Source organism: Streptomyces sp. NPDC001157, from assembly GCF_053598255.1.
This window is the reverse complement of sequence record NZ_JBSFJW010000026.1, coordinates 1-55,146: the sequence shown is the minus strand read 5'-3', so window position 1 is coordinate 55,146 and position 55,146 is coordinate 1. Positions and strand designations below refer to the sequence as shown.

The 55,146-nt window shown below is 70.6% G+C and carries 54 protein-coding genes and 5 pseudogenes (1 of these 59 only partly in view); 22 read left to right on the top strand and 37 right to left on the bottom strand.

What is annotated here, in order from left to right:
- The 5 genes from ACWDAG_RS33790 to ACWDAG_RS33770 all read left to right on the top strand — a co-directional run.
- Nucleotides 1-496: the 3' portion of a succinate dehydrogenase gene (locus tag ACWDAG_RS33790; protein WP_450699435.1), read on the top strand. It extends 176 nt beyond the left edge of the window; 496 of the gene's 672 nt are visible here — the last part of the coding sequence; the start codon falls outside the window, past its left edge; its stop codon occupies nt 494-496.
- 2 nt (nt 497-498) lie between these two features.
- Nucleotides 499-2,448: a fumarate reductase/succinate dehydrogenase flavoprotein subunit gene (locus tag ACWDAG_RS33785; RefSeq protein WP_450699359.1), complete on the top strand. Its 1,950-nt coding sequence runs from the start codon at nt 499-501 to the stop codon at nt 2,446-2,448.
- Nucleotides 2,445-3,191: a succinate dehydrogenase/fumarate reductase iron-sulfur subunit gene (locus ACWDAG_RS33780; protein WP_351464859.1), complete on the top strand. Its 747-nt coding sequence runs from the start codon at nt 2,445-2,447 to the stop codon at nt 3,189-3,191. The genes ACWDAG_RS33785 and ACWDAG_RS33780 overlap by 4 nt, the downstream gene beginning before the upstream one ends.
- 327 nt (nt 3,192-3,518) lie before the next feature.
- Nucleotides 3,519-4,307 (top strand): GNAT family N-acetyltransferase, encoded by a 789-nt coding sequence (locus tag ACWDAG_RS33775; RefSeq protein ID WP_450699358.1) that lies wholly within the window; start codon nt 3,519-3,521, stop codon nt 4,305-4,307.
- Complete coding sequence (locus tag ACWDAG_RS33770) at nt 4,307-5,119, top strand: lysophospholipid acyltransferase family protein (RefSeq protein ID WP_450699357.1); 813 nt, start codon at nt 4,307-4,309, stop codon at nt 5,117-5,119. Before ACWDAG_RS33775 ends, ACWDAG_RS33770 begins: the two co-directional genes overlap by 1 nt.
- A 29-nt stretch (nt 5,120-5,148) precedes the next feature.
- On the opposite strand, the gene ACWDAG_RS33765 is transcribed toward ACWDAG_RS33770, so the two are convergent.
- On the bottom strand, nt 5,149-5,904 hold the full coding sequence (locus ACWDAG_RS33765; RefSeq protein ID WP_450699356.1) for an MBL fold metallo-hydrolase: 756 nt from the start codon (nt 5,902-5,904) through the stop codon (nt 5,149-5,151).
- 300 nt (nt 5,905-6,204) lie between these two features.
- On the opposite strand from ACWDAG_RS33765, the gene ACWDAG_RS33760 reads away from it, so the two are divergent.
- Nucleotides 6,205-7,380 carry an alanine--tRNA ligase-related protein gene (locus ACWDAG_RS33760; RefSeq protein WP_450699434.1) on the top strand — a complete coding sequence of 392 codons (1,176 nt, stop codon included), beginning with the start codon at nt 6,205-6,207 and terminating at the stop codon, nt 7,378-7,380.
- A 73-nt stretch (nt 7,381-7,453) separates the two neighbouring features.
- Here ACWDAG_RS33760 and ACWDAG_RS33755 read toward each other — a convergent pair whose 3' ends face one another.
- From ACWDAG_RS33755 to ACWDAG_RS33740, 4 genes and pseudogenes are all read right to left on the bottom strand, one after another.
- Nucleotides 7,454-8,221, bottom strand: a complete 768-nt coding sequence (locus ACWDAG_RS33755; protein WP_450699355.1) for an SGNH hydrolase domain-containing protein — start codon at nt 8,219-8,221, stop codon at nt 7,454-7,456.
- A 298-nt stretch (nt 8,222-8,519) separates the two neighbouring features.
- Nucleotides 8,520-8,666, bottom strand: a pseudogene (locus ACWDAG_RS33750) (acyltransferase family protein); the annotation flags it as partial.
- A 74-nt stretch (nt 8,667-8,740) separates the two neighbouring features.
- Complete coding sequence (locus ACWDAG_RS33745; protein ID WP_450699354.1) at nt 8,741-9,232, bottom strand: hypothetical protein; 492 nt, start codon at nt 9,230-9,232, stop codon at nt 8,741-8,743.
- A gap of 180 nt (nt 9,233-9,412) precedes the next feature.
- Nucleotides 9,413-9,760, bottom strand: a complete 348-nt coding sequence (locus ACWDAG_RS33740; RefSeq protein ID WP_450699353.1) for a VOC family protein — start codon at nt 9,758-9,760, stop codon at nt 9,413-9,415.
- A 63-nt stretch (nt 9,761-9,823) separates the two neighbouring features.
- Here ACWDAG_RS33740 and ACWDAG_RS33735 point away from each other — a divergent pair, with 63 nt between their 5' ends.
- Nucleotides 9,824-10,342 carry an adenylate kinase gene (locus ACWDAG_RS33735; protein ID WP_450699352.1) on the top strand — a complete coding sequence of 173 codons (519 nt, stop codon included), beginning with the start codon at nt 9,824-9,826 and terminating at the stop codon, nt 10,340-10,342.
- A 27-nt stretch (nt 10,343-10,369) separates the two neighbouring features.
- On the opposite strand, the gene ACWDAG_RS33730 is transcribed toward ACWDAG_RS33735, so the two are convergent.
- Both ACWDAG_RS33730 and ACWDAG_RS33725 read right to left on the bottom strand, forming a co-directional pair.
- On the bottom strand, nt 10,370-12,712 hold the full coding sequence (locus ACWDAG_RS33730; protein WP_450699351.1) for an ATP-binding cassette domain-containing protein: 2,343 nt from the start codon (nt 12,710-12,712) through the stop codon (nt 10,370-10,372).
- 90 nt (nt 12,713-12,802) lie between these two features.
- The gene (locus tag ACWDAG_RS33725; RefSeq protein WP_450699350.1) at nt 12,803-13,408 is read right to left on the bottom strand and encodes an NADPH-dependent FMN reductase; all 606 of its coding nucleotides are present in this window, start codon (nt 13,406-13,408) and stop codon (nt 12,803-12,805) included.
- A 111-nt stretch (nt 13,409-13,519) separates the two neighbouring features.
- On the opposite strand from ACWDAG_RS33725, the gene ACWDAG_RS33720 reads away from it, so the two are divergent.
- Both ACWDAG_RS33720 and ACWDAG_RS33715 read left to right on the top strand, forming a co-directional pair.
- Nucleotides 13,520-14,356, top strand: coding sequence for a helix-turn-helix domain-containing protein (locus ACWDAG_RS33720; protein WP_450699349.1), 837 nt, complete (start codon nt 13,520-13,522; stop codon nt 14,354-14,356).
- Between the two features lie 111 nt (nt 14,357-14,467).
- A pseudogene (locus ACWDAG_RS33715) lies at nt 14,468-15,272 on the top strand (alcohol dehydrogenase catalytic domain-containing protein).
- Here ACWDAG_RS33715 and ACWDAG_RS33710 read toward each other — a convergent pair.
- The 8 genes from ACWDAG_RS33710 to fxsT all read right to left on the bottom strand — a co-directional run bounded on the left by ACWDAG_RS33710 (nt 15,256) and on the right by fxsT (nt 23,333).
- The gene (locus ACWDAG_RS33710; protein WP_450699348.1) at nt 15,256-16,257 is read right to left on the bottom strand and encodes an LLM class flavin-dependent oxidoreductase; all 1,002 of its coding nucleotides are present in this window, start codon (nt 16,255-16,257) and stop codon (nt 15,256-15,258) included. The pseudogene ACWDAG_RS33715 and the gene ACWDAG_RS33710 sit on opposite strands and share 17 nt — an antisense overlap.
- A 52-nt stretch (nt 16,258-16,309) precedes the next feature.
- Entirely contained in the window at nt 16,310-17,317 is a 1,008-nt protein-coding gene (locus ACWDAG_RS33705) for a hypothetical protein (protein ID WP_450699347.1), read from the bottom strand.
- A 144-nt stretch (nt 17,318-17,461) separates the two neighbouring features.
- A complete protein-coding gene (locus tag ACWDAG_RS33700; RefSeq protein WP_450699346.1) occupies nt 17,462-18,535 on the bottom strand; it encodes a patatin-like phospholipase family protein in 1,074 nt (357 codons plus the stop codon).
- Nucleotides 18,532-19,761 carry a GTP-binding protein gene (locus ACWDAG_RS33695; protein WP_450699345.1) on the bottom strand — a complete coding sequence of 410 codons (1,230 nt, stop codon included), beginning with the start codon at nt 19,759-19,761 and terminating at the stop codon, nt 18,532-18,534. Before ACWDAG_RS33695 ends, ACWDAG_RS33700 begins: the two co-directional genes overlap by 4 nt.
- Before the next feature lie 19 nt (nt 19,762-19,780).
- Nucleotides 19,781-19,951: a 50S ribosomal protein L32 gene (gene rpmF, locus ACWDAG_RS33690; protein ID WP_450699344.1), complete on the bottom strand. Its 171-nt coding sequence runs from the start codon at nt 19,949-19,951 to the stop codon at nt 19,781-19,783.
- A gap of 75 nt (nt 19,952-20,026) precedes the next feature.
- Nucleotides 20,027-20,449 (bottom strand): (2Fe-2S) ferredoxin domain-containing protein, encoded by a 423-nt coding sequence (locus ACWDAG_RS33685; protein WP_450699343.1) that lies wholly within the window; start codon nt 20,447-20,449, stop codon nt 20,027-20,029.
- A gap of 540 nt (nt 20,450-20,989) precedes the next feature.
- Nucleotides 20,990-21,232, bottom strand: coding sequence for a hypothetical protein (locus ACWDAG_RS33680; RefSeq protein WP_450699342.1), 243 nt, complete (start codon nt 21,230-21,232; stop codon nt 20,990-20,992).
- 79 nt (nt 21,233-21,311) lie between these two features.
- Entirely contained in the window at nt 21,312-23,333 is a 2,022-nt protein-coding gene (fxsT, locus tag ACWDAG_RS33675; RefSeq protein WP_450699341.1) for an FxSxx-COOH system tetratricopeptide repeat protein, read from the bottom strand.
- A gap of 193 nt (nt 23,334-23,526) precedes the next feature.
- Between fxsT and ACWDAG_RS33670 the strand changes: the two are divergent.
- Nucleotides 23,527-24,361 (top strand): annotated as a pseudogene (locus ACWDAG_RS33670) (alpha/beta fold hydrolase).
- On the opposite strand, the gene ACWDAG_RS33665 reads toward ACWDAG_RS33670, so the two are convergent.
- The gene (locus ACWDAG_RS33665) at nt 24,289-25,584 is read right to left on the bottom strand and encodes an FAD-dependent monooxygenase (protein WP_450699340.1); all 1,296 of its coding nucleotides are present in this window, start codon (nt 25,582-25,584) and stop codon (nt 24,289-24,291) included. The pseudogene ACWDAG_RS33670 and the gene ACWDAG_RS33665 overlap by 73 nt on opposite strands.
- A gap of 85 nt (nt 25,585-25,669) precedes the next feature.
- On the opposite strand from ACWDAG_RS33665, the gene ACWDAG_RS33660 reads away from it, so the two are divergent.
- Together ACWDAG_RS33660 and ACWDAG_RS33655 are read left to right on the top strand one after the other, a co-directional pair.
- Entirely contained in the window at nt 25,670-26,263 is a 594-nt protein-coding gene (locus ACWDAG_RS33660) for a TetR/AcrR family transcriptional regulator (protein ID WP_450699339.1), read from the top strand.
- A 104-nt stretch (nt 26,264-26,367) separates the two neighbouring features.
- Entirely contained in the window at nt 26,368-26,859 is a 492-nt protein-coding gene (locus ACWDAG_RS33655) for a phosphatase domain-containing protein (protein ID WP_450699338.1), read from the top strand.
- Between the two features lie 288 nt (nt 26,860-27,147).
- Here the strand turns inward: ACWDAG_RS33655 and ACWDAG_RS33650 are convergent, their stop codons facing one another.
- From ACWDAG_RS33650 to ACWDAG_RS33640, 3 genes are all read right to left on the bottom strand, one after another.
- Nucleotides 27,148-27,363 (bottom strand): dodecin, encoded by a 216-nt coding sequence (locus ACWDAG_RS33650; protein WP_389085964.1) that lies wholly within the window; start codon nt 27,361-27,363, stop codon nt 27,148-27,150.
- Between the two features lie 38 nt (nt 27,364-27,401).
- Complete coding sequence (locus ACWDAG_RS33645) at nt 27,402-29,660, bottom strand: nitrate- and nitrite sensing domain-containing protein (RefSeq protein WP_450699337.1); 2,259 nt, start codon at nt 29,658-29,660, stop codon at nt 27,402-27,404.
- A gap of 175 nt (nt 29,661-29,835) precedes the next feature.
- Complete coding sequence (locus ACWDAG_RS33640) at nt 29,836-30,609, bottom strand: AraC family transcriptional regulator (protein ID WP_450699336.1); 774 nt, start codon at nt 30,607-30,609, stop codon at nt 29,836-29,838.
- Between the two features lie 101 nt (nt 30,610-30,710).
- On the opposite strand from ACWDAG_RS33640, the gene ACWDAG_RS33635 reads away from it, so the two are divergent.
- On the top strand, nt 30,711-31,535 hold the full coding sequence (locus ACWDAG_RS33635) for a sulfite exporter TauE/SafE family protein (protein ID WP_450699335.1): 825 nt from the start codon (nt 30,711-30,713) through the stop codon (nt 31,533-31,535).
- Between the two features lie 36 nt (nt 31,536-31,571).
- On the opposite strand, the gene ACWDAG_RS33630 is transcribed toward ACWDAG_RS33635, so the two are convergent.
- The 7 genes from ACWDAG_RS33630 to egtA form a co-directional block, all read right to left on the bottom strand.
- Nucleotides 31,572-32,261: a polysaccharide deacetylase family protein gene (locus ACWDAG_RS33630; RefSeq protein WP_450699334.1), complete on the bottom strand. Its 690-nt coding sequence runs from the start codon at nt 32,259-32,261 to the stop codon at nt 31,572-31,574.
- Nucleotides 32,258-32,932, bottom strand: a complete 675-nt coding sequence (locus tag ACWDAG_RS33625) for a glycoside hydrolase family 11 protein (protein WP_450699333.1) — start codon at nt 32,930-32,932, stop codon at nt 32,258-32,260. The genes ACWDAG_RS33630 and ACWDAG_RS33625 overlap by 4 nt, the downstream gene beginning before the upstream one ends.
- Nucleotides 32,933-33,147: 215 nt before the next feature.
- Nucleotides 33,148-33,987, bottom strand: coding sequence for an endonuclease/exonuclease/phosphatase family protein (locus ACWDAG_RS33620; protein WP_450699332.1), 840 nt, complete (start codon nt 33,985-33,987; stop codon nt 33,148-33,150).
- 127 nt (nt 33,988-34,114) lie between these two features.
- On the bottom strand, nt 34,115-35,077 hold the full coding sequence (gene egtD, locus ACWDAG_RS33615) for an L-histidine N(alpha)-methyltransferase (protein ID WP_450699331.1): 963 nt from the start codon (nt 35,075-35,077) through the stop codon (nt 34,115-34,117).
- Nucleotides 35,074-35,865 (bottom strand): ergothioneine biosynthesis protein EgtC, encoded by a 792-nt coding sequence (gene egtC, locus ACWDAG_RS33610; RefSeq protein WP_450699330.1) that lies wholly within the window; start codon nt 35,863-35,865, stop codon nt 35,074-35,076. Before egtC ends, egtD begins: the two co-directional genes overlap by 4 nt.
- Entirely contained in the window at nt 35,865-37,199 is a 1,335-nt protein-coding gene (gene egtB / locus ACWDAG_RS33605; protein ID WP_450699329.1) for an ergothioneine biosynthesis protein EgtB, read from the bottom strand. The genes egtC and egtB overlap by 1 nt, the downstream gene beginning before the upstream one ends.
- Complete coding sequence (egtA, locus tag ACWDAG_RS33600) at nt 37,196-38,515, bottom strand: ergothioneine biosynthesis glutamate--cysteine ligase EgtA (protein ID WP_450699328.1); 1,320 nt, start codon at nt 38,513-38,515, stop codon at nt 37,196-37,198. Before egtA ends, egtB begins: the two co-directional genes overlap by 4 nt.
- 288 nt (nt 38,516-38,803) lie before the next feature.
- Here egtA and ACWDAG_RS33595 point away from each other — a divergent pair, with 288 nt between their 5' ends.
- A complete protein-coding gene (locus ACWDAG_RS33595; RefSeq protein WP_450699327.1) occupies nt 38,804-39,634 on the top strand; it encodes a TIGR02452 family protein in 831 nt (276 codons plus the stop codon).
- Nucleotides 39,635-39,782: 148 nt separating this feature from the next.
- Here the strand turns inward: ACWDAG_RS33595 and ACWDAG_RS33590 are convergent, their stop codons facing one another.
- Nucleotides 39,783-40,184 (bottom strand): hypothetical protein, encoded by a 402-nt coding sequence (locus ACWDAG_RS33590; protein ID WP_450699326.1) that lies wholly within the window; start codon nt 40,182-40,184, stop codon nt 39,783-39,785.
- A gap of 111 nt (nt 40,185-40,295) precedes the next feature.
- Between ACWDAG_RS33590 and ACWDAG_RS33585 the strand changes: the two genes are divergently transcribed.
- The 3 genes from ACWDAG_RS33585 (at nt 40,296) to ACWDAG_RS33575 (ending at nt 43,022) form a co-directional block, all read left to right on the top strand.
- Nucleotides 40,296-40,973, top strand: coding sequence for a helix-turn-helix transcriptional regulator (locus tag ACWDAG_RS33585; protein WP_450699325.1), 678 nt, complete (start codon nt 40,296-40,298; stop codon nt 40,971-40,973).
- Nucleotides 40,973-41,404, top strand: a complete 432-nt coding sequence (locus tag ACWDAG_RS33580) for a hypothetical protein (protein WP_450699324.1) — start codon at nt 40,973-40,975, stop codon at nt 41,402-41,404. Before ACWDAG_RS33585 ends, ACWDAG_RS33580 begins: the two co-directional genes overlap by 1 nt.
- Before the next feature lie 286 nt (nt 41,405-41,690).
- Entirely contained in the window at nt 41,691-43,022 is a 1,332-nt protein-coding gene (locus ACWDAG_RS33575) for a phosphatase PAP2 family protein (protein ID WP_450699433.1), read from the top strand.
- Between the two features lie 43 nt (nt 43,023-43,065).
- Here the strand turns inward: ACWDAG_RS33575 and ACWDAG_RS33570 are convergent, their stop codons facing one another.
- The 5 genes from ACWDAG_RS33570 to ACWDAG_RS33550 form a co-directional block, all read right to left on the bottom strand.
- Nucleotides 43,066-43,512, bottom strand: coding sequence for a type II toxin-antitoxin system PemK/MazF family toxin (locus ACWDAG_RS33570; protein ID WP_450699323.1), 447 nt, complete (start codon nt 43,510-43,512; stop codon nt 43,066-43,068).
- Between the two features lie 21 nt (nt 43,513-43,533).
- Nucleotides 43,534-43,743, bottom strand: coding sequence for an antitoxin (locus tag ACWDAG_RS33565; RefSeq protein WP_450699322.1), 210 nt, complete (start codon nt 43,741-43,743; stop codon nt 43,534-43,536).
- Nucleotides 43,744-43,904: 161 nt separating this feature from the next.
- Nucleotides 43,905-45,392 (bottom strand): flotillin family protein, encoded by a 1,488-nt coding sequence (locus ACWDAG_RS33560; RefSeq protein ID WP_450699321.1) that lies wholly within the window; start codon nt 45,390-45,392, stop codon nt 43,905-43,907.
- A 143-nt stretch (nt 45,393-45,535) separates the two neighbouring features.
- Entirely contained in the window at nt 45,536-45,754 is a 219-nt protein-coding gene (locus ACWDAG_RS33555) for a hypothetical protein (protein ID WP_384207927.1), read from the bottom strand.
- A 26-nt stretch (nt 45,755-45,780) separates the two neighbouring features.
- On the bottom strand, nt 45,781-47,205 hold the full coding sequence (locus ACWDAG_RS33550) for an amidase (RefSeq protein WP_450699320.1): 1,425 nt from the start codon (nt 47,203-47,205) through the stop codon (nt 45,781-45,783).
- Between the two features lie 403 nt (nt 47,206-47,608).
- Here ACWDAG_RS33550 and ACWDAG_RS33545 point away from each other — a divergent pair.
- Nucleotides 47,609-47,920 (top strand): annotated as a pseudogene (locus ACWDAG_RS33545) (glycoside hydrolase family 43 protein); the annotation flags it as partial.
- Here ACWDAG_RS33545 and ACWDAG_RS33540 read toward each other — a convergent pair.
- The 3 genes from ACWDAG_RS33540 to ACWDAG_RS33530 form a co-directional block, all read right to left on the bottom strand.
- The gene (locus ACWDAG_RS33540) at nt 47,841-48,443 is read right to left on the bottom strand and encodes a SigE family RNA polymerase sigma factor (protein WP_450699319.1); all 603 of its coding nucleotides are present in this window, start codon (nt 48,441-48,443) and stop codon (nt 47,841-47,843) included. The pseudogene ACWDAG_RS33545 and the gene ACWDAG_RS33540 sit on opposite strands and share 80 nt — an antisense overlap.
- Before the next feature lie 241 nt (nt 48,444-48,684).
- The gene (locus tag ACWDAG_RS33535; protein ID WP_450699318.1) at nt 48,685-49,326 is read right to left on the bottom strand and encodes an RICIN domain-containing protein; all 642 of its coding nucleotides are present in this window, start codon (nt 49,324-49,326) and stop codon (nt 48,685-48,687) included.
- Nucleotides 49,327-49,624: 298 nt separating this feature from the next.
- Nucleotides 49,625-50,092 carry a DUF2690 domain-containing protein gene (locus ACWDAG_RS33530; protein ID WP_450699317.1) on the bottom strand — a complete coding sequence of 156 codons (468 nt, stop codon included), beginning with the start codon at nt 50,090-50,092 and terminating at the stop codon, nt 49,625-49,627.
- Between the two features lie 587 nt (nt 50,093-50,679).
- Here ACWDAG_RS33530 and ACWDAG_RS33525 point away from each other — a divergent pair.
- Nucleotides 50,680-50,811 carry an nSTAND1 domain-containing NTPase gene (locus tag ACWDAG_RS33525; RefSeq protein ID WP_450699316.1) on the top strand — a complete coding sequence of 44 codons (132 nt, stop codon included), beginning with the start codon at nt 50,680-50,682 and terminating at the stop codon, nt 50,809-50,811.
- A 34-nt stretch (nt 50,812-50,845) separates the two neighbouring features.
- Here the strand turns inward: ACWDAG_RS33525 and ACWDAG_RS33520 are convergent, their stop codons facing one another.
- Nucleotides 50,846-51,322 (bottom strand): hypothetical protein, encoded by a 477-nt coding sequence (locus tag ACWDAG_RS33520; RefSeq protein WP_450699315.1) that lies wholly within the window; start codon nt 51,320-51,322, stop codon nt 50,846-50,848.
- A 310-nt stretch (nt 51,323-51,632) separates the two neighbouring features.
- Between ACWDAG_RS33520 and ACWDAG_RS33515 the strand changes: the two genes are divergently transcribed.
- Nucleotides 51,633-52,121, top strand: a complete 489-nt coding sequence (locus tag ACWDAG_RS33515) for a GNAT family N-acetyltransferase (RefSeq protein ID WP_450699314.1) — start codon at nt 51,633-51,635, stop codon at nt 52,119-52,121.
- A gap of 512 nt (nt 52,122-52,633) precedes the next feature.
- Nucleotides 52,634-53,011 (top strand): peptidase M23, encoded by a 378-nt coding sequence (locus tag ACWDAG_RS33510; protein WP_450699313.1) that lies wholly within the window; start codon nt 52,634-52,636, stop codon nt 53,009-53,011.
- 74 nt (nt 53,012-53,085) lie between these two features.
- On the opposite strand, the gene ACWDAG_RS33505 is transcribed toward ACWDAG_RS33510, so the two are convergent.
- Nucleotides 53,086-53,535, bottom strand: a complete 450-nt coding sequence (locus ACWDAG_RS33505; RefSeq protein ID WP_450699312.1) for a hypothetical protein — start codon at nt 53,533-53,535, stop codon at nt 53,086-53,088.
- Between the two features lie 252 nt (nt 53,536-53,787).
- On the opposite strand from ACWDAG_RS33505, the pseudogene ACWDAG_RS33500 reads away from it, so the two are divergent.
- A pseudogene (locus ACWDAG_RS33500) lies at nt 53,788-55,011 on the top strand (hypothetical protein).
- Nucleotides 55,012-55,146: the final 135 nt, after the last annotated feature.

Sequence of the window (55,146 nt, the reverse complement as noted above, 5' to 3'; positions counted from 1 at the left end):
GCACTACGAGTGGACGCTGTGGCTGGTCCGCGTCGTGCTGATCGTCGCCGTCGTCGCGCACGCCGTCTCCGCGTACCAGCTCAGCCGCCGCGACATCAAGGCACGGCCCAGCAAGTACGTCCACAAGAAGGCCAGGGCCAGTTATGCGACGCGGACCATGCGGTGGGGCGGGGTCATCCTCGGCCTGTTCATCGTGTGGCACATCCTGGACCTGACCACCGGCACCGTGCACTCGGGCGGCTTCCAGGAGGGCCACCCGTACCAGAACGTCGTGGACACCTTCTCCACCTGGTACGGCAATGTCATCTACATCGTCGCGATGCTCGCCCTGGGCCTGCACATCCGGCACGGCTTCTGGAGCGCGGTCCAGACCCTCGGCGTCGGCAGCCGCAGCCGCGACCGCGCGCTCAAGGCCGTCGCCAACGTCCTCGCACTGCTGCTCACGGCCGGCTTCATCGCCGTACCCGTGGGCGTCATGACCGGAGTGGTGAGCTGAACATGACCGACTTCGCGGACTACAACACCGGGGATCCCGTCGTCGACGGCAAGGCCCCTTCCGGCCCGATCAACGAGCGCTGGGACAAGCGGCGTTTCGAGGCCAAGCTGGTCAACCCGGCCAACCGGCGCAAGCACACGGTGATCGTGGTCGGCACGGGGCTGGCAGGCGGTTCGGCGGGCGCCACGCTCGCCGAACAGGGCTACCACGTCGTCCAGTTCTGCTACCAGGACTCCCCGCGCCGCGCCCACTCGATCGCCGCGCAGGGCGGCATCAACGCCGCCAAGAACTACCGCAACGACGGCGACTCCATCCACCGGCTGTTCTACGACACCGTCAAGGGCGGCGACTTCCGCGCCCGCGAGTCGAACGTGCACCGGCTCGCGCAGATCTCCGTGGAGATCATCGACCAGTGCGTGGCCCAGGGCGTGCCCTTCGCCCGGGAGTACGGCGGCCTGCTCGACACCCGCTCCTTCGGCGGCGTACAGGTCTCGCGGACCTTCTACGCCCGCGGACAGACGGGCCAGCAGCTGCTGCTCGGCGCGTACCAGGCGCTGAGCCGGCAGATCGCCGCGGGCAACATCGAGATGCACCCGCGTACCGAGATGCTCGACCTGATCGTCGTCGACGGGAAGGCGCGCGGCATCGTGGCGCGCGACCTGATCACGGGCCGCATCGACACCTACTTCGCGGACGCCGTCGTCCTCGCCAGCGGCGGCTACGGCAACGTCTTCTACCTGTCGACGAACGCCATGAACTCCAACGCCACCGCCATCTGGCGGGCCCACCGGCGCGGCGCCTACTTCGCCAACCCCTGCTTCACCCAGATCCATCCGACCTGCATCCCGCGCACCGGCGACCACCAGTCCAAGCTCACCCTGATGAGCGAGTCGCTGCGCAACGACGGCCGGATCTGGGTGCCCAGGGTCAAGGGCGACGACCGGCCGCCGAACAAGATCCCCGAAGACGAGCGCGACTACTACCTGGAGCGCATCTACCCGTCCTTCGGCAACCTGGTCCCGCGCGACATCGCCTCCCGCGCCGCGAAGAACGTCTGCGACGAGGGCAGGGGAGTGGGCCCCGGCGGGCAGGGCGTCTACCTGGACTTCGCCGACGCCATCCAGCGGATGGGCCGCAAGGCGGTCGAGGAGAAGTACGGCAACCTCTTCGACATGTACGCGCGGATCACCGCCGAGGACCCGTACACCGTCCCGATGCGGATCTACCCCGCCGTGCACTACACGATGGGCGGACTGTGGGTCGACTACGACCTCCAGACCACCGTCCCGGGCCTGTTCGCGATCGGCGAGGCCAACTTCTCCGACCACGGCGCGAACCGCCTCGGCGCCTCCGCACTGATGCAGGGCCTGGCCGACGGCTACTTCGTCTTGCCCGCGACCATCAACGACTACCTCGCCCGCAACCCGCACCACGAGCCGGTCACCGTCCAACACCCGGTCGTCCAGGAGGTGTTGGCGGAGACCCAGGACCGTCTCAACCTCCTGCTGTCCGTGGACGGCGACCGTACGCCCGACTCCTTCCACCGCGAAGTCGGCGAACTCATGTGGGAGTTCTGCGGTATGGCCCGTACGGACTCCGGTCTGCGCAAGGCGCTGGAGCGCATCCCGCAGATCCGCGAGGAGTTCTGGCGGCGCATCAAGGTGCCCGGCACCGGCGAGGAGTTCAACCAGTCGCTGGAGAAGGCCAACCGCGTCGTCGACTACCTCGAACTTGCCGAACTCATGTGCCTGGACGCACTGCACCGGGCGGAGTCCTGCGGCGGCCACTTCCGCGAGGAGTCCCAGACGCCGGACGGTGAAGCCGCCCGCCGGGACGACGAGTTCGCGTACGCGGCCGCGTGGGAGTTCACCGGCACCGGCGAGGCCCCGACCCTGCACAAGGAAGACCTGGTCTTCGAGTACGTCCACCCCACTCAGCGGAGCTACGCATGAAGCTCACCCTGCGCGTCTGGCGGCAGCAGAACGCCGACGCCGAAGGCGCCATGTCCACGTACGAGGTGGACGGCATCTCCTCCGACATGTCGTTCCTGGAGATGCTCGACACCCTCAACGAGGAACTCATCCTCAAGGGCGAGGACCCGGTCGCCTTCGACCACGACTGCCGCGAGGGCATCTGCGGTGCCTGTTCGCTCGTCATCAACGGCGACGCGCACGGGCCCGAGCGCACCACCACCTGCCAGCTGCACATGCGGTCCTTCCGGGACGGCGACACGATCGACATCGAGCCCTGGCGGGCCTCCGCCTTCCCGGTGATCAAGGACCTGGTCGTGGACCGGTCGGCGTTCGACCGGATCATCCAGTCCGGCGGCTACATCACCGCCCCGACCGGCTCCGCACCCGAGGCCCACGCCACGCCCGTACCCAAGCCGGACGCCGACTTCGCGTTCGAGCACGCCGAGTGCATCGGGTGCGGGGCGTGCGTGGCGGCCTGCCCGAACGGGGCGGCGATGCTCTTCACCTCCGCCAAGATCAACCATCTGAACGTGCTGCCGCAGGGCGCGCCCGAGCGCGAGACGCGCGTGCTGGACATGGTGGCGCAGATGGACGAAGAGGGCTTCGGGGGCTGCACGTTGACCGGGGAGTGCGCGACCGCCTGCCCGAAGGGCATTCCGCTGGTGTCCATCACGAGCATGAACAAGGAGTGGCTGCGGGCTACGCGAAAGGTTGCGCGGTAGCGCCGTAGGGGACCGATTGTCGGGCGGCTGCGGGTTGTTCGTGGTTGCTCGCGCCCGCGCGGCGGAGCCGCATATCGGCGCAGCCCCGCGCCCCTTAATGGGGCGCTGCAGTGAACGTTCGCCGAAATTGTGCGGACGGGCGGGGTCGGGAGGTGCTCCCTGGCCCCGTCTCGCTTATGTGCGGCGAGCCGTTCAACAACCCCACACCCGCTCTCTCTGCGTCTGTCACGCGAAGGTCAGCCGGCGTCGGAAGAACAGGGGCGGCAGATCACGCGCCAACGGTCTGCTCCCGATCCGCCGCCCCCGGCCGTCGACCTGGAGAGAGCCATGACCGGCGTCACCACCCTGGACCGTCCCCCGAAGCCAGCCGCACCCACCCGCTACACCGTCTCCATCGCCCGCGACGAGGCCGACGTGCGTGCCGCGCAGCGGCTGCGCTACGAGGTCTTCGCCGGCGAGATGGGGGCCCTGCTGTCCACCCCGCAGCCCGGCCACGACATCGACGCCTTCGACGCATACTGCGACCACCTGCTGGTCCGCGAGGAGATCACCGGGCAGGTCGTCGGCACCTACCGGCTGCTGCCGCCGGAGCGCGCCGCGGTCGCCGGACGGCTCTACTCCGAGGGCGAGTTCGACCTGACCGCCCTCGACGCGATCCGCCCCGGCCTGGTCGAGGTCGGCCGCTCCTGCGTCCACCCGGACCACCGCGACGGCGCCGTCATCAGCCTCATCTGGGCCGGGATCGCCCGCTACATGGTCGACCGCGGTCACGAGTGGCTGGCGGGCTGCTGCTCCATCCCGCTCGCCGACGGCGGCGCGCTCGCCGCCGCCACCTGGGAGAAGGTGCGGGGCAAGTACCTGGCCCCGGAGGAGTACCGGGTACGGCCGCTGCTGCCCTGGGTTCCGGCCGCCGAGACCCCCGCCGCCGAGACCCCCGCCGCCGCCTCCGCCGAGCTGCCCGCACTGCTGCGCGGCTACCTCCGCCTCGGTGCCTGGGTGTGCGCGCAGCCCGCCCACGACCCGGACTTCGGGGTCGCCGACCTGTATGTCCTGCTGTCGATGCGCCGGGTCAACCCGCGCTATCTGCGGCACTTCCTCTCCCTCGTGCCCGCCTGATGAGCGTCTGGCAGCCCAGCGCGCCCTGCACCCCGGGGGCGTGCATAGAGGCCACGGGGTCCGCCACGGCCGTACCGCGCGCCGTGCTGCGGATGGCGGCGGTCGTGGCCCTGGTGCTCGCCGGGGTCGTACTGTCGCCGCTCGGCGGGAGGATCCCCGCCGAGCTGGTGAAGCGGTGGTGCCGGTGGATCGTACGGGCCGCAGGGGTCCAGGTCCGTATCACCGGCACCGCCGCGCCCACCGGGGGACTGCTCCTGGTCGCCAACCACATCTCCTGGCTGGACATCCCGCTGCTCGCCGCCGTCCGCCCGGCCCGCATGCTCGCCAAGTCCGACATCCGGGGCTGGCCCGTGGCGGGCCCGCTGACGGCGCGGAGCGGCGCGCTGTTCATCGACCGCAACCGGCTGCGCGCCCTGCCGGAAACCGTCGCCCGCATCGCGGACGCGCTGCGCGACGGGCAGGCCGTCGGGGTCTTCCCCGAGGGCAGCACCTGGTGCGGACGCGCCCAGGGCACCTTCCGCCGCGCCGTCTTCCAGGCCGCCCTCGACGCGGGCGTTCCCGTACAGCCGGTACGCCTGCGCTACCGGATCGCCGGGGGTGCGGCCGCCAGCACGCAGCCCGCCTTCATCGGCGACGACTCGCTGCTGGCGTCGGTATGGCGGGTGGTGTCGGCCCGGGGGCTGGTGGCCGAGGTCGAGGTACGGGAGGCCATCGCGCCCGGCAGCCACCCGGACCGCCGCTCACTGGCCCGCGCCGCCCAGCCCGGGGCGACGGCTCAAGCAGACTGGATCCACGCCGCGTTGGTGGCGTAGGCGCCCCGGCCCGTCCCGCGGTGCCCGGATCAGTCGGCTGCCCCGGTGACCTCGATGACGAGGTCCGGGGTGGCGACGTCGGTCGCCTGCTCGAAGTACTCCGCGGCCGCGTCCCGTGCTTCCTTCGGATCCGTGCCGGGCCACAGGTGGGTGAGCAGGAGCCGGGCGGCGCCCGCCTGGCGGGCGTATTGTCCAGCCAGGCGTGCGGTCAGCAGGTGGGGCGCATCGGCGGCCGGCACCTCATGGACGTAGGTGGCCTCCGACAGGAACAGGTCGGCGCCTTCCGCGAGGCGCACGATGGCGTCGCTGGGGCCGGTGTCGCCGGTGTAGGCGAGCACACCGCCCGGCGTGCTGAGCCGGATGCCGGCATTGGGCACGAAGTGCGGCAGCAGCCAGGTGTCGGCCGTGAAGGGGCCGATGGCGAAACGGTCGCCCGGGGTGAACTCGTGCAGCCGGTACGCCGGCGCGAGCATGCGCGGCTTGTCGAGGGCCAGTACCGCGTCGAGGGCCCCGTGCGGGGCGTACACGGGCAGGGGCGGCGGAGGGTCCTCGCTCAGCCCGCGGGCCCTGAGCAGGGGGTTGAGGTCGGCGCAGTGGTCGGGGTGCCCGTGGCTGACCAGCACGGCGTCGACCGCATCGACGGTGTGGTGGTGCAACAGGCGGGGCAGGGTGGCGTAGCCGGGATCGACCAGCACACGGAACCCGTCGTACTCGACGAGATAGCCGCTGCACGCCTGGACCGCCGTGGGCCAGGCGCCGCAGCCGCCGAGAACTGTCAGTCGCATGACATATGACCCTAACGCCCTGCCCCGGAGGAAAACCCGGCGACGGACCCGGCGCCCCCTGTTAGCGTTGCGTGCATGAAGGTCAGGATCTGTTGCAGCCACACCGCGGCCGCGCGAGCGACGAACTCGCCGGCTGCCGACGCCTGACCCTCCACCTTTCCCCGGCGGCCGGAAACGGATCGCCGGGATGTGGCTCACCCGTCCTCGCAGGCCTGCGGTCTCGCAGGTGTTGCTCCCGCGGTTCGTTCCGGTCGCACGACCCGAAGGAACACCGCCATGAGCAGGCACATGAACACCCACATGAACACCGACGAGACCGTGCGGACGTTCACCGACTTCTACCGTGAGCGCGGGCACCGTCCCATCACCGGCAGCTCCCTCCTGCCGCCGCCCTCGGACCCGGTGCTGTTCACCACCTCCGGCATGCACCCCCTCACGCCCTACCTCCAGGGCCGCCCGCATCCCCAGGGACGGCGCCTGACCAACCTCCAGCGCTGCCTGCGCACCACCGATCTTGACGAGGTCGGCGACTCCACCCACCTGACGGTCTTCGAGATGCTCGGCTCGTGGTCGCTCGGCGACTACGGCCACTCACAGAGCCTGCGCTGGGGATACGAGCTGCTGCGCGACGGGCTCGGCATCCCGCCGGAGCGGCTGTACGTCACGGTCTTCGGCGGCGACGGCCAGGTCGGCCCCGACACCGAATCGCTGCGCACCTGGCAGGAGTTGGGGCTGCCCGTGGAACTGACCGAGGACGAGAACTGGTGGTCCAACGGGCCCGTGGGCCCCTGTGGCCCCGACTCGGAGATCTTCTTCTGGACCGGCGACCCCGGCACCCCGCCCCAGGGCACCCCCACCATCGACCCCCGCTGGGTGGAGATCTGGAACCACGTGAACATGCGCTACCGACGCCACCAGGACGGCGGCCTCGAACCCCTGCCGCGGTCCGGCATCGACACGGGCATGGGACTGGAACGGCTGGTGACCGTCCTGCAGGGGCAGCGTTCCGTCTACGACACCGACGTGTTCGAACCGTGGATGCGACTGCTTCCGCCGCTGTGGGACCTGGACGAACGGCCGATGCGCCTCGTCTGCGACCACCTGCGCTCGAGCATCGTCGTCATCGGCGACGGCGTACGCCCGTCCAACACCGGGCGCGGCTATGTCCTGCGCCGCCTGATCCGCCGCCTCCTCACCACACTCCGGCGCGACGACCCCTCACGCACCCTGACCGACCTCCCCCTGGAACTCATCGGCCACACGCTGGACCACTTCCGCCAGCCCTACGACACCGGCACCGTCCGCGAGCTGCTCCTCGACGAGGAACTGCGCTTCACCAAGCTCCTCGAACGAGGTCAACGGGTGCTCTCCCGCCCGGAGTTCAAAGGCCCGTTGAGCGAGGACGACTACCGCTACCTCCACGACACGCACGGCCTGCCCCGCGACCTGGTCGCCGGCCTGCTCACGACCGACTGACGTGCGTCACCGCCCCGGCCCGTCCGGTGAGCCGGGGCGGGTGACGGAGGTCAAGGCCGACCTCGGCTCCGCCTCACCGAAGTCGGGGCACGAGGCGATCCAACGACGGCGCCAGAACCGGGGCGAGCGCCTCGGCGTACGCCTCCGAGAGGTGGCTGTCGTCGCGGTAGACGGCGGTGTCGGCGACGACTACGGGGCAGATGCGGGTGCGGGGGTCGCAGACCCAGGGGGTGGGGTCGATGACGGTGGTGGCCGTTGCGGATGCGGCGGTGCGGATGGCGGTACCGCGGGTCGCGTCGCGGATCGCGTCCGGCAAGTCGTGTGCGCAGACGTGGAGTTGCAGGGAGTTCCTGGCGGCGCAGTCGATCGGGTCGCCCCTGGGCCACGGGGTGTCGAGCAGGGCGGCGACCGGGAGGCCGGTGGCGCCCAGGCTGCGGAAGGTGTTCTCGAAGCCGGTGGTCCACTGGCGGAGGGGGTCGGCGGTGGGGCGGGCCGGGTCTCCGGCGTCCGAGGAGGAGGCGACGACCAGGTCGGGGCGGAGCGTCCTGATCCGTGCCAGGGCGTCGGAGCGCCAGGTGTCGCAAGCGGTGTAGGGCTTGTGGTCGCTGACGATGGTCACGTCGGCGACCTTGCAGGAGGCCTTCGTCAGCGAGACGAGCCGCCAGCCACGGGTGATCGCGAGCCGTTGCAGGGCCGGGAACCACTGGGCCGCATGGGAGTCACCGAAGAGGACGACGGTACGGGAGGACGTCCGGTCGCCGTAGACGCAGGGCCGGGTGCCGGTGGCGGAGTAGTCGGCGCGGCAGCCGTCCCGGTAGACCGCGGAGCGGGAGGACTTCACCTCCTGCAGGGGCGGGGCGAGGTTGCTCGGCAGGGTGGTGAGGGACGACGTCCGGAGTTCGGTGAGACGTGCCTGCGGGACCGTTGCGTCGGAGAGAGCCTGCGCCAGCGCGGGCGCGGGGCCGCCCACACGGGCTGTTCTGGGCGAGATAGTCCGTACCGGCCGCCGCCAGCCGGAAGTTGACCGCGTACAGCGCGCTGGCGAGGGTGTCGCCCGCGTACTCGGCGAGCCGCGCCTTCGACAGCAACAGCCATGCCCCGCCCAGTGTGACGGCGATGACCAGGGACGACGCGGTAAGCAGCCGCAGTGCCCGGCGGGCGTAGAAGGAACGGACCGAAACCCGGCCGGTGGCGGCGAGTTCGCGCAGCAGCAGCGAGGTGATGACGAAGCCGGAAATCACGAAGAAGACGTCGACACCTATGTAGCCGCCGCTGACCTGGGACACGTGGGCGTGGGCGAGCACCACCAGCCCGACGGCCACCGCGCGCAGCCCCTGGATGTCGGTCCGCACAGTCCTGGTCAGCTGTCCTCGGGATCGAGGTCGAACGTGAAATAGATGCTCAGGCAGTAGGGCTCGTCCTCTTCGTGGAAGAAATCCCACGACACGTCCACCAGGTGGATGCTTTGATCCCGCACCCACTCGTGGGCCTTCTTGAAGGCCTCCGCGGCAGTTGTGGCGGGGAAGAGCTTCCTCGCCATGGGATGCACCCCGCTCTCGGCGTCCGAGTCGTCGAAACCCGGTGGAACATCAAGGCAGAAGTTGGGATCCAGCACCATGGAGTGCGCCCTTTCCAGTCGATTCACCACTACGGGTCGACAGAGGCCGATCCTCTGAGTAGGACGGCCAGTAAGACCGCCGCACACGAGGAAGAGTTGCTTCGCTGACCAGTCAACGATGTTGTGGCCCCGGGGCCCGCGGTGATCCAAGGACAAGTCCTGTGCGGCTTCGACGGCATCGGCCAGTGCCCGGCCGCAGGCGAACTCCTGCTCTACGTCCGTACCGGACGCCACGGGCGGTACTGCGAACAGTGCCCTGGCGGCCCCAAGTGCATGAGCGCCGGGCGAGGTTGTGACAGGGCGTACGCCGTTGGCGTAGGTCTGGCTGCTCCTCGGCTTGACCGCGCAGCCGTGACGGCTCACCCGGGTGAAGGCTCCGCACGACAGCTCCGCCAGGGGACAAGGCCAACGAGCTCACCGCGAGGCCGGAGCGCCGCCGAACGCGAACTCGTTACCGTCCGGATCGTGGTAGGTGATCTTGCGTACGCCGTTGGCGTAGGTCTGGCTGCTCGTCGGCTTCAGTCCTCGCTCGGTGATCTGTGTGAGGCGGGTGTCGAGGTCGTCCACGAAGACCGTGTGGAGGGCCTGGCCGCCGTGGCCGGGCCGGTGCTCGATGTACACGTACCGGTGTTCCGCGAGCTCCCAGACGGCTTCCGTGTCGTTGGGGAAGAAGGCCGGCACGGTGCCGAGGAGGCGCTCGTACCAGTTCAGCGCCACCGTGTAGTCGTTCACCGGGATGCCTGCGAAGAGGTCGAGGGTCATGCGGCCACGATAGGTCCGGTCCGCCGATCGGTCGGCGTCGAGCGCCGCCATATGCTTCGCGGTATGGAGCGGATCTTGGTGGTGGGTGTTACAGGGGCGGGCAAGTCCACGCTGGCGCGGGCCGTGAGCGAGCGGCTGGACGTGCCGTATCACGAGATGGACGCGCTGTACTTCGTCGGCCCCGACTGGGCCGTCAACGACAAGCTGGGCGAGGCGGTGTCCCGGGTCCTGGCCGAGCCCCGCTGGATCATCGATTCCATCGGCTCTCCGGAGGTCCGTGACCTGCTCTGGGAGCAGGCCGACACCGTGCTGTGGCTGGACTACGGCAAGCGGGTCGTGCTGCCGCGCGTGCTGCGTCGCTCACTCCGGCGCTCGCTGACCCGCGAGCGCATCTTCGGCGGCAACAGGGAGACCTGGGCGGGCTGGCTCAGCAGGGAGCACCCGGTGTGGTGGTCCTGGTCGCAGCATGCGGGCCGGCGCAGCGAGATCGCACGGCGTACGAGCGATCCCCGCTTCGCGCCCCTCGACACCGTCCGGTTCCCGCACCCCGACAACACCGCCGCCTGGCTGGCATCGCTGTGATGCCGCAAGCGGCTTCGGCACCTGCGCTCACGCCTCCCTCGGTGACAGCACCCGCCCCAGATACGGTGCCGTAGCGCTCCCCGCGACCCCCGCCACCTCCGTCGGAGTCCCGGCCGCGACGATCCGCCCGCCCGCGTCCCCGCCGCCCGGCCCCAGGTCGATCACCCAGTCCGCGCCGGCGACGACCGACATGTCGTGCTCCACGACGATCACCGAATGCCCGGCGTCGACGAGACCGTGCAGCTGCTGCATCAGGACCTCGACGTCCGCCGGGTGCAGACCGGTGGTCGGCTCGTCGAGGAGGTAGAGGGTGTGACCGCGGCGGCCGCGCTGCAGCTCGCTCGCCAGCTTGATGCGCTGCGCCTCACCTCCGGAGAGCTCGGTGGCGGGCTGGCCGAGGCGTAGGTAGCCGAGGCCCACGTCGAGCAGGGTGCTGAGACTGCGCGCCACCGCGGGGGTGTCCGCGAAGAACTCCGCCGCGCTCTCCACGGTCAGGTCCAGCACCTGCGCGATGTTCCGGCCCCGGTGCGTCACTTGGAGCGTCTCGGGGTTGTAGCGGTTTCCTCCGCAGTCCGGGCACGGCGCATACGTGCTCGGCAGGAACAGCAGCTCGACGCTGACGAACCCCTCGCCCTGACACGTCTCGCAGCGCCCGCCGGCGACGTTGAAGGAGAAGCGGCCGACGCCGTGACCGCGGGCTTGCGCCTCCTCGGTGGCCGCGAACACCTTGCGTACGACGTCGAAGAGACCCGTGTAGGTGGCGAGGTTGGAGCGTGGGGTGCGGCCGATGGGCTTCTGGTCGACGGAGACCAGGCGTTCCACGCCCGCCAGGTCCTCGGTGATCTCGCCGATGAGCGTCGACTTGCCGGAACCCGACACGCCGGTGACGGCGGTGAACACGCCGAGTGGGAACTCGGCCACCACCCCGCGCAGGTTGTGCCGGGTGATGGGCCCGACCTTCAACTGGGCGCGGGCAGCGCGCACTTGGCGTACGGCGGTGGGGGAGCGGTCGAAGAGGAAGTGGGCCGTCGCGGACTCCGGCACCGAGGCCAGTTCCGCCACCGGGCCGCTGTGCAGCACCTCTCCGCCGTGCTCACCGGCGCGCGGGCCCACGTCCACCAGCCAGTCGGCGCTGCGCACGACGTCGAGATGGTGCTCCACCACGAACACCGAGTTCCCCGACGACTTCAGCCGCTCCAGGACGGTCAGCAGGGCCTCGGTGTCCGCCGGGTGCAGTCCGGCGGACGGCTCGTCGAGGACGTAGACGACACCGAACAGTCCCGAGCGCAATTGTGTTGCCAGGCGCAGCCGTTGCAGCTCGCCCGCCGAGAGGGTGGGGGTGGAGCGGTCCAGGCTGAGGTAGCCCAGGCCGAGTTCGAGGACCGGCGCGATACGGGAGGTGAGGTCCTCGGTGAGGACGCGGGCGGTCTCGTCGCGCGCCACCAGACAGCCCGCGAGGTCGGTCAGCGGCAGCGCGGCCAGCTCGGCGATCGTGCGGCCCGCGAAGGTCACCGCCAGCGCCTCCGGCCGCAGCCTGCTGCCGCCGCACGCCGGGCAGGGCGCGCTGGTCAGGAAGCGTTCGGCCTTGGCGCGCAGCGTGGGGCTCTTGGAGTCGGCGAAGGTCTTCATGACGTAGCGGCGGGCGCTCATGTACGTGCCCTGGTAGGGCCGCTGGATGCGGTCCGCGTCCCGTACCGGGTGCACGGTGACGACCGGCTGCTCGTCGGTGAACAGGATCCACTCCCGCTGGTCGGCCGGGAGTTCGCGCCACGGGCGGTCCACGTCGTGGCCGAGCGCGTCGAGGATGTCGCGGAGGTTCTTGCCCTGCCAGGCGCCCGGCCAGGCGGCGATCGCGCCCTCGCGGATCGACAGGGACGGGTCGGGGACCAGCAACTCCTCGGTCGTACGGTGGACCCGACCCAGGCCGTGGCACTCCGGGCAGGCGCCGGCGGCCGTGTTGGGGGAGAAGGCGTCGGAGTCGAGGCGTGCGGCGCCGGGCGGGTAGTCGCCGGCGCGGGAGAACAGCATCCGCAGGGAGTTCGACAGGTTGGTGACCGTGCCGACGGACGAGCGGGACGTCGGGGCCGAGCGCCGCTGCTGGAGGGAGACCGCGGGCGGCAGTCCCGTGATCTCGCCGACCTTCGGCGCGCCGACCTGGTGGATCAGGCGGCGCGCGTACGGGGCGACGGACTCGAAGTAGCGGCGCTGGGCCTCGGCGTAGATGGTGCCGAAGGCGAGCGAGGACTTCCCCGACCCGGACACCCCTGTGAACACGGTCAACACGTCCCGCGGGATGTCGACGTCCACGCCCTTGAGGTTGTGCTCGCGGGCGCCGCGGACGCGGACGTAGGGGTCATGTGGGTCGTGCATGGACCGGAACTCCGTACGGGTCTTCGACTACGGCGGGACAAACGCCGCGATTCTAAGCCGTCGGCATCGCCTCGGGGGCGTCGTCCCAGGTCACGCCGGGTAGGGCGCGGCCTCGCGGGCCGAGCGGAGTGCACCGGCCCACCAGGCCAGCTGCTCCAGCAGCGTCTTGGCGTACCCGGCGGCGGCGGGGTCGAGGGGACGACCGTCCTGCCAGGCCGTGAAGTAGTTCGGGAAGGCGAGACCGTCGCGGATCGTGACCGCGTGCAGCTCGGTCAGCACGTTCTCCAGGTGGAGCACGGCATGCCGGCCGCCTGCCGCGCCGCCGTAGCTGACGAAGGCGACGGGCTTGGCCGTCCACTGGGTGAAGTGCCAGTCGATGGCCGCCTTCAGCGACGCGGGATAGCTGTGGTTGTACTCCGGAGTGACCACGACGAACGCGTCGGCGCCCTCCAGGGCCGACGTCAGTGCCGCCATCCCGGCCGGACGGGGGTAGGCGTCACCGGCGAACTTGGGCGACTCCGCGGGCAGCGCCAACGGGATGTCGACCTGGGCGAGGTCGACGACCTCCACCTCGAAACCGCCGTGAGCGCCCGCCTGTTCGGCCACCCACGAGGCCACCGCAGGGCCGAACCGTCCGTCCCGGACGCTTCCGACGATGATCACCAGCTTGTGCTTGCTCTGCTCGTTGTTGTCCATGCCACCACGATCACGCCGCGCCGTGACGCCAGCCAGACCGTGCTCAGGCTGGCCCCCACAGGGCCAGGCTGAGCCCTCCGCGATCAGCGGACGGCGGCCTATGCTCGCCCCATGGGCACGCCGTTGGGGGACTTCATCCGGGCCAAGCGCGACACCATCCAGCCCGAATCGCTGGGACTGCCGCATCACGGCCGCCGCCGCTCACCGGGGCTGCGACGCGTGGATCTCGCCGCGCGGGCCGGCATCAGCGTCGAGTACCTCACCCGCATGGAACAGGGCCGTGACCGCAACCCGTCGGTGGCGGTGGTCAACGCGCTCGCCGATGCGCTCAGCCTCGACCCGGCCGAGCGCAACCACCTGCGCTATCTCGCGAAGATCAGCGGCGGCGAGTGTGTCGCACACACCCAGCCCGCGCCACCGCGCCGCGAGGTCCGCCCCTCCGTCCTGGAGACACTCCGCCTCCTGGAGCCGGGCGTCGCCATGGTCACCAACCGGCTGGGTGACGTCCTCGCCCACACCAGCGGCTACGAGTCGGTGATGAGCGGCACCGGACTGCTCGACGCGGACACCCCGAACCTCACTCGCTACGTCTTCACCGACGCCCGCGCCCGGACGTTCTTCGCCGACTGGGACGACGTCGCCGACCAGCAGGCCTTCGACCTGTGGCTCGCACCGACCTCCGAGAGTTCCGAGTGGTTCAGCACGGAACTCGCCCCGGTCGCCGGCCCCGACTTCACGCGCCGCCTGCACCGTCATCTGGTTCCGCATCGCGGGGACCTCCGCCTCAACCACCCGTCCGGGTGCGCACTGCGGCTGGTCCGCGAGGTGCTCGAACTCCCTTCGGACGCCCAGCAGTTGGTCGTCTTCCTGCCCGCGGACGAACAGACGGCCCAAGCCGTCGACCAACTCCGGCGCCGGTCCCGCGGTGGGCTGCGGGCCATTTCGTAAGGCCGGGCCATCGTCCTTGATCGGTTCGTCTGTCTCGCGCGCGGGATCGGCTTCGAGCTGGTGCGCTGGATCCTGGGGCCTTCGCCCCTTTTCGCGTCACCCCGGCGGGACATGCTCGTCGAGTGCGAGGTGCCGTAGCCGGGCCCCGGCCATGTACGGGTGGCGGTGGAGGCCTGCGGGGTCTGCCACAGCGACACCCTCTTCGTGAACGGCGGCGCGCCGGGCATCAGTTTCCCGGTGGTCCCCGGACACGAGATCGCCGGACGGATCGACGCGCTCGGCGAGCGGACCGCGGAACGGGATCGGCAGGCCGGTGACCGGGTGGCCGGGTGGCGGTCGGCTGGTTCGCAGGCAGCTGAGGCCACTGCACGCCCTGCCGGCAGGGCGACTTCGTCGTCTGCGAGAACCTCAAGGTGCCCGGCTGGGCGTACGACGGCGGCTTCCTACGCGGTCGCGATGGGCTTCGAGACCGTGGCGATCGCCCGCGGGGCCGAGAAAACCGACTTCGCCAAGCAGCGCGGCGCCCACCACTACGTCGACAGCACGGCGGCGGCCCCCGTCGCGCAGGCGCTGCAGTCCCTCGGCGGCGCCAGGGTCGTGCCGGCCACGGCGGGCAACTCGCACGCCATCACGGTCACCGTGGACGGCCTGGCGCCCCGCGGCGAACTGGTCGCCATCGGGGCGGACCCCGAACCGCTGGGCAGCAGCCCGGTCCAGCTGCTCAGCAGCGGCAGCGTCATCCGCGGCCATCCTTCCGGCACCGCACAGCACGTGCAGGACACCATGGCCTTCAGTGCCCTGCACGGCATCCGCCCGATGACCGAGACCCCTGCCCGTGGACCAGGCCGGCGAGGCCTACCGGAAGATGCTCTCCGGCACCGCCCGCTTCCGGATGGTGATCACTGCCTGGAGGTGATTCGGGCGAGGCGGCGGTACGAGTCGACCAGCGCCGCCCGGTCGTACGTACTGGTGGTGACCAGCACCTCCTGCGCGCCCGTCTCCTTCAGCACCGTCTCCAGCTCGTCCGTGACCTGCTCCTCGGTGCCTGCGATGTGCCCGGCGAGCCCGGACTCGTAGAACCCGCGCTCCTTCCCGGTCATGGCGAGACTCTCGACGCGCTCGGCGGGCGGCAGCGGCGGGAAGGCGCCGTGCGTGCGGGAGTACGCCATCGACCAAGCCTCCGGGACCAGCAGCCGGCGCGCCTCCTCCGGCGTGCCGGCCACCGCGACCGTCCCGGAGATGACGACGTACGGTTCGCTCGCCCAGGAGGAGGGCCGGAAGCGGGCGCGGTAGTGGTCGATGCCACGCTGCATCTTCTCGCGATTGCGGAGGTCGCCGATGACCATCGGCAGGCCCGCGCGGGCCGCGACCGCGGCGCCCTCGCCCATGGCCAGCACGAACGGCGGCACGGTCAGGCCCTCCGCGGGACGCGCACGCACACCCGTCGGGGACGTCCCGCGGAACCAGCCCAGCAGCTCCTCCAACTGCGCCCCGAAGTCCTCGGCGTCACCCTTGTCCCGCCCCAGCGCCTTGCGCACCCCGCCCGTGAAACCGACCGACCGCCCCAGCCCCATGTCGATCCGCCCGGGGAAGAGCGACTCCAGCACCCCGAACTGCTCGGCCACGACCAGGGGTTGATGGTTGGGCAGCATCACACCGCCCGTGCCGACCCGGATCGTGTGCGTGGCACCCGCCACGGCGGCGGCCAGCACGGTGGGCGCGGAACCGGCCACCCCCGGCACCCCGTGATGCTCGGACACCCAGAAGCGGTGAAAGCCGACATCCTCCAGCTCCTGCGCCAGCCGCACGGTGTCGCGCAGCGCCTCCGCGTCCGTGTGCCCCTCGCGGATGCGGGAGCGGTCGAGGACGGAGAAACGGGTGGCGGCGATCAGGGAACTCACACGGGGTTCAACGCGTGACGGGCCACATCATTCCCGCCCTCCCCGGCGCCGGTCACATGACGTCCTGGTGATCCTCCGGTGCCTTCTCCAGCTGCTTCACCTCGTCCGGGGCGGGCTCGGCCGCCAGGAGCTTCTCGGCGCGCTGGTCGATGGTGCGGGTCAGCGCCAGCTGAGCCACCCCGAACACGACCGCGTAGGCCATCACGCCACGCCATGAGTCGGGTGCCTGGATCACGGGCAGGGCGGCGGTGTCCACCAGCACCAGCCCGGTCACCGCGGTCAGGGCGCCGGTGGGCAGTTTGATGAGCTCCTGGAACAGCGGCAGCCCGTACGGGTTCCAGCTGCCGCCCATCTGCTGGAGCCGCGCCGCCACGTGCAGGGCGGCGCCGAGCACGCCGAGCAGCATGACCACACCGACCTCCCGCACGCCGGGCGCCAGGGAGTCCGGGCAGTTGCGGCCCGCTTCGCAGACGGGGACGGCACCGTCGACCCACAGGGGCGCGCAGAGGGCGGCGGCGAGGAGGAGGCAGAGGACCAGGCCGGCCCGGATGAGCCGGTTGCGGAAGTTGCGGCTGCGCACCGCGCGCTCCTCCTGGAGGGCGTAGGCGGCCTGCAGCAGCGCGGCCAGGGCCCACGGCAGGCACGTGTCGCCCGGGTCCTTCTGGGACTTCAGTGTCTTGATGCGGGTGAGCCGGGGATCATTGCGGGGCAGCGGACGGGCGGTGACCAGGATGGTGTCGAGACGCTGCCGGGCGCGGCTGGGCCGTGACATGGCGAGGATGGCGACGTCGGCGGCGTGCAGACAGGCCAGTGTGCCCTCGTAGGCATACCCGGACCACCAGCTGCGCAGCCGCCACAGCGACGCCCCGCGCTTGCCGGCCTTCTTGATCAGGTTCTGCGCCGTGTCGAGCAGGCATTGGGCCCCGTTGCGCAGCTCCGCGTACCGCACTCCGTCACGGGTGGGCCGGTCCGGCGGGAGGTAGGTGGCGTCCAGTTCCACCTGCAGCACGCACAGACGGGCCTGGGCGCGGTGCAGCCAGGTGTTGGGCCGCCTGGCCACGGGATAGGGGTGTCGCCGGGGCCGGACGGGTCGGCCACGGAGCGCGGGCGCCCTTCCCGTAATCGGCTTGTGGGCAGGGCGCGTTGACACGCGCAGCGGTCTGTGCGGGCGGGTGCGAGGGCGCATGGCTGCTCCTTCGCCGGTTCAGGCGGCCGTCTCGGGCCGTGGGTGCCGGCGGTCCAGCCACCGGTCGAAGTCCCACCTGGACAGGAACGCGTCGGCCGCGTCCTGCCCCTGGGCCAGGAGGTAGTCGGCCTGCTCGCGGGTGAGACGGAAGTCGGTGGAGCTCACGCGTCCGGTGTCGATGAAGACGGTGCGTTCCTGCACGGACAGTTCATCGATGTGGAGCCGGTCGTGCGCGTCGGTCATCGTCGAGATCAGCCGCTGGATCAGCGTGACCGGATTTCCGGCGGGCCGCCAGTCCTGCGCGGGCGTGGTCCGCATGGACAGTTTGAGCCCCCAGGTGGGCCAGCGGGGCGGGCGCCCGTCACGGCGGTCGAAGAGGGCCACGGGGAAGTTGGACAGCATCCCGCCGTCGACCAGCACGAGCCGTTCGGAGCCCTGGTCGGGCCCGCACTTGAGAGGGAAGGGCCGGAAGAAGAAGGGGATGGATGCGGACGCCCGTACCGCGTCCGCCACCTTCATCCGGTCCGGATCGACACCGCACAACTCCTTGCAGTCCCAGGGCAGATGGAGCTCCCGGCCCCGGCTGATGTCGCTGACGGTGACGACCAGACGGTAGGGCGGCGTGCCGGGATCGTCCCCCGGCTCCTCGTGCCGCAGGTCCCTGAAGGTCACGACGTTCTTGCGGGCCAGGCGCTCCTCGATCCAGGCATGCAGCGCATCGCCCTTGAAGACGCCGTTGTGCAGCAGGAAGGCCAGCGCCGCCCCGGGCTTGCCGATGTGGCGTGCCCAGCCGTCCTCGAAGGACGCGAACTGCATCTCCCTGAGGGTCTCTTCGAGCTCGGGAACCGTGTAGCCGGCCGCCAGCAGCGCCCCGACCACCGCGCCCGCCGAGGTGCCTGCCACCCGCCGTACGGTGTGCCCCGCGCACAGTTTCTCCAGGGCACCGACGAAGGCGATCCCCTTGACCCCTCCGCCTTCCAGAACCAGGTCCACCCGAGACTTCGCCTCCGGGCCGGCAGCCGTGTGCGGTTCCACCGTCCTCACCCCCGTCGCGGTGGCGGTCGCGCCCACGGTGGCGTGCCGCGCTGTCACACCGCTTGGATTCGAGCATCCTCACAAGTGCGGACCGTGTCCAGGATGTCGACAGAAGTCGGTGGTTGACGGTTTTGGTGCTCGTGCTCGCAGATGTCGTCGATGCCGTACGTGTCCCAGACGGGGAACGGGTCGCCATCCGGAAGGGGCTCGCCGGGCCGCATGAGGCAGTCAGCCAGGGCGGCTTGGATCCTGTGCGCGTTCAACTGGACGCCGATCAGGACCAGTTCCTGGGCATACGGCGCCTCGGGATCACGCGCGGCCGACGGTTCGAAGCGGGCCACGGAACCGGCCTGCGACCACAGACCCGTCACCCCGGAGCGGCCCGCCAGGGTGAAGAAGCCCTTCGAGCGCAGCACCCGCCCGAAGGCGCCGCCGTCCAGTTCCTCGGTCACGAAGGTCCACAACCGGCCGGGGTGAAAGGGGAGTTCGGAACGGAAGACGGTCGACGAGATGCCGTACTCCTCGGTCTCCGGCACATGGTCGCCGTTGAGCTCCCGCACCCAGCCCGGCGCCTGCTGGGCGCGTTCGAGGTCGAACAGGCGGGTGCCGAGGACCTGGTGGAGGTCCACGCGTCCGTGGGTGGCGGGGACGATGCGGGCGAGGGGATTGAGGCGGGCGAGTGCCGCCCGCAGCCGGTCGGCTGCCCGGGCGTCAATCAGGTCCAGCTTGTTGAGGACGATGACGTCCGCGAACTCGACCTGATCGACGAGGAGATCGCTGACGGTACGCTCGTCGTCCTCGTACGGGGCGAGGCCGCGTTCGGCGAGTTCGTCGCCGCCCGCCAGCTCCGGCAGGAAGTTCGCCGCGTCCACGACCGTGACCATGGTGTCCAGCTCGGCGACGTCGCCGAGGGTGGCGCCGTCGTCGCGGGCGAAGGCGAAGGTGGCCGCGACCGGCATCGGCTCGGAGATGCCGGACGACTCGATCAGGAGGTGGTCGAAGCGGCCCTCGCGGGCCAGCCGGTCGACCTCCTCCAGCAGGTCGTCGCGCAGGGTGCAGCAGATGCAGCCGTTCGTCATCTCGACGAGGCGTTCCTCGGTCCGCGAGAGCGCGGCCTCGCCGCCGCGCACCAGTGCGGCGTCGATGTTGACCTCGCTCATGTCGTTGACGATGACCGCCACGCGCAGACCCTCGCGGTTGGCGAGGACATGGTTGAGCAACGTGGTCTTGCCCGCCCCCAGGAAGCCGGACAGGACGGTGACGGGCAGGCGGCTGTACGGCATGTCGTACGGCATCGCGGGCTCAGCCCTCGGGGCGCAGCAGCCCGCGCTCGTACGCCTTGACCAGGTGCTGCGGCACGAGGTGGGTGACACCGTCGAGGGTGAGCGGTACGAGCTGCGGGGTGGCCGCCTTCCACTGGGCGCGGCGGTGGCGGGTGTTGCTGCGGGACATCTTCCGCTTGGGGACAGCCATGGGAAACCTCCTCGGTGGGCAAACACCGAGGACGCTATATGAAAATGGATCCCATTAGCAATTGGGGGCGATGCTTCAGCGGCGGCTGCGTACGCGTGCGTCCCGCGGCGGCTGGATGAACTGCAGCTCCAGCGTCACGGGCGGCTCGGCGAGGCCCGGGCCGCCCGCCGCCGCCCAGCCGACGAGTTCCTCCGTGCAGTCGTCGTCCATGGCGAAGCCGACCCAGGTGGCCCGCCCGCCGGCCCGGCGCCCCGCCGCCGAGGGCTGGACGACGATGACGTTCGCCTGGTCGCAGGGGCCCAGGCAGTCGGTCGTACGGACCTGGAAGCCGTGCTCGGCCGCCGCGGCGCGCAGCCGGTCCAGCTGCCAGGCGTGGTCGGTACCGGGGTGTTTGCGCGGGTCGCCGCAGCAGCAGCCCCGGCAGACGACGAGGGTGCAGGGGCGCTGTTGGGCCGCGCCGATCAGCGTGCGGCGGGGGGAGGGGAGGGCGGATGACATGGGAGAAGCATGATCCATACCCCTTGCGTCCCGCCGCACCGGGGCGGGCGGATCAGAACCGGGCCCCGATGCTCGCCCCACTCCGCGGCACGAGGAACTGCGGTGCCGACGGCAGCGAACCGTCGCCCGCCCGGGTCCCGTGAGCGGGGCCGGGTCCTTGCTGAGGAGGCATGACGCTGCCGGTGCCGCTGCCCTCTTGATGGTCAGGCCGTGGGCGCTCTCGCCGTTCTTGCGAGGGTCGCGGTTGAGGTAACTGCCCGTCGACCACGACCCTGCTCACCTGTCAGGCGCTGAGCGTGATGGGCTGGGACCGCCGTGCCCGAGGCCGCGATGGTGTGATGTTGTCGGTGAGGGCGTGGGTGCCGCCGCGTTCACGATCGCCGCCGCCCAGATCGCCTTGTTCCTGCGCATGGGGTCTCCCGCTTCCGTCTGCCTGTGGTGTCGCGGAAGTGGTCGCCGGTGGCGGGGAGGTTGCCCGCCACCGGTACCGGCCTGGGTATGTCCACCGTCGGCCGGGTGCGGAGCCCCGGACTGCTTGGACTAGCTGCTTGGATCGTCGGTGTGTTCGCGGTTGTTGCAGGCGTCGTCCAGTGCCTGGTCGCTCACCGGTGCGAACACGGGGACGAGCGCCAGTGCTTCCTTGCAGAGGCCGGTGGCAAGAGGGCTTCGGTGGCTGACGGTGTTGATGCGGCCGTGCGGGTTGTTGTCGTTGTCGGCGTGGGCTGGGGTGGCGAGCGCGAGTCCGGTCATGGTGAGGACGGCAAGCGCGCTGATCTTCTTCATAGCCGGGTCAACGACCTCGGATCGGCCCAGGTCACGCGGCTGTTCGAGTCCAGTGCGCGGGCCGCCGGAACGGGCGTGGTCACCGGAGCCGGTCGACCAGAGCGAATGCGTTCTCGGTCTTGGGGTGGGTCCTGCCCAGCCGGGTCTGCAGGATCTGTGCGCCCCGGCGCGCGAAATCCACGGCGGTCGGGTCGCCCAGCGTGTGCAGGACCTCGGCCTTGAACACGAGGACGTAGCCGATGTACAGGTGGTCCGGCGCGTAAACGGCCTCGCGGATCTGCAGCGCCCGTGAGATCAGCGGCAGGGCTGCCGCGTGGTCGCCGAGGTCGACGTGGACGGTCGCCAGCGCAACGAGGTCGAAGCTCACGTAGGGGTCGTTCGGCCCGTGTGCCGTCTCGTCGATCTGAAGCGCCCGTTCGGCCAGCGGCAGCGCCGCCCGGTGTTCACCGAGAAGGCACAAGGTCCGCGCCAGCGTGGCCAGGTCCGTCGCGATGGCGGGATCGTTCGCCGGCAGACAGGACTCGTGCAGCCGCAGGGCGCGTTCCACCAGTGGGCGTGCCCTCTCCGGGGCGTGGAGCTCCCGGTGGATCTGGGCCAGGGTGATCAGATCGAAGCCGGTCTCCGCATCCCGGCCTTCGAGCGACTCGTCGATCGCGAGGGCACGCTCACACAGACGCAGCGCCATCGGGTAATCCCCGATCTGGATGAGGAATTCCGACGCCAGTCTCAACAACACCGCCGTCTGTGCAGCGCACTCGGCCGATGGATCGTCCTTGGTCACCGCAAGGACGTGCGGGAGCAGCTCCTGCCATCGCGGCCGAGCGTCCGGGTCGCCGTGGACGTCGTGCGGCACGGCCGCGACCAGCGCCCGGCACAGCTGGACCCGGGCTTCCGTGAGTGCCTGCTCCGGCATCCCTGCCCGGATGGCCGCCTGCACCAGCCGGTGCACCACCAGGGACGCATTCCCGCGCCGCACGAGCCCCAGACCGGCCAGTGCACCGACCGTCGTGTCCCACACCAGCGGGTCGTCGGCGTCCACGCTCGGGATCCCGGGGCCTCGGGTGAACAGGTGCAGCGGGATCGGCTCCGGCGCCAGCAGGGCACACAACTCCAGCAGCCGCACCGCCTGCGGCCGTTGTGTCTCCAGACTTTGCACATGGAGCTGCCACAGGCTCGAGACCACCACCTCCGGCCGGTCGGCAAGCTCACCCTGCGAGATCATGTCCTCCAGCCGCGAGGTCAGCAGCGTCAGGTAGTCATCGGGCGGCGTGCGGTTGTGCCCCATGTACCCGGCCGCCTGCTCCAACGCCAGTGGCAGGTCCCCGAGTTGCTCGGCGATCCGGTCCGCCACCGCCTCGGTCATACCGGGTACCCGCCGGGTCAGCAGCTCCACCGACTCCGGCCTGGCGAACACGTCCAGGTTCATGACGACGTCGGCGCGGCTCCGCCAGTCACCCACCCTGGTGGTGACGATGACATGGCCGTTGCTCGCCGGGCCACCCGACGGCAGGGCGTGCGTGAGTGTGCCCGGTTTCTCCCCGTTGTCGAAGATGATCAGCCAGGGCCTGCGGTCCACCAACTTGCCGTACACCCGTGGGATGACCTGGTCGAAGCTTGCTTCCGTCAGCCCCAGTTCCGCGGCCAGCGACACGAACTGCGGTGCCACCCGATCGGGATGCTCGGCATGCACGAACGCGACGAACCGGTACTTCGCGAGGTAGCGGTAGGCGTACTCGACCGCGAGCTGGGTCTTGCCGACGCCGCCCATGCCCTGCACCGCCAGCGTCGCGACGCCGTTCGCCGAGGTGAGGTGCTGCCGCAACTCCCGCAACGTGGTGTCGCGGCCGGTGAAGTTGGTGTGGCGCGGTGGCAGCTGGTACGTCATGGGCGCGGGCGGGTTCTGCGTACGCTCGCGGCGCGGTGCCTGCCACAGCCCGACCAGCGAGACGGGTATCAGGAGGAGAAGCACCAGCCACGGGTGGACCCGCACGAGGTCGAGCGGTCCCGGCCAATGGCTTTGCCCGGACGCCGCGTTGAAGGCGAGACTGCCGACGAACAGCACGACCAGACCGGACACCACACCGGCCAGCGTTCGCCACATGGCTCCCTCTTCGGTACGACGGCTACCGGGACGATCAACAGCCTGCGTGATGTTATCCCAGGAGCCACTGACGAAACCGACCGAAGAGCCGACCGAAGAGCCGACCGAAGAGCCGATCAAAGAGCCGATCGACGAACCGATCGAAGAGCCGATCGACGAACCGATCGAAGAGACAGAACCCGGGAGTTGCCCCGTGCGTGACTGGCCGCTGACCAAGACCTTCCGCAGTACCTCCGGCGACGTCCGCTGGGACAGCCTCGGAGAGGCCGGACAGGACCCGGTCGTCCTCTGCCACGGCACGCCCTTCTCGTCGTACGTCTCGCGGGCCGTGGCCCGTTCGCTCGCGCGCCGGTACCAGGTGTTCGTGTGGGACATGCCCGGCTACGGCGCATCGCAGATGTCCGCCGGGCAGGACGTCTCCCTGGCCGCCCAGGGCGGGGTGTTCACTGAGCTCCTGGCGCACTGGGGACTTGCCGAACCGCTGGTGGTGGCCCACGACTTCGGCGGTTGCCGTCTCCCTGCGGGCGCATCTGCTGCACGGAGCCCGCTACCGGGCGCTGGCCCTGGTCGACCCGGTGGCGCTGGCACCCTGGGGATCGCCGTTCTTCCGGCTGGTCGGCGGGCACTGCGAGGTCTTCGAGCAGCTGCCGCCCGCGCTGCATCGCGCCCTGGTGCGCGAGTACATCGGCTCGGCCAGCAGCCCCGGCCTGCACCCCGCCGTGCTGGACCGGCTCGCTGAGCCCTGGCTCGGGGAGGTGGGCCAGGCGGCCTTCTACCGGCAGATCGCCCAGGCCGACCAGCGCCACACCGACGAGGTACAGGACCGCTACGGTGAGATCGGCATCCCGGCTCTGGTGTGTTGGGGCCAGGAGGACACCTGGATCCCCCCGGTGAAGGGCCACGAACTGGCCGCCCGTATCCCGGGCGCGCACCTCGAACCCATCGCGGGCGCAGGTCATCTGGTCCAGGAGGACGCCCCCGCCGAACTCACCGCGGTCCTCGTCGACTTCCTGCAGAGCGCCCTCTGATGCCCCTGCCTGATCGAGCGGTGTCCAGGGCGGCGATCACGACTCCGGTCAGCATCCCGTTCCCCCCCCGGCAGCTTGGGCGGGACCCAGACGTGGTGGCGAAGGATCATGCGCGTTGCGGCGCGCGAGGGTGTCAGCCGCATCGCCGTGTTCCGCAGGGCGACGGCCAGTGGATGGGAGAGCTGCTGCCCCATCCTCCCGGCCTGCCGGGCGGCCCGCGCGACGGCCTGGCTACGTGGTCGGCGCTCGGCGTCGTAGCGGGCGAGCGCCGCCTCGACGGTGGGTTCGGTGGCGAGCGCGGCGGCCAGGGTCACCGCGTCCTCCAGCGCCTGGCAGGCGCCCTGTCCGAGATTGGGGGGCATCGCATGTGCCGCGTCACCGAGCAGCACGATCCGACCTGACGTGTACGAGGGGAGCGGCGTGCGGAGTTCGTTGACGTCGTGGTGCAGCACGGCCTCCGGCCGGGTCGCGTCGAGCAGGTCGGGGATCGGATCGTGCCAGGTGTGGAATCGTCTGCGCAGTTCGGCCAGGGGGTCGGCGAACCGTGTCCCGGCGGGGAGGCTGAGGACGGCGTGCCACTCCGCCCGCCCGTCATGGAAGGCGATGTGCCCGAACTCGGCGCCCTGCCCCCAGGTCAACTCGAAGTCGGTGCGCAGGTCGAGTGCCTGCTCGGTGATGGCGCGCAGCACCGTCGAGCCGCTGTGGACCGGGCCGGGATGCGCCGGGAAGAGACGACTGCGCACTTTGCTGCCGATGCCGTCGGCTGCCACTACCAGATCGGCGTCCAGAACCGTGTCGCCGCAGCCCACCCGAACCGTCCCAGGACCAAGCTGCTCCACCGAGCCCGCCTCGGAGCCGATCAGCAGTGCCCCGGCGGGCAGGGCGTCGCGAAGCAGTCGGTGCAGGGCGGAGCGGGGAACCCCCATGATCGGCGAGCCCGCCGCCTTCTCCAGCGCCGAGCCGTCCATCCGGGCCAGCCAACCGCCCCTCGGCGTGCGAGTGCCGCCGCTGTACTGGCCTCGCGAGGCATTCCGTACCGCCTCGCCGACGCCGAGTTCGTCCAGTGCCCGCAGGCCGTTGGCGGCCAGCGAGATGCCCGCCCCCGCGTCGTCGAGCACGGACGCACGCTCGACGACCGTCACGTCCCACCCGATGCGCCGCAGGCCGATGGCAGCGGCCAGCCCGCCGATGCCCCCGCCGACCACGACTGCCGTGTCGCCCATGCCGAAGCCCTCACCTTCTACACCTGTAGAAGGTGATCCTATCCGAGGCCCTACAGGTGCGGCTCTACAGGTGTAGAAAGGAGTCATGGCTTCGGATCGGCGCACCCTCCTCGCGGACGCGGCTCTCGACGTACTCGCAGACGAAGGGATCCGAGGCCTGACCCACCGCGCAGTCGACCGCAAAGCGGCCATGCCGCCCGGCACCACGTCGGCCTACTTCCGCACCCGAGCCGCGCTGCTCACCGCACTCGTCACCCGCCTGGTCCAACTCGACCAGGCAGAACTGCAAGCGACGGCCGAAGCGCTGCCGTCTCTGCGCACCGTCGAGGAACTGGTGGACGGCATGGTGCTGCTCACCCGGCAGCGACTCACCGGCGAGGGCCGCCGCCGCTCGCTCGCCCGCTATGCCTGCGCCCTTGAGAGCGTGCGTGACCCTGAGCTGCGCGAGATCCTCGTCCCCCGCGAGAACGCCGGCCGCGAAACCGTCCGACAGTTCCTCACCACGCACGGCGTGACGGATGTTGAGAACCGCACTCACGCCCTGCTGACCTGCATCGACGGCCTGATCCTCGACCGGCTGGTGAGCGGCGGCGAGGTACCGCGCGCGGCCCTCGAAGGCCTGGTCGCCGCCGCCCTGCGTCAGAACCCGGGCGTCCAGGGCCTGTCCGAGTCGACCTGAAGCCCCTCCGTCACATCGCAAAGCCCGTGCCCAAGTCGAGCACGCCTGCGCGCGCATGAGGAGCTGGAAGATCCCGCGCAACTGCCAGAGCCTAGGGTGGACGTGTGACCGAGAGCAGTAAACGGCCGATCGCCGTGTTCGACCTGGACAACACCCTCGCCGACACGGCCCATCGCCAGCGGTTCCTGGAACGCAAGCCGCGCGACTGGGACGCGTTCTTCGCCGCCGCACCGGACGACCCGCCGATCCCCGAGGGCATCGCGCTCGTGCTGGAGAGCGCGAAGGAGTGCGAGGTCGTCTATCTCACCGGCAGGCCCGAGCGCTGCCGGCGCGACACCCTGGACTGGCTCACCGCGCAGGGGCTGCCCGACGGGCGCGTCCACATGCGGCGCAACGACGACCGCAGGCCTGCCCGTCGCACCAAGCTGGAGATCCTGCGCAGCCTGGCCCGCACCCGGGACGTCCGGATGCTCGTGGACGACGACGAACTGGTGTGTGACGACGCCGAACGGGCCGGATTCCGGGTCGTACGGGCCCACTGGACGGTCCGGTCCGCCGCCCTGGAGGCGGCGCAGGAGGTGGAGGGCCGAACCTGAGGGGTCCAGCCGGGGATCAGGTCGCCGAGCGCCGATCCGGTGGCCGCAGGACGGGCCCGCCGCACCGGGTCGAGCCCCAGTACGCGCACGTCGTGGTCCTGCCCGCGCCGTTCGGGCCGGGTACGGCGGTCACGCCCGCCTGGGCCAACCAGGTAGAGGTCGTCCACAGCGGTTTTGGTGGTGACGTACGCGCGGGCCGGTGGGGGCTGGGCGCGCAGTTCCCCGCGCCCCTTTGGGGCGCGGTACCGCACCCGACTTCGCCGCGGCGGCCTGGCGACGTCTGCCCCGTCAGGCCGACTCGTCCAGGCGGAAGCCCACCTTCAGGCCGACCTGCCAGTGGGCGATCTGGCCCTCCTCGATCTGGCCCCTGACCTGGGTGACCTCGAACCAGTCCAGGTTGTGGAGGGTCTGCGAGGCGCGGGAGATGCCGTTGCGGATGGCCTGGTCGACTCCGTCGGGTGAGGTGCCGACGATCTCAGTGACCCGGTAGGTGTGGTTCGTCATGCGGGTGCTCCTCTCCGCTGTGACACCTGCGTCACGCGTCACTCCACCGTGCCCGAAGTCGGGGCGGAGCGCGACACGTCCAAGCCGCTTTCCGGCCGCCGCCCGCGCCGCGCCCGCCGTCGTGAGCGGGCGCCCTTCTCCCGCGGTTTGCGGGCGTCCTCGTTGCGGCTGGGCGGTGGCGGAGCGTCGTCCCGCCGGTCGTTCCAGGCCTCGTATCTCTGGAACCCGTCGGACCCGACCGGCGCATCCTGCGCGGCGAGGGACGCCGCGGGGACGCCGCGCCGCGATGAGGAGGCTTCCCTCACGGCAGCCAGGGCCAGGGTCTCGGCGTCGGGTTCCTCTGCCGCCGTTCGGTAGGTGATCGTGTCCGGCAGCATCACGAGCGACGTCGTGCCGGACTGCTCGCCTGCGGGGCGCAGCTGGACGCGGATGCCGTGCCGGCCGGCCAGTCTGCCGACCACGAACAGTCCCATGTGCTGGGAGATGTCGGCGTCCACGGTCGGCGGATTGGCCAGCTTGCGATTGATCATCGCGAAGTCCTCCGCCGGCAGGCCGATGCCCTTGTCGTGGATCTCGAGCATGATGCGGCCGTCCGGCAGTTGGACGGCGGTCACGCGGACCTCCGAGTTCGGGGAGGAGAACGAGGTGGCGTTCTCCAGCAGCTCGGCGAGCAGATGGACGAGGTCGGTCACGGCCCGGCCGTGGATCTCCGCCTCGGGAATGCCGGAGAAGGTGATGCGCTCGTACTGCTCCACCTCGGAGGAGGCGGCGCGGATGACGTCGATCAACGGCAGCGGCCGGTCCCACTGGTGGGCGGGTCTCTCGCCGCCGAGTACGAGGAGGTTCTCGCCGTTGCGGCGGACCCGGGTGGCGAGGTGGTCCAGCCGGAACAGGTTCGCCAGCTGGTCCGGGTCGGTCTCGTGGTCCTCCAGGTCGGTGATCAGGGCCAGTTGACGCTCGATCAGGGACTGGTTGCGCCGCGACAGGTTGGTGAAGATCGTGTTGATGTTGCCGCGCAGCAGGGCCTGTTCGGCGGCGAGCCGCACGGCCTCGCGGTGCACGTGGTCGAAGGCGCGGGCGACCTCGCCGATCTCGTCCGTGCTGGTGATCGGGATGGGGGCGACCCGGGAGTCGACCTGGCCGGGGACGGACCGCGACAGCCGGGTGATCCGGGCGGGCAGCCGCTCCCCGGCGATCTCGATGGCGGAGGCACTCAGCCGGCGCATCCGGCGGCTCATCGTGCGCGCCACCCAGGAGGCGAGGAGGAAGGCGACGAGCACGGACGCGAGGACCGACACCGCGTTGATGACGGCGTCGCGGCGGGCGTCGTCGGCGATGTCGCGGGCGCCCGCCAGGGCCGTGTCGGTGAGGTGGACCTCGATGCTGCGGTAGGCGTCGAAGCCGAGCGCGGACGCGGCGAAGAACGACTCGGGCGTGATGCCCTCGGCGGTGAGCTGCGCGGTCGTCCGGCCCGCGGCGATCTCACTGATCATCTTGTCCAGGTCGGGCGGGGCGACGTAACTCCGTCCCGCCGCCCTGGCCTTGGCAGCAGCGTCGGCACGCTGCTGCGCACCCCGCGCGGCCGCGGCCGCCAGTGCCTTCCGCAGCCGCGCCATGTCGTCGGTGGTGCCGGCACCCGCGTACTCCTGGAGCGCGACCTTTTCGAGGTAGGCGTACGAGCGGAAAGAGGCGAGCTGGGTGTCCAGTTCGCCCGCGGCGAGGGTGCCGCGGTCCTCCGCCAGCAGATGGGTGCCGATGGAGCGGATCAGGGACTCGGCCGCCTGGGTCAGGGAGATGGCGTAGAGGGTGCGGCCGAAGCTCGCCTGGTTGTTGCTGCCGAAGCCCAGCTCGTTCGAGATCTCCATCAGAGGGTGCTGGATGAGGTGGTAGCTCTCCTCCGTCTGCACACCGGACAGGCGGGAGGTGAAGGCGTTCGCGCGCACGGTCGGCAGTTGCTTCTCCCCGGCGCGGACCAGTCCGACCCGCCGCAGGAGGCCGGAGTTCTGCGGCATGCGGGCGACGGCTCGGTCGAAGGCCTGGGCATCCTCGTCGGTGGTCCTGCGGGTCTGCACGACCGCGGCGGCGGTGCGCTCGCCCTTCAGCAGCGGGATGACCGACACATCACGCTCGTTGATCGCGTCACTTGCGTACTTGTTCGCCGCCTGGACCAACTCGGCCACCCGGACCGCATCGTCGGCTGCCTGCCAGGTGTCCACGGAGTGCTTCACCCGCACGCCCCCGAGGACGAGGGCGACGACGACCGGGATGAGCAGCACGGCCCTCAGACGCCTGGCCACGGGCCAGTTGCCGGTCAGGGACCGCCGCGGTGTGTCTTCGGATGTCTGGGAGACCGTGGTGCGCAAGATCGTCCTATCGCTGCTGGATCGCCTCGCGTTCGACGCAGGCCCGGCATATCTCAATACGTCCCGCCTACCGGCCACCGTTCACTCGGCGCATCCATAACAGCGTTTTTCATGGAGTGAGTTGTGGTTTGTGCGCCGTGGGCGGCCGGCCGAGGAGCTTCTTGAACGCGGCCGTGTAGGCGGCCGGGTTGTCGTAGCCCAGCAGGGCCGCGACGCGCGTGACGGGCATGCCCGCGGTGAGGTGCCGCAGGGAGTGCAGGATGCAGGCACGCCCGCGCCACTGCGAGAAGCTCAGACCGGTGCCGCCGCGGAACAGCCGGGCGAGGGTGCGTTCGCTGACGTTGAGCTCCGCGCACCATCGCGCGGGCGGGTCATGGATGTCCGGCCTCTGCAGGAACGCCTCGCACAGGCGGCGCAGCCGCGGTTCGGACGGCAGCGGCACATCCAGGGGCAACGGGGTGAGGTTCCTGAGCTCGTGGAGGACGAGGGCGGCGAGTGCCGCGTCACGGCTGTGCTCGGGGTAGCGCGGCTCCATGTCGACGGCTGCCAGGATCAGCGCCCGCAGCAGATCGGAGACGTCGACGGCCTGGCAGTGGGCGGGAAACCACGGCACGGCAGCGGGTTCGATGTAGAGGCTGCGGGTGCTGACTCCCGCCATCGTGACCTGATGCCTGGTCAGGGGCGGGATCAGTACCGCGCGGGCGGTGGGAATCGTCCAGTTGCCGTCGTCCGTCTCGACCTGCATGACGCCGGTGGCCGCATACAGGACCTGGGCACGGCGGTGCTCGTGCCAGTCGAGCAGGTGGTCGTGGGGGTAGTCGGTGCCGATGGCCAGCACGGCACGGTCGAGGTCGTCCACCTCCGCGACCGGGATGTTGCGCATGCCGCGACATTACGCGGCACCACAGGCTTGTGTCTGCTCCGCGTAAGAAGTTGGCGATTCATCGATTGCCCGCCATGACGCCTGATCCCTAGCGTCTGACCGTGCTCATCTCCTTCTCCACCCTCCTCTTCTTCGGTTGCCTGACCGGCCTTACAACGGTCCTCTTCGGCTTCGGCGGCGGCTTCATCACGGTCCCCGTCGTCTACGGCGTCCTGAGCGCCACGGCGTGTGCGGCGGCGGACGCCATGCATGCCGCGGTGGCGACCTCGGCGGCGGTCATGGTCGTCAACGCCCTGGCGGCGGCGCTGGCCCAGTGGCGTCAGGGCCGGCTGCGCCGCGCGTACGTGTGGCCGCTGGCGGCGTTCATCGCCGTCGGCGCGGGTGCCGGATCCTTCGCGGCCACCCTGATCGGCGGTACGGCACTGCGCCTGCTGTTCGCCGCCTATCTGCTGGTGACGATCGCCGACAGCCTGCTGCGCAAGGGCTTTATCGGGGTGGCGGACCGGACGTGTCCGAGGCCGCTGGGCCGCGCCACGACCACCCTCGGCGGAACCGGAATCGGTCTCGTGGCCGCCGGCCTGGGCGTGGGCGGCAGCGTCATGACAGTCCCGCTCCTGCGCCGCAGGGGCCTGCCCATGGCCCAGGCGACCGCCATGGCCAATCCGCTCAGCGTCCCCGTCGCCGTGGCCGCGACCCTCGTCTACGCCCTCGCCCCGACCGCACCGTCCTGCACGGGCCGACTCGGCTACGTCGACCTCACCGCGGCCGCCGCCCTGCTCCTCGGCTCGCTCCCCACCATCGCCGTGGCGAGGCGGCTCACCGCCCGGGTCCCGGACCGCGTCCACTCCATCGCCTACGTCGTGCTGCTCCTGGTGGTACTGGTCGTGATGGTGGCAGTGGAGGGCCGCCACCCCGTCGGATCCTGACCGGGGTGGCGGCCGGTGTTCGTGCGGGTTTGCCGGTCAGGACGGGGCCGTGGCGCGGCCGGTCTGCGGGGAGATCACGCCTGCGCACAGATTGCGGGCGGCCAGGCCCTGTGCGATGCGTGGGATCGCGGCGACCGTGTTGGCGGGGCAGTCGTGCATGAGGATGACCTGCCCGTTGGTGAGCCGGGAGGCGGCGGCCACGATCGCATCCGTACTGGCGCCGTTCCAGTCCTGCGAGTCGACGTTCCAGAGGATCTCGGTCAGACCGTACTTGGCCTCCACGGTCCTCACCGTCGCGTTGGTCTCGCCGTACGGCGGCCGGAACAGTCTCGGCGTGCCGCCGCCCGCGGCCGCGATGGCCTGTTGGGTGCGGGAGATCTCCGAGTCGATCTGCGCCTGGCCGAGCTGGGGCAGGTGCGGGTGGGTGTAGCTGTGGTTGCCGACCCACATGCCCGCGGCGACCTGGGCCTTCACCTGCGCCGGGTAGGCGGCGGCGTACCGGCCCTCGTTGAACATGGTGGCCCGCAGCCCGTTCTGCTTCAGTGCGTTGAGCAGGGCCGTCGTGTTGCCGGACGGGCCGTCGTCGAAGGTGAGTCCGACGTAGCCGTTGCAGGTGGCGGCCTGGGCCGGAGCGGGGTGGAGGGCGAGGGTGCCCGTGGCGGCCAGTGCGACGGCGGCCAGGGCCGTCGTCCAGGGACGTAACGGGAGACCTCGTCCGGTGCTCATCCCGACACCGTGATGTTGGAGCTGCCGCTGCTCTGGTAACCCTCGGTCGCGAGGATCATGTAGTACTTGAAGCTGCCGAGGGGCATCCCGGCGCGTGCCCAGGCGTCGAAGTGGTTGCCGGTGGTGATGGTGCCGCCGGTCCGCTTCGACTGCCGCACGCTCCAGTACTGGTTGAAGGTCCTGTTGCCCTCGACGGACGGGGCGTTGTACCGCGTCGTCTGGTAGATGTCGTACGTGCCGCCGTCGCTGGTCACGGTGCCCTTGTACGACCCCGTGGGCCGGTAGGTGCCCCAGTTGTCGACGATGTAGTACTCGACGAGCGGGTTCGACGTCCAGCCGTACAGGGACAGGTAGCCGTTGCCGGACGGGTTGAAGCTGCCCGAGTAGCTCACGTTCCGGCGGGCGCCGGTGCTCCAGCCCTTGCCGGCGACGAAGTTGCCGGTGTTCCTCCAGCTGGTGCTGTAGTTGCCGCCGGAGTTCAGGGTCATGGAGACCGTGCCCTGCGCGTCGGTCCAGAACGAGTAGTAGAAGCCGTTGTCGGTGCCGGTCTGGTTCGTGGTGATGACCGTGGCGGCGCGAGCGGTGCCGGGCAGAGCCAGCACCGACGCGGCGCCCAGCATCAGGCCGCAGGCGGTCCTGCGGTTCATCGGCAGTGCGGGTTTGCCGTTCATGCGGGGGTTCCTCCTCGCTGTTCGAGGCCGGGTATTGGTCGAACAGTGTTGGCCTGTCCCCGTCAAGCGTCAATAGTTTCGGCATTGATCGCGAAACATTCGTAGCCCTGTACAGCGGAACTATTGAGGAAGAGGGCTTGTTCGGACCATTACCCGGTTGAGAATCTCGAATGTTTCGATGGATTCTCCGCACCGTCGAAGTCGGTGAATGCCGCTTACGTCGCGTCCAGGTCGGCGTAGAGCAGATGGTGATCCGAGTACGAGGTGGGTTGCACGCGGTGGCCCAGCGGGGCGATGCCTCGTAGGAAGACGTAGTCGAACCTGCTCCGCCAGTCGGTGGTCGGCTCGCAGGCGCCGGTGGGCAAGGGGCGGCACCGGGGGTCCGCATCGACGGCCAGTGCCCACATCCGGGCGAGCTCGGGAGCGTCCGGCGTGGCGTTGAAGTCGCCGAGGACGATGGCGCGTTCGTGCCGGGCGACCTCAGTGGCGAGTACGGCGGTCTGGTCCGCGCGGACTGCCTGTTGACGCCGTTGGGCGAGGTGGGTGTTGAAGACCCGGACGGGCCGGCCGTCCACCGTCGTGGTGACGGCCATGTAGCCGCGGTCTTCGGAGCCGCCGTCGGGGTATTCCACCGTGACGCGGTCTGTCATCGGTGCCGCCGAGAGGATCGCCTGGCCGAAGCCTCCCGGACTCCACGGTGCCCCACCGCAGCGACCCCAATTCCGAAGAACCGGCCCGTACTCGACGTGGTAGACCAGCCCATAGAGGCGCTTCAGGTAGTCCCGGATCCGCTCGACGTCACTCACGCACGCTTCCTGCAGGCCGGCGACCTGGGGCGCATACGTGGCGATCTCCGCCGCCCGGTCGACGTCACCCGCCTTGCAGGGGTTGCAGAGGTTCCACGTCATCACCCGGTTCGGTACGACATCCCTGGCGGCATCGGCGGGCAGTGACCTGGCGAGGAGGGCGCCGCCCGGGACGCTGGGGCCGACGAGCAACATGCAGGCCACGACCATGGCGCCCGCGAGCAACCGCGTGCCCCTTTCGAGCACCATCCCCTCCTCGAAGCATCCGACGTCTCCCTGCACGAGGTTATGGGACCCACATGTCGGCAAGGGCTGTTGTGCCGGCGAGTGACGGGCCCGACCGCCGTACCCGGCGGTCGGGCCCAGGGTGCAGAGGTCAGCGCGCCACGCTCAGCGACAGCGCGAAACGGCCCTCCGTGTCGGTCCACCAGTGCGTCAACTCCAGCCCCGCCGCGGACAGTTCGGCTCGTACGCCGTCCCTGCGGAACTTCGCCGAGATCTCCGTGCGCAGCTCCTCGCCCTCGTCGAAGTCGACGGCGAGGTCGAGTGCGGGGATCTTCACCGACTGCGCGGTGCGCGAGCGCAGACGCATCTCGATCCACTCGTTGGCGGTGTCCCACAGGGCTACGTGATCGAAGGCGCCCGGGTCGAAGTCGGCGCCCAACTCGCGGTTGACGACGGCGAGGACGTTCTTGTTGAAGGCCGCCGTCACACCGGCCGCGTCGTCGTACGCCCGGACCAGCACCTTCTCGCCCTTGACCAGGTCCGTGCCGAGCAGCAGCGCGTCACCGGGGGAGAGGAGGGAGCGGATCGAGGCGAGGAACGCGGCCCGTTCGACCGGCAGCAGGTTGCCGATCGTGCCGCCGAGGAACGCGATCAGCCGCGGGCCCGGAGTGTCCGGCAGCGTCACGCTCGCCGTGAAGTCGGCGATCAGCGCATGGACTTGGAGGCCGGGACGCTCGGCGACGAGCGCCTCCCCGGCATGGGTGAGCGCGCTCTCGCTGACGTCGACGGGCACGTACGTGTGCAGGTCGGTCAGCGCATCCAGCAGATAGCGCGTCTTCTCCGAGGACCCCGAGCCGAGTTCGATCAGGGTACGGGCGTGCGTCGCCGCGGCGATCTCGCCCGAGCGGGCGACGAGGATCTCCCGCTCGGCGCGCGTCGGGTAGTACTCGGGCAGCTCGGTGATCTGCTCGAACAGCTCGCTGCCGTGGGCGTCGTAGAACCACTTCGGCGGCAGCGTCTTGGGTGTGCCGGTGAGGCCGTTGAGGACGTCGGCGCGCAGGGCGGCGTCCGTGGCGTCCTCGGGCAGCGTGCGGGTGAGAAGGAACGGACTCACGTACGGGGCTCCTTCGGTGGTGCGGTGGCCAAGGTGTCGCTCGGCTCCTTGAGGGGGGTGAGCAGCACGTCGGTGCGGCTCGCCGCGAGCAGTGTGCGGTCGGGGACCTCCTGCCAGTGCGGGTCGTCGTCGTAGGGCTCGGAGGCCACGACGGTGCTGCGGCCGGGCTGCGACAGGTACCAGAGGGTGTCGCCCCAGGTGGTGGCCGTGATGGTGTCGCCGTTGGTGAGCAACAGGTTGAGCCGGGAGCCGGGGGCCGCCTCGGCGACCTCCACGACCGTGTCGGCCAGCGCCTGCGCCTCGTCGTCGCCGCCGCGCAGCCGCGCCAGGACCAGCGCCCACACGAGCGCGGAGTCGTTGCGGGCCTCCATCGACAGCACGTCGACGGCGGGCAGGCTCGCCACCAGGGGCGCCAGCGAGCCCGGCCACCCCTTCACCGCACCGTTGTGACTGAACAGCCAGGGCCCCGCCGCGTACGGTGCCGCCGCGGCCTCCGCGTCGGCACCCGACAAGGTCGCATCCCGTACGGCGGCCAGGACCGCCCCCGAGCGCACGACGCGGGCCAGGTCGGCGAAGGACAGGTCCGCCCAGATGGGCCCGGCCCGGCGGAAGCGGGCCGGCACCGGGTCGCCCTCGGCATACCAACCCACCCCGAAACCATCGGCGTTGACCGTCCCGTACCGCTGCCGCCGAGGCGCCCACGACTGGCGGTACAGGCTGTGCGCGGGCTCCACGAGGACTCTGCCGAGCGGTTCCTCGGGGCCCAGGTACGCCAGGTGACGGCACATCAGACAGCCCCCGCGGAGCGGGCGGTGCGGAACCCTGAGAAGATCTGCCGCCGGATCGGGTAGTCCCAGTTGCGGAACGTCCCCCGGCAGGCCACCGGGTCCACGGCGAACGAACCGCCGCGCAGCACCTTGTACTCGGGCCCGAAGAACACCTCCGAGTACTCCTTGTACGGGAAGGCCTCGAAGCCCGGGTACGGCGCGAGATCGCTCGACGTCCACTCCCACACGTCACCGATCAACTGCCGTACGCCGAGCGGGGATTCGCCCTCCGGGTAGCTGCCGGCCGGGGCCGGGCGCAGATGCCGCTGGCCGAGGTTGGCGTGCTCGGGTGCCGGGTCGGCGTCGCCCCACGGGTAGCGCATCGAGCGGCCACTCGCGGGGTCGTGGCGGGCGGCCTTCTCCCACTCGGCCTCGGTGGGCAGCCGCCGCCCGGCCCAGCGGGCGTAGGCATCGGCCTCGTACCAGCACACGTGCACAACCGGCTCGTCGGGCGGCACCACCTCGGTGACGCCGAAGCGGCGCCGCAGCCACTGCTTGCCGTCGCGCTTCCAGAACAGCGGGGCGTGCAGGGAGTGCTCGCGGATGTGCGCCCAGCCGGCCGCCGTCCACCAGCGCTCGTTGTCGTAGCCGCCGTCGTCGATGAACGCCTGGTAGGCGGCGTTCGTCACCGGGGTGGTGTCGATGTAGTACGGCGCCACCTCGCGCCGGTGCGCCGGGCGTTCGTTGTCCAGCGCCCATGGCTCGGTGGAGGTGCCCATGGTGAACGGGCCGCCGGGGACCAGGACTTCGGCCGGTCCGGTGAACAGCGGCACCGGGTCCGGGTCCGGGGCGGTCAGAGCCTGTGGGCCCTTGCGGAGCTGATGCGTGATCAGCATCGTCTCGTCGTGCTGCTGCTCGTGCTGCGCGATCATCCCGAAGGCGAAGCCCGCCTCCGTGAGTCTCGTGCCGTGGAAGTCAGCCTTCTCCAGCAGGTCCATCACCCGCCCGCGCACCTCCGAGGCGTAGCTGCGGGCCTCGGCGGGCGGCAGCAGCGGCAGCGAGGGGCGTTCGGAGCGCGGGTGCTCGAAGGCGTCGTAGAGGCCGTCGATCTCGGGGCGCATCGCCTCCCGGCCGGCGACGGCCCGCAGCAGCCACAGCTCCTCCTGGTTGCCGATGTGCGCCAGGTCCCACACCAGCGGCGACATCAGCGGCGAGTGCTGCGCGGTGAGGTCGGGCTCCTCGACGCAGCTGGTCAGGAGGGTGGTGCGGTCACGTGCGGTGGTCAGGGTGGTCAGGGCCCGCTCGCGCAGGGTCTCTGCGTCGATCGAGGGTTCGTCGAGGGCGGGGTCGGTCATGATGTGCGGAGATCCTTCCCGTGCGGGCGCCGGTCGGTGCCGCGCACCCGGTCCAGCAGGTCGTCGGCCGGGCTGCGGCCCTGCATGACATAGCGGTCCAGGTACGCCGCCACGGCGTCCGTGACCTGGGCGGTGGCGCCGAGCCGGGGCAGGGCGTCGAGCGCGGCCATGAAGCAGGTGACGGCCGCCTCGTGCAGCTCGGGGTCGGCCAGGCCGTCTCGGGCCGCGTCGATCCACAGCGGATTGTGCGGCGCCGACAGCGAGAGCGCCCGTTCGGCCAGCGGCTTCACGGTGCGGTACGCGGTCTCGGCGGCCCCCGGGTCGTCGAAGAGCGCCGTCGTCACGGCGAGCGGGACGATCCACCCGTCGTCGCCGGGCTGTGCGTCGATCATGCGCAGTTCGAGGAAGCCACGCGGTCTGACCGGCGGGAACAGCGTCGTGATGTGGTAGTCGAGGTCCGCGCGGGTGGGCGGCCGCGGCGCCCCCGACCTGGCCCACTCCCGGAAGGTCAGCCCCTCCGGAACATCCCAGGGCCCGTCGTCCCGGCGCACGCACATCACCGGCGAGTCCAGGACGTGCCGCGCCCAGGCCCGGCGGGGATCTCCGTCCAGCGGGGGTGCGCCTGCCCGGCCTGGGCCTATCTCCAGCCACAGCAGCTGCCGGGTGGAGCGCCAGCCGGTGGGTTCGCGTCCGGCCAGCGGGGAGTTGGCGAAGGCGGCGACCAGGACCGCGCCCAGCTGGTGCGCCAGCCACCAGCGCCGACCGTGGCCGAGAGGGCCGGGCTCCTCGTATCCGGCGTCCAGGCAGACCTGGACGGAGGCCGAGGTGCACATCATGCGGCGCCCCGACGGGCCGGTGCGGTCCAGGCAGGTCTCCATGGCGTCGTAGCGCGGCTCGTGCAGGAACCGGCGCGGCGGATGCCAGGGGTCGTGTCCGATGCCGACGAGGCCGAGATCCAGCCCGGCGAGGGCGGAGCGGACGGCGTCGAGGTCGGCGGAGACGGTACCGATGCACTCCATCAGGGAGGTGGCGGGCGGGGAGCTCAGCTCCAGCTGGCCGCCGGGTTCGACGGTGAGCGCCGACCTCAGGGGCACGGTCCGCAGTGCGGCGTAGGCCGCTTCGAGTCGTTCGGGTGTGACGGGGAGCTGCGGTGTGCGCAGCTCGTGGACGAGCCATTCCACTTCGACCCCGACGTTTCGGGGTGGGCCGGTCTTGAAACAGATGCCCCGGACCAGTGCCTCCACCTCGGGCGGGGTGAGGGCGGTGCGGGGCTCCGTACAGTCGCTCGCCGGAGCGGCGCTCGGCGTATCTGACATGTCGGGAACCTCCTGAGATTCGACCGTGCCGCCGGCCCGGCCCGTCAGGTGCCCGGACGGCAGCACTCGTCCCACCCAAGACCCTCCCGCCGTATCGCACAAGGGTGCGTATCGGCATGTTCCGGCTCGGTAATCTCCTCGTTCCGGGCGTTTCCTATGGCTTTCCTGGGCGTTCGCGGACGCGGAAACTCTGTTGCACCGCATGTCCAGGATCGCCCACGATCGGTCCATGAGCACGACGGGGGAGCGCGCACGGCGCGCGCGCACGGCGCACACGGGGGTGGCGCCATGAGCGCGCGCCTGCGCGGCATCGCGCAGCAGACACAGCAGATCGTGGCGGCGGGCGGGTATCAGGCGTCCGACGGGCGCGAGGTGTCCATTGCCGCGGCGGTGGAGGCGGCGCGGGCCGGCACGCGCAGGTACGGGCCGGACCCTGTGCCGGTGTCACCGACCGCCGCCGCCGACACGTACATCGAGGTCACCGGCGAGAGCAGCCTGGAGGCCGCGCGGCGGCTCGGCGGGCAGGTGGCGGTGTTGAACTTCGCCTCGGCCCGCAACCCGGGCGGCGGCTTCCTGAACGGCGCCCAGGCCCAGGAAGAGGCCCTGTGTCGCGCCTCCGCGCTGTACACATGCCTGCTCGGGGTCCCGGAGTTCTACGACCACCACCGCACCCACCGCGACCCCTTCTACACCGACCGGGTCATCCATTCCCCTGGGGTGCCCGTCTTCCGCGACGACCGCGGCCGCCTGCTGGACGAGCCGTACACCGCGGGCTTCCTGACCGCCGCCGCCCCGAACGCGGGAGTGATCAGACGTACTGCCCCGCAGCGCACCGCCGAACTGCCGCAGGCCCTGGCCGTCCGCGCCGAGCGGGTGCTGGAGACGGCCGCGGCCCACGGCTACCGGCACCTCGTGCTGGGCGCCTGGGGCTGCGGGGTCTTCCAGAACGACCCGGCGCAGGTGGCGGGCGCATTCCGGGCGCTGCTCGGCCCCGAAGGCCGATTCGCCCGGGCCTTCGCGCGTGTGACGTTCGGGATCCTGGACCGCACGGCGGGCCATACGGTCCGAGGCGCCTTCGAGCGGGCTTTCCCGGTGGCGCAGCCGCAGTCGAGTCGGTGAGTGATCTGGGTGAGACCCCCGCAGACGGGGGATGCTGCGGGGGTCTCACTTAGGAAGACGGACGAAGGACGGCCCGAGTTCCCCGGCTCCAGCACTTTGCCAATCGTTGCTTTGGCACAGGTCCCATGGGTCCGTGCCCGGTGCGGTCTCAGCGAGCCTGGCCGATCTGCAGGCCCGCACGGCGCCGGTGGACCGTCAGGTAGGCAAGTCCGTCGTCTCCCGCGGTGATGCTGCGGGTGGAGCCGTGGGGGAGCCAGAGGAGGCTGCCCGTGGTCAGGGACTGCATCTCGTCGCCCGGCCCGGCGCCGAGGACGCCGTCACCGGCGACGACGAGCACCAGTACATCCAGGTCGGGCTCCGCGTGCGGGGCGACATGGCGGCCCGGAGTCAGCCGGACCACATTGGCGTCGAGTTGGCGTCCGCTCTCGGCGAGTTTCCACAGCACCGCCGTATCGCTCGAAGCACTGGCGGCCAAGGCGTCGGTGTTGCACAGGATGCGAGGCATCGCCGCCTCCGCGTCCCGGCCGGCCCGCCCCTCGCCCTTGCTCATCGGCTCCCCTCCATCTGTCCGCGCTCACCGGCCCTGCCGCTCGCCCACTAATTATTACAAGTATCATTTGGAGAAAATGGCTGCAGGTGGGAGAAGGGTGGTGAGGGGGGCATGCCCGGGGCGCACAGAAGCCCACGCCGTCGCGAGGTCCTCGACGTGCTGCGCACGGCCACGGCTCCGCTCGGTGTCGCGGAGGCGGCCGAGCGCATCGGAGTCCACCCCAACACCGTCCGCTTCCACCTGGAGGCGCTGACCGGCGAGGGCCTCGTCGAGCGGCAGGTACTGGAGCCCTCCGGGCGCGGGCGACCGCGCACCGTCTACGCGCCGAGGCCCGGCATGGACCGTGGCGGAACCCGCAGCTATCGGCTGCTGGCGCGGATGCTGCTCAGCCAGGTTGCCGCCACGGGCTCCGACGCGCCGTCCATGGCGATGGAGGCCGGCCGCGCATGGGGCCGTTCCTTGGTCGAGCCGCCACCCCCGTCCCGGCGGCCCACTCCCGAGGAGTCGGCGGGCCGGCTCGTCGACCTGCTGGACGGCCTCGGCTTCGCCCCGGATCCGGAAGGCGGCACGGTGCCGTCACGGATCCGGCTGCGGCACTGCCCCTTCCTCGAACTCGCCGAGGAGTACGGCCAGTTGGTCTGCCCGCTCCACCTGGCCCTGATGCAGGGCGCATTGGCCGAGCTGCGCGCCCCGCTGACCGCGACCGCTCTGGAACCGTTCGCCGAACCCGATGCGTGCCTGGCCCACCTGGCGCCCGCACCGCAGCGGACAGCGGAAAGGCATGCCTGATGTACCCCACGTGGAGGGCGGTGGCGGTCGCGGTCGCTTTCGTCTGGCTCGGCATGGTGCTGGCGATCTCCTTCCTGGAGGCACCGCTCAAATTCCGCGCGCCGGGCGTGACCGTCCCCATCGGGCTGGGGATCGGGCGGCTGGTCTTCCGGGCGCTGAACCTTGTCGAGGCCGTGCTCGCCGTCGTGGTCGTGGCCGCCGTCGCGACGGGCGATCCGCCCAGCCGGGTCGTGGGGCCGGTCGCCGCCGCGGCGGTCCTGCTCCTCGCGCAACTGCTCGTCGTGCGCCCGCGCCTCAACCGCAGGTCGGACCGGGTCCTGGCGGGCGAGGACCTGCCCCGCTCGCGCGACCACCTGTACTACGTCGCCCTCGAAGCCGCCAAGGTCGCGGCGCTGATCGCCCTGGGGATCGGTCTGTTGACTGCCCGGTGAGTGAACCCTGTTCGGCCCGAACGGGTCTTCTCAGTCGGTGCGGGCATCGCGAGACTGCCCGTGACCAGCGAAACCCACTTGCACCGCCCCGATAGCATGTTCGAGCCCATGACGATCGCCGCCCCAGTCCGCCCTATACCCGAAAAACCATGCCATCCAGCACTAGAAGCGACTTGACTAACCAACATCTGAAAAATCGGCCAGCCAATTGATACCCAGAGAATCGCGGGTGTTTCCGCGAATAAGATCCGGTCTTTCCTTCGCCACCTGGTGGCGGCCGCGGACGCTGCTGTGGACCGCGGCGGGTGTAGTGGTGCTCGGATTCCTCCTCGCGCTGGAGGTCGCCGCGCGCCACTACGGCCTGCCGGGGCCGCTCACGACCCAGGTGCAAGAGGTGGTGCTGCCCCCGAAATCGGGTTTCCTCCTGTACGCCAGCATGGGTTTGATGATGGTGGTGCTCACCCGGCGGGAGCGGTTCGTCGCGGCCGGTACCGCGATAGGCATCGACATCGTCTTCGTACTGGTGCGGTGGGCGTGCGACGTCAAGGTGACCGACGGCCATCATCCGTTCGGGAACGGCGCATTGTGGGTGATTCTGGGCTGCGCGGTCATCGCGGTCACGCGCCGCACCGGCCGGGAACGTGTCCTGCTGCTGAAGGGCGTCGGCCTCGCCCTGCTGTTGGTGGCCGGCCGCAAGACCGGTGACACCTGGCTGCTCATCACGTCGAAGACGCGCCCGATGGTGCTCGACCAGTACGTGGCGACCGCCGATCACGCGCTGGGCAATCCGTCGTGGCTGGTGGGCCAGGTCGTCAAGGCCACCGGCCCGGTCGGCTTCCATCTGCTCGACTTCGTCTACGGCCAGCTCGCGGTGGCCGCCGTCGCCGTGACGCTGTACCAACTGCGCAACGTGGCCGCCGAGCGCCGCTTCCCGAGCCACCATCTGGTGCGCACGTTTCTGATGATCGGCCTGCTCGGCCCTGCCATCTACATGCTCTTCCCGGTGGTCGGACCGATCTTCGCGTACGGCGCCGGCACCGACCACTGGCCGAGCCCCGACATGGGGGTGGTAACACCGCCCACCGTGAACTGGGCGGTGGCCGACATATGGCCGCACACGCTGCCGTCGCTCAACACCCCGCACCCGATGCCGTTCGACGCGTTCACCCCCCGCAACTGCATGCCCAGCCTGCACACGGCGTGGGCCACCGCGATCTTCATCCATTCCCGCAAGGGCCCACGCGTGCTGCGCTTCGCCGGCACGTTCTGGCTGATCGCGACGCTCAGCGCAACGCTGGGATTCGGCTACCACTACGGCGCGGACCTCATCGCCGGCGCCGTGTTCACGCTCACCATCGAGGCAGCCCTGCGCGCGCACGCCCGCGGCTGGGAACGCTCGGGCATCCAGCTGGTCGCGTACGGCGCAGCGGTCTTCGCCGCACTGCTGGTGTCGTATCGCTATCTGCCGATGGAAATGGCCAGGCACCCGTGGGTGTTCGGGCCGCTGCTCCTGCTGGCGCTGATTTCAGTGATCTACGGCTATGTACGGACCACCAGAGCGTGGGAGCCGACGGTCGCTCCCGCACGGCAACTGGAACCGCAGCCCGAACCGGCGTGACCTGCGCGCGAGGCCCCGGCCGGTCGCGCCGGGGCCCGTGCCTTCAGCTCCAGCCGTAGCGCTCCGCCAGCCGCTGCCGCACCAGGTTGAACCGCCCGCGGTCCAGAGCGCAGGCCTCCCGGCGCATGCCGTCCTCGTGCAGCCGCAGCACCCGGTCCACGTCTACCCAGGAGTCGCGGCCGGTCCGGTCCCAGGGGCCGCTGCCGATCGCCACCCACTCCCGGTCGCCGTCGTGCCGCTTGCTGGACAGCTGCACGGCGAGCAGGGTGCCGGCGCTCTCGCGGGCGACCACCAGCACCGGGCGGTCCTTGCCGCGGCCGTCGTTCTCCTCGAAGGGCACCCAGGTCCACACGATCTCGCCGGGGTCGGGGTCGCCGTCGTGCGCGGGGGAGTACTCGGTGCGCACCCTGCCGACCTGGCGGGGGTCGGCCTCGGTGGTGGCGGTGGGGCCGAAGCGGCCCGGGACGTTCTCATCGGTAAACGCAGTCACGCAGGCACCCTAGAGGACCGGTCACCCGGAGTCGTCCGAGGCCTGTTCGCCCAGGCGCTGGACCACGTCCTTGGCCTTCTCCACGCCGGTGTCGATCTGGTCGCTGTACTTGCCGTCCGTCTTGTCGTCGACGAGATCGCCCGCCTTCTCCAACCCCTCGCCGATGGCCTCGCCATGCGCCTCGGCGACGTCTTCCGCCTTGTCCTTGAGGTTCTTCAGAGACTCGAACATCGAAGTGTCCTCCTCCAGTTGCACAGGTGACCGGGCACAGGGCCGATGCTCTCCGCGTGACAGCGGACCGGGCAAGAGGGCGCTCGAAGCGCACCGGGGGTACAAACGGGCCTGGGGTCCTCGGAACGGACCGAGGACCCCAGGCGCCGTAAACCGTCCGGCTATCCCTCCTTCTCCACCGGCACCTTCTGCGACGGCGGTGCCGCTATCCCGTTCAGAGACGGCGAAGTCTCCTTCGGGGTCTGCCCGTTCTGGTTCATCGAGGCCAGCAGCTGGCGGGCCAGGCCGAGACCCGTGCCGCCCATGGTGAGCGCCTTGGCGAGCATGTCGGCCATGCCGTCCGCGCCGTTGAGCACCACCATGTTGTCGACGCTGCCGAAGGCGGACGCACCCGCCTTGACGATCTCCGGCCAGTTCTCGGCGAGTTGCTGGGCGACGACCGCCTCCTGGTTCTCGGCGAGGGCCGCGGCCCGCGCCTTGATGGCCTCCGCCTCGGCGAGACCCTTGGCCTTGGTCGCCTCGGCATCCGCCAGACCCTTGGCCTGCGCGGCGGCCGCCTCGGCCTCACCGGTGGCCCTGGTCGCCGTGGCGGCCGCGGCGCCCCGTGCCTTGGTCGCCTCGGCCTCCGCGCTCGCGGCCGTCTTGACCCGGGTCGCCTCGGCGGCGGCCGCCAGCTCGGTCTCCTTCGCCTTGGCCTGCGCCGCCGAGATCCGCGCGTCGCGCTCGGCCTCGGCCAGCGTGCGCTTCTCGTAGGCCTTGGCGTCCGCGGGCTTGCGGACGTCCGCCTGGAGCTGCTGCTCCCGCCGGTGCGCCTCGAGTTCGGCGACCCGGGTCTCCTGCACGACGACCTCCTGCCGGGCCGCGGCATCGGCGAGCGGACCCGCCTGCCGCGCCTGTGCGGCCGCCTTGTCCCGCTCGGCCTGGTAGCCGGCTTGCAGGATCTCGCTGTCCCGGGTCGCCTCCGCCATCCGCGCGAACGACTGCTGCTCGGCCTCGGTGGCCAGCCGGTTCGACTCCGCCTGCGCGATCCGCGCGTCCCGCTGGACGGCGGAGGCGTGCGGTGCGGCCAGGTTCTGGATGTACCCGGTCGGGTCCTCGATCTCATGGATCTGCAGGGAGTCCACGATGAGCCCCAGCTTCTCCATCTCCGTGCCGCAGGCGGCCCGGGTCTGCGCGGTGAGCTTCTCCCGGTCGCGGATCATGTCCTCGACGGTCAACCCGCCGACGATGGACCGCAGATGACCGGCGAACACGTTGTGCACCCGCTCCGCCATCAGCTTCTGCTGGTCGAGGAAGCGGCGGGACGCGTTCGCGATCGAGACGTAGTCGTCGCCCACCTTGAAGATGACCACGCCGCGCACCTTGAGCGGAATGCCCTGGTGGGTCACGCAGTCCACATGCAGTTCGGTCTCGTTCAGGTCGAGCGAGAGCTTGCGCACCGCCTGCACACCGGGCAGCACCAGCGTGCCGCGGCCGGTGACGATGCGGAAGCCCATGCCCTCCCCGAGCCCCTCCGTCTTGTGCTTCGAGCCGGAGATGACGAGCGCCTCGTTGGGCTCGGCGACGCGCCACATGAGCTTGAACAGACCGATCAGAACGAGAATGGAGGCAACCACCACTCCCGCAACGACGCCGACGATCATCGGCATACGCCCCCTTTGCATGGTGCCCTTTCGGCACCGAACGAAGGGAGTGTGCTCCTGTGCGAGGCCGGAGTGAAGACGCCGACGAATCCTTGTCGTTTTCTTGACGCCCGCCCCTTGCCAAGGCTCTCACCTGGGGCGGAGCACGCTCAACTGTCGTACGCGGCGGTGACGTAGACGGTCCTGGGCGGCAGGTACTCGACGACCATCACGACCGTGCCCCGCTCGATCCGGTCGGTCCCGGAGGCGGCGTACGCGAGGAAGTGCTCGGCGCCGCCCCGCACCCGGACGATCACCTCGCCGACGAGCCCGGGCCCGACCGTACCGGTGACCCGCCCCATGAGCCCGACCATCGACGCATCGTCCATGGTCACAGGGTACGGGCCGAACCCGCCTACGCCGCCGGGGAGTCCGTGACGGCCCGCTGCGGCGGCCACGCCTCGTGCCAGCGCAGCTCCGCCTCCACCTGCGCGGCGAACGAGATCAGCAACGGCTCGCTGCCGGCCGGCCCGAGCAGTTGCGCCCCGACGGGCAGCCCGCCGCTCACGAACCCTGCGGGCACGTTGATCCCGGGCCAGCCCAGCACGTTCCACGGCCAGGCATACGGGCAGGCGGCGATCATCGCGCGGTCGGTGGCGAAACCGCTCAGCTGCAGCATCGCGCCGATGCGCGGCGGGGGAGCGGCGGTGGTGGGCGCGAGGACGACGTCGTACGACTCGAAGAAGCCGCCGATACGACGGTGCAGCACCGCTTCCGCCCGCCGCGCCGCCCGGAGCGGCACTCCGCCCAGCAGCCGGCCGAGCCGGGCGGCGTCGCGGGTGCGCCGGTCGAGGAGTGCGGGGAAGGGAGCCTCGGCCACGCGCTCGGCGATGCCGACGGTGGCGCGGGGAACGAAGGTGAGTCCGATCTGCCCGTAGGGCGGGTCGGCCTCCTCCACGACATGCCCCAACGCGCTGATCTGCTCGGCGAGTTGGAGCACCCGGGCGCGGACCTCGGGTTGCAGGCGCGCGGGCACGGCGGTGAACGGAGGCTTGAGGGAGAGCGCGATGCGCAGCCGCCCGGGCTCGCGGCCCACCGCCTCCGAGGCGTTGATGGCCGCCGGTTGGTGCGGATCGCGCGCGTGGTTGCCGCTCGCGGCGTCGAGGAGCAGGGCGGCGTCCGCGACCGTACGGGCAAGGGTGCCGTTGACGGTGATGCCCTGGAACGACTCGCCACGCGGCCAGGTCGAGATGCGGCCGCGCTGCGGTTTGATGCCGACGAGATGGGTCCAGGAGGCGGGGATGCGCACGGATCCGGCGCCGTCGGAGCCGAGCGCGGCGGGCACAAGACCGGCGGCGACGGCGGCGGCCGACCCGCCGGACGAGCCGCCGGGCGTGTGCTCCGGATGCCATGGATTGCGAGTCGCGCCGAAGGCGGGCCCCTCGGTGAAGGGCCACTGCCCGAACTCGCAGGTGTTGGTCTTGCCGACGACGACGGCCCCGGCCGCGCGCAACCGCCGTACGGCCTCGCCGTCCTCGGCGACCGGTGGGAACTCCCCGTCGCAGCCGAAGGCGGTCGGCTCGCCGGCCACGTCCATGTCGTCCTTGACGGCGACGGGCACGCCGAGCAGCGGTTTCCGCACCCCGGCGGCCAGCTGCCCGTCCGCCGCGTCGGCCTCGGCGAGGGCGGCCTCGGCTCGCACGATCCGGAAGGCGTTGAGGGTGGGCTGTGTCGCCTCGATCCGCGCGAGCGCCTGCTCGACGAGTGCCCGGGAGGTGGCTTCCCCGTCGGCGAGAGCTCGGGCGGACTCCGCCAGACCTGCGGCACGGTCGAGCGTCATACGGGACACCTCTCCGGGACGACATTGTCTACTGAACGGTAACGTCCAGCGGGTCGAAGCGGTACGGAATCTCGAACATCCCTTCCCTCGACGGCAATTCGATGAGCGCGGAGACGGGAACGCAACCGTCACGCAGCTGCCATCCAGTCCCGCTCAATCCATTGACGCACACAGGTCTCACCTTTACCTTCTGGCCGACTTGCCGAACTATGTTCGATATACCGGACGTGATGGTTTTCGGTTGGACCAAGGAGCCGCACGTGAGCACTCGCCCCCCACCCCGTCCCGCCGCGCGCTCCTGCGCGTGCTGGCCGCCCTGCCCGCCTCGGCGCTCGCACTAGCGAACTGCCCGGCCTGCTCGGCACGGCTTCGGCCGCGGTACCGGCGAGCGGCTCCGCCACCCGGCTCGACCTGCCACGCATTCACGAAGAACGAGACGGCCAAGTACATCGAGTACGGCGCGGCATCGAGCCTCACCGGCCCCTACACGATCACCAAGACCGGCGACTGGGCCGGCTGGGGCGGCTACCGCGAGGGCAACTACTACTGCAGCGACGGCTACGACACCTTCGCGACCTGGACGGCGCCGAAGGCGCTGCCCTCGATCTCCGGCACGGCACGCCACTTCACGGTCATCAAGGAGACGGTGTCAGGCGGGCCGAGCCTCGCGAAGAACGTGACGCGTTCCTTCCAGTCGGCGAACTGCACGACGCGGCAGCAGTCGAGGCGGCGTCAGGGTCGCGGCGCGCGATCTCCTGGCGGAGTCGGGTGAGCGCGCGGTGCAGTGTGCTCTTGACCGTGCCGGGGGCCATGTTGAGCGTGGCGGCGGTCTCGTCCGTGGTCATCTGCTCGTAGTACCGGAGCAGGACCACGCTGCGCTGTTTGGGGACAAGACCCTTCAGGACGTCCGTAAGCAGGGCCCTGTCGGCCTGTTGGCCGCTGGAGTCGTTGACGGACCCTTCGGGTAGGTGTGCGGTCGGAACTTCTTCCAGTTTCCGTGCCCGCCACCACTCGGTGCGTGTGTTGATCATGACGCGGCGCAGGTAGGCGTCGGCGAGTCGTTTGTCGGCGATGTGCTCCCAGTGGCGGTACATGCGTAACAGCGCGATCTGCAGGAGGTCCTGGGCGTCGAGCGGGTCGCCGACCAAGCGGCGGGCGCTGCGCAGCAGACCGTCCTGCCGGGTGCGGACGTACTCCTCGAATTCCAGTACCACCTCAGGGTGCTTGCTCGGGTTCACGTGACATGATCCTTTCGTATGTGAACGTGGGTGGTCGGTCCCGCTGTGCAGGCATGTGGCTTTCGGGCGATACCGGGCGGGGTCGGCCGGTGACCGCCCGCCCGGCGGCACTCGTTGCTCACCGCCTGCACGAAGTCCAGACGCGAGTCGCCTTGCGTCCCTCGTCCGGCAGCCGTTCATGGTCTGGAGCGCTGGTCGGTCCCCTCGCGCCGGCCAGTTCCCCGGGCCACGACAACGCCGGTCAGCGGAGAGTGAACTTCTGGTCCCGGGCGCCGTTGCACCGCCACAAGATCAGAGGGGTGTTGTTGGCTGTCTTTCCGCCCTTCACAGCCAGGCACTTGTCATGGTGGTTGCCTGCATACGGCCAGATCTGGCAATGGCGCTGCTGTGAGCTGCAGTTGAAGAGAAAGCTCTGGTTCGTGCGGCCGTTGCAGTTCCACAGGATGAGCTGGGTGCCCTTGCGGTAGTTGCCGGGGATGTCCACGCACAGGCCCATGTTTTGCGCCGGGTGGATCCGGTACGCGTTGTAGATGTCGAGCGCTTCGACGTACCACTTCTGGTTCTGCGCCCCGACGCAGCGGTACTGGTCCACCTTCGCTCCCTTGCGCACGCCACCGTGGGCGGTGATGCACGGGCCGCTGAAGTGCTCCGGAAGCCACCGGTAGGTGCCGGGGAAGCGCAGCGCGTTTTCAGCCGCCTGGGCTCGAGGGGCTGCTGCGGGGGCGGGCGGGTCTGCCTGAGCGGGGACGGCCGCAGCCAGACCGCCCGCCATGGTGATCGCCGTCGCAGCGATTGCGAGGCGCTTGTGTACCTGCATGATCTGATTCCCTTCTCCTGCGATCTGGACTGACTGGCAGGACGTGCCGGGTCGGGACAGTTCCACGGGGCTGTCCAGTCCTGCGCGGGCCACGACCGGTTGTCTGCCTCGGCTTCGCCGGCGAGCGAGGTGGTGGTTCGCGGTCGGTTCCGCGCCGATCCGTCCAGCCTGGTTGGCGAGGTGTTGCTGTGCGGGTGGCGGTGGAAACCGCAGGCCCACGGATACCTCGGTGTACCGGGCGTCCTGGATGCGGCGCGGAACACAGAGCGGAACGGCGCCTATAAAGGCTGCCGCGAAAGAATCAGGCTTCCCCGCCGAGCCTCTGCCGGGCCGCGGCGGCACCGGACCGCCCGGATCTCACCCCTCAGTACGAGCCGGTGCGGGCGAACATCTCGTGGGGGTCGTTGCCGACGTAGGACCAGGCGGTGGCGAAGCCGGTGGTGTTCTTGTCGTTGAGCATGGGCGAGAGCATCTCGATGGTGCCGGTATGGCGCTTGCAGGTGTAGTGCTTCATGTCGCTGTTGCGCCAGATGTTGCACCCCTCGCCATTCCATTTGTCCGTCGGGACGTTGGCGTCGACCATGGCCCACACGGTGCGGCAGCCGCGGCTGTACCACAGCGACGCGGTGACCGACACATGCAGGTGGTAGCGCGAGCTGTAGTACTTGTCGGTCTTCTTGTGGACGAGGCGTCCGGTGTCGGCGCAACCGGAGTAGATGGGATCCTTGCCGTCCCACACCCGGCCGGCCGCGTCGGCAGGGCCGGTGAAGACCAAGGTCGTGCCCGCCGCCAATGCAAGAGCGGCCACCCCGATGGACTTGATTGTGCGCACTTCGTCTCCTTTATCGATGCCGTGCGAGAGTCACCGGACGAGCCTCGGATGAGAGCGCGGTCAGTGCTCGTTGCCGTCACGTCATCGAGTTCAGCGGGCCGGGAATTGAATGGGCAGCCGGTTTTGCCACCCTGAACAATGGCCTCGTTGCAGGCCATGGGCATGGCCTTGGGGCGTTGGCCAAGGAGGTGGCTTCGGGTTGCCCTCCCCCCGCCGGAAGGTTGCGTACGTTGTCCGGCCTCGCGCCGCGTCCACGGGGGAAGCGACGGCCAGAGGGGTGAGTTGTCGATGGCGGGGCGTCCGGAGAGTCCGCTTGATCCCAGCACCGGGCCGGTGCCGCGGTTCGCTGCCGAGTTGCGCACACTCCGTGCGGAGGCTGGGAGTCCGACCTACCGGGTGAGGGCGCAGTGCACCGGGCAGGGGGTGAGCACCCTGTCGCAGGGGCCAGCGGTGAGCGGCAGCCCACCCTGCCGGTCGTCCCCGCCTACGTCCGTGCCGGCGGCGGCGATCCGGAGGAGTGGGAGGCTCGTTGGCGTGAGTCGGCCGCCCAGGCCGCGGCAGAGCCGCGCACCTAGGACGAGAACGCGGTGCCCCCGTACCGGGGGCTGGCTCGTTTCGAGCCGGGCGATGCCGAGCTGTTCTTCGGCCGTCACGGGCTCACCGACCGCGTGGTCGCGCTTACCTGGTCCCGCCGCTTCACCGCGGTGTTCGGCCCGTAGGGCAGTTGCAAGTCCTGTCTGCTGCGCGTGGGTCTCATCCTGCGCCTGCGCAGCCCGGGCTTCCGGTTCGCGGCCGGCCGCCGTGCGCGTCCTCATGCCCGGTGAGCACCCCTGCGCGTCCACGAGCCGCAGCTGATACCCAAGGACGCGACCAGTTCATCGACCGCCTCCTGACCGCGGCTTCGATCGCGAGAGGCTTGTCGTCGCGTGCGTCGAGGGTGAGCTGCCGGGCGGCCAGGTCGGCAGGCCGAAGGGCGTCGGCGCGCAGTGCCATGTCGCGGACCCTGGCGCGCTGGAGGCCGAGCGAGTCGTACACCGAAGTGCGCGGCGGATTCCTGTTGGTGCGCAGCCACTGGTAGTTGGCGGCCTCAGGGCCGTTGTCCGTCCAGTCCTGGGGCGTTGTGTCGAAGAAGTCCGGGTCGGATCCCAGGTGGCGGCGTGAGACGCCGGGCGCCGTCGACGTGCGGAGTATCTCGATCTGGCGCTCCTCGGAGGCCAGGGAGAAACACACCTGCCGGTGGGAGTCCTTGTCCGGGTCCCACTGCGGGTCCGTGCCCAGCTGGGTGATCCCATATCTGGCGCTGCGTCGCCGCGGTACGCACCCAGGAGACGAGGACCTTGTCGCGGGCGGCTCCCAGATCGGCTGCCGCGGCGTCGGCGAGGCCGCCCCCTGGGCGTCATAATCGTGTTCCGGATATTCAAGCTCCGCAGGCAGTTGCATCGGGGTCCGGGCGAGTGATTCCACGGAGCGGTGCGGGAGTGCCTGCCCGAGTGGTCGACCCGCTGTAGGAGGGCACTCCCCGGTGAGAAATACTCTCCCGATGAGTTCACGTACTTCCCCGGTCAGTCGGCCGATCACGATACGGAGGGCCGTCGCGCGGGATGCCAAACGGCTCACGCGGCTCGTGCGTGGCTCAGGCGCCTATGAGGGCAAGTACGCAGCCGCAGTCGCGGGCTACCGGGTCGGCCCTGATTACATCGAGGCCCACCGCGCCTTTGTGGCCGTCGGCGCCGACGAGCATGGAGGTCGGGTCCTCGGGTTCTACTCACTCGTGCTCGCTCCGCCGGAGCTCGACCTGCTGTTCGTTGCCGACGAGGCGCAAGGACAGGGTATTGGACGACTGCTCGTCGAACACATGCAGTCCGAGGCTCGTGCTGCCGGGCTCGACCGCCTCAAGGTCGTGTCGCATGTTCCCGCCGCGGACTTCTACCACCGTGTTGGTGCGGTGCGGACCGGGACCGCGCTCGCGAACCCGCCCGCCGTGCCGTGGGACCGTCCCGAATTCGAGTTTCGCATTCCTTCGGAATGACGCGGTGTGCGCGTCATCGCCGCCACCCCCGCCTCCGCCGACCGGGAGAACCACCTGCGGGACCGCACCGGAGCGTGGAAGGAATACGGACGGGCACACCTACGGCGGCAAGGGCAGTGGGATCAGGTTGCAGGCCGTGGATGGGGGCACCCATTTCAGGGACTGCCCTTCCACTGCCCCTGGCCACAACCGAGGAGACCGGCCTCCCGCAGGAACTTGAGGTGTCGGGGGGAAGACAGAGACGCCGATGACCGGCGCACGATGCCGCGCGGTGGACCGTAGCCAGGGGTCATGGATGTCGTCGAGCGTTTTTCGGTGGTGTTCGAGGTCCGTCGGCCAGCTGACGTGCCCCGATGGCCGCGGCTGATCCTGACAATTGTCAGGACCGTGTGGTTCCAGGTCTCCCTACAGTTCTGGACGTCGGCAGACAGCCCGTCTCGGGCGCTGCGGACCCGGAACACGATCGCTTCCGGCCAGACCGCACTCACCTTCGTCCTTCGGGGGACATACACATGAAGCGACTGATCAGCCGTACGGCCCTGGGCCTCGCGGTGACCGCTCTCGCCGTCGGCGGCCTCGCCACCACGGCCCACGCAACCCCGGCCGCCGTGGCCAACAGCGGCGACCCGAACCTCACCGACGTCTACATCTGGGCCACCGACGTCAACCTGCGCTCGCAGCCGACCACCGACTCGCCGCGGCTCGCGGTCCGTTCGCACTGGTGGGGAGACGCCTTGTGCCAGAAGCAGGGCCAGACCGTGAGCGACCCGGCCGTCGGCACCAACAACTGGTGGACCGCCGTCATGGAGTTCTCGGGAAGCGACATAGCCTGGGTGAACAACCTGTACATCCGGGGCGGCGAGAAGATCGCCGGAGTCCCGGACTGCTGACACCTCGTTCCCTCCACACGCCTGTGGCGGGCCACCGGCTTCCCGGTGGCCCGCCACGGTGCGTGTGCTGCGGCTCAGAACCAGGCGGTGTTCACCAGGTCGTGGCCGTCGCACGCGAGCAGGGCGCGCGAGACGCGGCCGTTGAGGTTGTTGCCCATCTGCGTGTAGGCGTAGTTGATGCCGGAGTCGACGGTCTCGGAGACCCAGCCGTCGACCCGGCCCGCGCCGTTGTCGGAGCGCTGCAGTACGGCCGCGCAGCCCGGCCGGGAGTTCTCGATCCGGGCGAACGAGCCGCACTTGTCGGAGTAGAAGTACTTCAGGGCCATGCCCTCGAAGTTCTGGGTGGGCCCGATCTGCCGGAACGTACCCGCGCAGAACGTGGTGGTGGGGTACTGCCCCTCTTGCCCGTAGAGCCCGTAGTCGCCGCCCGAGAACGGCTGGGCCTGGGCGGAGGCCGGAAGGAGCGCCATCACCGCGGCGGCGCCCCCCGCGGCCAGCAGTGTCCTGAGTGATCGGCGGCTCATGAGCCCTCTTTCGCGTGTGGTCGGTTGATCCGGTGGTGCGCGGCGACCGTCCGGCCGGCGCGCACTGGTCGTGACCGTACGGGGCGTCACCGCACCGCCGACACCTGACACTTATCAGGGTCGAATCCGCAGGTCGCCCCGCTCCGCCGGGGCCCTGACATCCGTCAGGACCGCCGCCCCGCCCGGACTCCTATCGTGGCGCCGCGGGCCAAGGTCCCGTAGGGCAACCCGGGCGATCCAGGAAGGGCAACCATGCGCATGCTCCTGCGCGGCGCCGCCACGCTCGCGGCCGTCGTCACGGTTGCGGCACTCACGAGCGGTGCGACGGCACAACCCCGGACGGGCAAGGCGGCCGGGACCGCCGGGACCTTCCAGACCTCCGCGGCCGTCCAGATCCCGCCCGGTGTCACGGCCGGCGTGGCCGTCTTCGACCGGCAGACCGGCACGTTCACCGAACAGGTCAACGAGAGCGCGCAGTTCCGGTCCGCCTCGGTCGTCAAGCTCCTGCTGGCCCTGGACTTCCTGTGGAACCGCGGGCCGGACTACGCGGTCCCCCCGGCCGACCGCGCCCGGCTGGAGGCGATGCTGCGCGGCAGCGACGACGCCGCCGCGAACCACTACTGGTCGACGTACGGCGGCCCGGCGATCATCAACCGGATGATCGCCCAGCCCTCGCTCGGTCTGCGGGACACGGCGCCGCCGCCCGCCCAGTACGCGGACTTCTGGGGCTACACCGCTCTTTCGGCCCCGATCTACCGGTACATCCTGGACAAGGCACCCGCCCCCGTCCGTGACTTCATCATGGACAACCTGCGCCGCTCCACTCGCTGCTCCTCCACCGACCACTTCGACCAGCACTTCGGCATCGCCGGGTCGTTCGACCGGCCCTGGGCGGTGAAGCAGGGCTGGTCCGGGGAGTACGCGAAGGGCACGTGCGGCTCTCAGACCCCGTCCTCGGGAACGCCGGCGAAGTCGGCCGCCCCGGCTCCCCGCGCCGCCCCGGCTCCCCGCGCCGCCCCGGCTCCCCGCGCCGCCGCGGCCGTGGACCTCACCCGCCCCGCACTGCACACCACCGGCACGGTCGGCGCGGACGACCGGGCGATCGTGGCCGTGCTGACGCTGCACCCGGTCGGCACCTCGTACGGCAAGGCGTACACCGATGTCGGCCGGCTGACCCGCTCACTGAACGTGCCGGGGGCGAAGCGGCCCGCCGGTACCTGGTTCGGCACCTAGGGCGAGTTCGTGAACGTCCGCAAGGGCCCGGCCACGGACGGTGACTCGATGACGCAGCTCCCCGCCGGTGTCGAGGTCCTGGTGGGCTGCCAGACCCGGGGCGAGGTGGTCAGTGTGCCGCCCTACACCAACGAGTGGTGGGCCTATCTGCCCCAGTACGGGGGCTACATCTCCAACATCTACATCAGCTCGCCGGACAACCGGCTGCCGAACGTCCCGGAGTGCGGCCCGCCGCTGCCGTGACGGGAACGGGGGACGAGCGGTGGGCGGGGCTGCAGCCCCGTGCTGCTCAGCACCGCGGAGGTGCCCGACGACGAGGAGGAGGACGAGCAGGCGGAGGAGACGGAGGAGGACGGCGAGGAGGCGAAGAGCAGCCAC

Bases quoted from the DNA above. Each gene is read 5' to 3' on its own strand.
- ACWDAG_RS33735 (WP_450699352.1), top strand. From the start codon at position 9,824: ATGGAGCGGATCTTGGTGGTGGGTGTTACAGGGGCGGGCAAGTCCACG.
- ACWDAG_RS33555 (WP_384207927.1), bottom strand. From the start codon at position 45,754: ATGGACGATGCGTCGATGGTCGGGCTCATGGGGCGGGTCACCGGTACG.
- ACWDAG_RS33770 (WP_450699357.1), top strand. From the start codon at position 4,307: ATGAGCGTCTGGCAGCCCAGCGCGCCCTGCACCCCGGGGGCGTGCATA.
- ACWDAG_RS33560 (WP_450699321.1), bottom strand. From the start codon at position 45,392: ATGCCGATGATCGTCGGCGTCGTTGCGGGAGTGGTGGTTGCCTCCATT.
- ACWDAG_RS33625 (WP_450699333.1), bottom strand. From the start codon at position 32,932: ATGAACGGCAAACCCGCACTGCCGATGAACCGCAGGACCGCCTGCGGC.
- ACWDAG_RS33510 (WP_450699313.1), top strand. From the start codon at position 52,634: ATGAAGCGACTGATCAGCCGTACGGCCCTGGGCCTCGCGGTGACCGCT.
- ACWDAG_RS33785 (WP_450699359.1), top strand. From the start codon at position 499: ATGACCGACTTCGCGGACTACAACACCGGGGATCCCGTCGTCGACGGC.
- ACWDAG_RS33780 (WP_351464859.1), top strand. From the start codon at position 2,445: ATGAAGCTCACCCTGCGCGTCTGGCGGCAGCAGAACGCCGACGCCGAA.
- ACWDAG_RS33775 (WP_450699358.1), top strand. From the start codon at position 3,519: ATGACCGGCGTCACCACCCTGGACCGTCCCCCGAAGCCAGCCGCACCC.
- ACWDAG_RS33660 (WP_450699339.1), top strand. From the start codon at position 25,670: ATGGCTTCGGATCGGCGCACCCTCCTCGCGGACGCGGCTCTCGACGTA.
- ACWDAG_RS33740 (WP_450699353.1), bottom strand. From the start codon at position 9,760: ATGACCCTCGACCTCTTCGCAGGCATCCCGGTGAACGACTACACGGTG.
- ACWDAG_RS33730 (WP_450699351.1), bottom strand. From the start codon at position 12,712: ATGCACGACCCACATGACCCCTACGTCCGCGTCCGCGGCGCCCGCGAG.
- ACWDAG_RS33565 (WP_450699322.1), bottom strand. From the start codon at position 43,743: ATGTTCGAGTCTCTGAAGAACCTCAAGGACAAGGCGGAAGACGTCGCC.
- ACWDAG_RS33765 (WP_450699356.1), bottom strand. From the start codon at position 5,904: ATGCGACTGACAGTTCTCGGCGGCTGCGGCGCCTGGCCCACGGCGGTC.
- ACWDAG_RS33590 (WP_450699326.1), bottom strand. From the start codon at position 40,184: ATGAGCAAGGGCGAGGGGCGGGCCGGCCGGGACGCGGAGGCGGCGATG.
- ACWDAG_RS33620 (WP_450699332.1), bottom strand. From the start codon at position 33,987: ATGGTGCTCGAAAGGGGCACGCGGTTGCTCGCGGGCGCCATGGTCGTG.
- egtB (WP_450699329.1), bottom strand. From the start codon at position 37,199: ATGACCGACCCCGCCCTCGACGAACCCTCGATCGACGCAGAGACCCTG.
- ACWDAG_RS33695 (WP_450699345.1), bottom strand. From the start codon at position 19,761: ATGCCGTACAGCCGCCTGCCCGTCACCGTCCTGTCCGGCTTCCTGGGG.
- ACWDAG_RS33720 (WP_450699349.1), top strand. From the start codon at position 13,520: ATGGGCACGCCGTTGGGGGACTTCATCCGGGCCAAGCGCGACACCATC.
- ACWDAG_RS33685 (WP_450699343.1), bottom strand. From the start codon at position 20,449: ATGTCATCCGCCCTCCCCTCCCCCCGCCGCACGCTGATCGGCGCGGCC.
- ACWDAG_RS33725 (WP_450699350.1), bottom strand. From the start codon at position 13,408: ATGGACAACAACGAGCAGAGCAAGCACAAGCTGGTGATCATCGTCGGA.
- ACWDAG_RS33580 (WP_450699324.1), top strand. From the start codon at position 40,973: ATGTACCCCACGTGGAGGGCGGTGGCGGTCGCGGTCGCTTTCGTCTGG.
- ACWDAG_RS33650 (WP_389085964.1), bottom strand. From the start codon at position 27,363: ATGACGAACCACACCTACCGGGTCACTGAGATCGTCGGCACCTCACCC.
- ACWDAG_RS33585 (WP_450699325.1), top strand. From the start codon at position 40,296: ATGCCCGGGGCGCACAGAAGCCCACGCCGTCGCGAGGTCCTCGACGTG.
- ACWDAG_RS33595 (WP_450699327.1), top strand. From the start codon at position 38,804: ATGAGCGCGCGCCTGCGCGGCATCGCGCAGCAGACACAGCAGATCGTG.
- ACWDAG_RS33665 (WP_450699340.1), bottom strand. From the start codon at position 25,584: ATGGGCGACACGGCAGTCGTGGTCGGCGGGGGCATCGGCGGGCTGGCC.
- ACWDAG_RS33760 (WP_450699434.1), top strand. From the start codon at position 6,205: ATGAACACCGACGAGACCGTGCGGACGTTCACCGACTTCTACCGTGAG.
- egtA (WP_450699328.1), bottom strand. From the start codon at position 38,515: ATGTCAGATACGCCGAGCGCCGCTCCGGCGAGCGACTGTACGGAGCCC.
- ACWDAG_RS33515 (WP_450699314.1), top strand. From the start codon at position 51,633: ATGAGTTCACGTACTTCCCCGGTCAGTCGGCCGATCACGATACGGAGG.
- ACWDAG_RS33680 (WP_450699342.1), bottom strand. From the start codon at position 21,232: ATGAAGAAGATCAGCGCGCTTGCCGTCCTCACCATGACCGGACTCGCG.
- rpmF (WP_450699344.1), bottom strand. From the start codon at position 19,951: ATGGCTGTCCCCAAGCGGAAGATGTCCCGCAGCAACACCCGCCACCGC.
- ACWDAG_RS33640 (WP_450699336.1), bottom strand. From the start codon at position 30,609: ATGCGCAACATCCCGGTCGCGGAGGTGGACGACCTCGACCGTGCCGTG.
- ACWDAG_RS33505 (WP_450699312.1), bottom strand. From the start codon at position 53,535: ATGAGCCGCCGATCACTCAGGACACTGCTGGCCGCGGGGGGCGCCGCC.
- ACWDAG_RS33630 (WP_450699334.1), bottom strand. From the start codon at position 32,261: ATGAGCACCGGACGAGGTCTCCCGTTACGTCCCTGGACGACGGCCCTG.
- fxsT (WP_450699341.1), bottom strand. From the start codon at position 23,333: ATGTGGCGAACGCTGGCCGGTGTGGTGTCCGGTCTGGTCGTGCTGTTC.
- egtC (WP_450699330.1), bottom strand. From the start codon at position 35,865: ATGTGCCGTCACCTGGCGTACCTGGGCCCCGAGGAACCGCTCGGCAGA.
- ACWDAG_RS33550 (WP_450699320.1), bottom strand. From the start codon at position 47,205: ATGACGCTCGACCGTGCCGCAGGTCTGGCGGAGTCCGCCCGAGCTCTC.